General features: G+C 71.2%; 49 protein-coding genes and 1 pseudogene (2 of these 50 only partly in view). 23 read left to right on the top strand and 27 right to left on the bottom strand.

Annotated features, from left to right (window positions below):
- The 3 genes in view from AC07FN_RS07090 to AC07FN_RS07080 are tightly spaced (at most 42 nt apart) and all read right to left on the bottom strand, a layout consistent with a single transcriptional unit that may run on beyond the window.
- Positions 1-153, bottom strand: partial view of a 2Fe-2S iron-sulfur cluster-binding protein gene (locus AC07FN_RS07090; protein WP_478394777.1) — the 5' portion only. It extends 789 nt beyond the left edge of the window; only the first 153 of its 942 coding nucleotides appear in the window; it begins with the start codon at positions 151-153; its stop codon lies off the left edge, out of view.
- A 42-nt stretch (positions 154-195) separates the two neighbouring features.
- Positions 196-2,013, bottom strand: coding sequence for an NAD(P)H-dependent oxidoreductase subunit E (locus AC07FN_RS07085; RefSeq protein ID WP_478394776.1), 1,818 nt, complete (start codon positions 2,011-2,013; stop codon positions 196-198).
- Positions 2,004-3,926 (bottom strand): molybdopterin oxidoreductase family protein, encoded by a 1,923-nt coding sequence (locus tag AC07FN_RS07080; protein ID WP_478394775.1) that lies wholly within the window; start codon positions 3,924-3,926, stop codon positions 2,004-2,006. The genes AC07FN_RS07085 and AC07FN_RS07080 overlap by 10 nt, the downstream gene beginning before the upstream one ends.
- A gap of 453 nt (positions 3,927-4,379) precedes the next feature.
- Between AC07FN_RS07080 and AC07FN_RS07075 the strand changes: the two genes are divergently transcribed.
- The 5 genes from AC07FN_RS07075 to AC07FN_RS07055 are packed head-to-tail and all read left to right on the top strand — an operon-like array spanning position 4,380 to position 11,410.
- Positions 4,380-6,080: a thiamine pyrophosphate-binding protein gene (locus AC07FN_RS07075; protein WP_478394774.1), complete on the top strand. Its 1,701-nt coding sequence runs from the start codon at positions 4,380-4,382 to the stop codon at positions 6,078-6,080.
- A gap of 12 nt (positions 6,081-6,092) precedes the next feature.
- The gene (gene frc / locus AC07FN_RS07070; RefSeq protein ID WP_478394773.1) at positions 6,093-7,319 is read left to right on the top strand and encodes a formyl-CoA transferase; all 1,227 of its coding nucleotides are present in this window, start codon (positions 6,093-6,095) and stop codon (positions 7,317-7,319) included.
- Positions 7,320-7,321: 2 nt separating this feature from the next.
- A complete protein-coding gene (locus tag AC07FN_RS07065) occupies positions 7,322-9,451 on the top strand; it encodes an acetate--CoA ligase family protein (RefSeq protein WP_478394772.1) in 2,130 nt (709 codons plus the stop codon).
- Positions 9,452-9,507: 56 nt separating this feature from the next.
- The gene (locus tag AC07FN_RS07060; protein WP_478394771.1) at positions 9,508-10,998 is read left to right on the top strand and encodes an Nramp family divalent metal transporter; all 1,491 of its coding nucleotides are present in this window, start codon (positions 9,508-9,510) and stop codon (positions 10,996-10,998) included.
- 1 nt (position 10,999) lies between these two features.
- On the top strand, positions 11,000-11,410 hold the full coding sequence (locus AC07FN_RS07055) for a hypothetical protein (RefSeq protein WP_452614101.1): 411 nt from the start codon (positions 11,000-11,002) through the stop codon (positions 11,408-11,410).
- Positions 11,411-11,423: 13 nt separating this feature from the next.
- Here AC07FN_RS07055 and AC07FN_RS07050 read toward each other — a convergent pair whose 3' ends face one another.
- Positions 11,424-11,591 carry a hypothetical protein gene (locus tag AC07FN_RS07050; protein ID WP_478394770.1) on the bottom strand — a complete coding sequence of 56 codons (168 nt, stop codon included), beginning with the start codon at positions 11,589-11,591 and terminating at the stop codon, positions 11,424-11,426.
- 93 nt (positions 11,592-11,684) lie between these two features.
- Here AC07FN_RS07050 and fdhD point away from each other — a divergent pair, with 93 nt between their 5' ends.
- Both fdhD and AC07FN_RS07040 read left to right on the top strand, forming a co-directional pair.
- Positions 11,685-12,518, top strand: a complete 834-nt coding sequence (gene fdhD, locus AC07FN_RS07045) for a formate dehydrogenase accessory sulfurtransferase FdhD (protein ID WP_478394769.1) — start codon at positions 11,685-11,687, stop codon at positions 12,516-12,518.
- Positions 12,519-12,654: 136 nt separating this feature from the next.
- On the top strand, positions 12,655-14,004 hold the full coding sequence (locus tag AC07FN_RS07040) for an MFS transporter (protein WP_478394768.1): 1,350 nt from the start codon (positions 12,655-12,657) through the stop codon (positions 14,002-14,004).
- Here the strand turns inward: AC07FN_RS07040 and AC07FN_RS07035 are convergent.
- Positions 13,963-14,658 carry an IclR family transcriptional regulator gene (locus AC07FN_RS07035; RefSeq protein WP_478394767.1) on the bottom strand — a complete coding sequence of 232 codons (696 nt, stop codon included), beginning with the start codon at positions 14,656-14,658 and terminating at the stop codon, positions 13,963-13,965. The genes AC07FN_RS07040 and AC07FN_RS07035 overlap by 42 nt on opposite strands.
- A gap of 94 nt (positions 14,659-14,752) precedes the next feature.
- Here AC07FN_RS07035 and AC07FN_RS07030 point away from each other — a divergent pair, with 94 nt between their 5' ends.
- A complete protein-coding gene (locus AC07FN_RS07030; protein WP_478394766.1) occupies positions 14,753-15,304 on the top strand; it encodes a flavin reductase family protein in 552 nt (183 codons plus the stop codon).
- A gap of 160 nt (positions 15,305-15,464) precedes the next feature.
- Positions 15,465-16,916 carry a 4-hydroxyphenylacetate 3-monooxygenase, oxygenase component gene (gene hpaB / locus AC07FN_RS07025; RefSeq protein ID WP_478394765.1) on the top strand — a complete coding sequence of 484 codons (1,452 nt, stop codon included), beginning with the start codon at positions 15,465-15,467 and terminating at the stop codon, positions 16,914-16,916.
- Between the two features lie 14 nt (positions 16,917-16,930).
- Here hpaB and AC07FN_RS07020 read toward each other — a convergent pair whose 3' ends face one another.
- The gene (locus AC07FN_RS07020; RefSeq protein WP_478394764.1) at positions 16,931-17,515 is read right to left on the bottom strand and encodes a TetR/AcrR family transcriptional regulator; all 585 of its coding nucleotides are present in this window, start codon (positions 17,513-17,515) and stop codon (positions 16,931-16,933) included.
- 49 nt (positions 17,516-17,564) lie between these two features.
- On the opposite strand from AC07FN_RS07020, the gene AC07FN_RS07015 reads away from it, so the two are divergent.
- A complete protein-coding gene (locus AC07FN_RS07015) occupies positions 17,565-18,392 on the top strand; it encodes an alpha/beta fold hydrolase (protein ID WP_478394763.1) in 828 nt (275 codons plus the stop codon).
- Between the two features lie 22 nt (positions 18,393-18,414).
- On the opposite strand, the gene AC07FN_RS07010 is transcribed toward AC07FN_RS07015, so the two are convergent.
- The 3 genes from AC07FN_RS07010 to AC07FN_RS07000 all read right to left on the bottom strand — a co-directional run bounded on the left by AC07FN_RS07010 (position 18,415) and on the right by AC07FN_RS07000 (position 21,506).
- Positions 18,415-19,197, bottom strand: a complete 783-nt coding sequence (locus tag AC07FN_RS07010) for a DeoR/GlpR family DNA-binding transcription regulator (protein ID WP_478394762.1) — start codon at positions 19,195-19,197, stop codon at positions 18,415-18,417.
- Between the two features lie 126 nt (positions 19,198-19,323).
- Entirely contained in the window at positions 19,324-20,316 is a 993-nt protein-coding gene (pdxA, locus tag AC07FN_RS07005) for a 4-hydroxythreonine-4-phosphate dehydrogenase PdxA (protein ID WP_452614092.1), read from the bottom strand.
- The gene (locus AC07FN_RS07000) at positions 20,313-21,506 is read right to left on the bottom strand and encodes a four-carbon acid sugar kinase family protein (protein WP_478394761.1); all 1,194 of its coding nucleotides are present in this window, start codon (positions 21,504-21,506) and stop codon (positions 20,313-20,315) included. The genes pdxA and AC07FN_RS07000 overlap by 4 nt, the downstream gene beginning before the upstream one ends.
- A gap of 270 nt (positions 21,507-21,776) precedes the next feature.
- Here AC07FN_RS07000 and AC07FN_RS06995 point away from each other — a divergent pair, with 270 nt between their 5' ends.
- From AC07FN_RS06995 to AC07FN_RS06980, 4 genes and pseudogenes are all read left to right on the top strand, one after another.
- Positions 21,777-21,956 carry a hypothetical protein gene (locus AC07FN_RS06995; RefSeq protein ID WP_478394827.1) on the top strand — a complete coding sequence of 60 codons (180 nt, stop codon included), beginning with the start codon at positions 21,777-21,779 and terminating at the stop codon, positions 21,954-21,956.
- Positions 21,953-22,177: pseudogene (locus AC07FN_RS06990) on the top strand (hypothetical protein); the annotation flags it as partial. The gene AC07FN_RS06995 and the pseudogene AC07FN_RS06990, both read left to right, overlap by 4 nt.
- 393 nt (positions 22,178-22,570) lie before the next feature.
- On the top strand, positions 22,571-24,142 hold the full coding sequence (locus AC07FN_RS06985) for a BCCT family transporter (RefSeq protein ID WP_478394824.1): 1,572 nt from the start codon (positions 22,571-22,573) through the stop codon (positions 24,140-24,142).
- A 163-nt stretch (positions 24,143-24,305) separates the two neighbouring features.
- Entirely contained in the window at positions 24,306-24,431 is a 126-nt protein-coding gene (locus tag AC07FN_RS06980) for a hypothetical protein (protein WP_268951827.1), read from the top strand.
- 241 nt (positions 24,432-24,672) lie between these two features.
- On the opposite strand, the gene AC07FN_RS06975 is transcribed toward AC07FN_RS06980, so the two are convergent.
- From AC07FN_RS06975 to AC07FN_RS06940, 8 genes are all read right to left on the bottom strand, one after another.
- A complete protein-coding gene (locus AC07FN_RS06975; protein WP_478394760.1) occupies positions 24,673-28,626 on the bottom strand; it encodes a HAMP domain-containing protein in 3,954 nt (1,317 codons plus the stop codon).
- A gap of 17 nt (positions 28,627-28,643) precedes the next feature.
- The gene (locus AC07FN_RS06970) at positions 28,644-29,300 is read right to left on the bottom strand and encodes a response regulator transcription factor (RefSeq protein ID WP_358568731.1); all 657 of its coding nucleotides are present in this window, start codon (positions 29,298-29,300) and stop codon (positions 28,644-28,646) included.
- Between the two features lie 146 nt (positions 29,301-29,446).
- Positions 29,447-29,866 carry a CBS domain-containing protein gene (locus AC07FN_RS06965; protein WP_452614087.1) on the bottom strand — a complete coding sequence of 140 codons (420 nt, stop codon included), beginning with the start codon at positions 29,864-29,866 and terminating at the stop codon, positions 29,447-29,449.
- A gap of 294 nt (positions 29,867-30,160) precedes the next feature.
- The gene (solA, locus tag AC07FN_RS06960; protein WP_478394759.1) at positions 30,161-31,291 is read right to left on the bottom strand and encodes an N-methyl-L-tryptophan oxidase; all 1,131 of its coding nucleotides are present in this window, start codon (positions 31,289-31,291) and stop codon (positions 30,161-30,163) included.
- Between the two features lie 187 nt (positions 31,292-31,478).
- The gene (locus tag AC07FN_RS06955) at positions 31,479-32,243 is read right to left on the bottom strand and encodes an amino acid ABC transporter ATP-binding protein (protein ID WP_478394758.1); all 765 of its coding nucleotides are present in this window, start codon (positions 32,241-32,243) and stop codon (positions 31,479-31,481) included.
- Complete coding sequence (locus AC07FN_RS06950) at positions 32,240-33,097, bottom strand: amino acid ABC transporter permease (protein ID WP_478394757.1); 858 nt, start codon at positions 33,095-33,097, stop codon at positions 32,240-32,242. The genes AC07FN_RS06955 and AC07FN_RS06950 overlap by 4 nt, the downstream gene beginning before the upstream one ends.
- Positions 33,098-33,118: 21 nt before the next feature.
- On the bottom strand, positions 33,119-34,042 hold the full coding sequence (locus AC07FN_RS06945) for an ABC transporter substrate-binding protein (RefSeq protein ID WP_478394756.1): 924 nt from the start codon (positions 34,040-34,042) through the stop codon (positions 33,119-33,121).
- A gap of 184 nt (positions 34,043-34,226) precedes the next feature.
- The gene (locus AC07FN_RS06940; protein WP_358386749.1) at positions 34,227-34,472 is read right to left on the bottom strand and encodes a hypothetical protein; all 246 of its coding nucleotides are present in this window, start codon (positions 34,470-34,472) and stop codon (positions 34,227-34,229) included.
- Positions 34,473-34,627: 155 nt separating this feature from the next.
- On the opposite strand from AC07FN_RS06940, the gene AC07FN_RS06935 reads away from it, so the two are divergent.
- Positions 34,628-36,130: an ArnT family glycosyltransferase gene (locus AC07FN_RS06935; RefSeq protein WP_478394755.1), complete on the top strand. Its 1,503-nt coding sequence runs from the start codon at positions 34,628-34,630 to the stop codon at positions 36,128-36,130.
- 3 nt (positions 36,131-36,133) lie between these two features.
- Here the strand turns inward: AC07FN_RS06935 and AC07FN_RS06930 are convergent, their stop codons facing one another.
- From AC07FN_RS06930 to AC07FN_RS06915, 4 genes are all read right to left on the bottom strand, one after another.
- A complete protein-coding gene (locus AC07FN_RS06930; RefSeq protein WP_478394754.1) occupies positions 36,134-37,492 on the bottom strand; it encodes a PrsW family intramembrane metalloprotease in 1,359 nt (452 codons plus the stop codon).
- A 160-nt stretch (positions 37,493-37,652) separates the two neighbouring features.
- Positions 37,653-39,077, bottom strand: coding sequence for an amidase (locus tag AC07FN_RS06925; protein ID WP_478394753.1), 1,425 nt, complete (start codon positions 39,075-39,077; stop codon positions 37,653-37,655).
- A gap of 115 nt (positions 39,078-39,192) precedes the next feature.
- Positions 39,193-40,686 (bottom strand): CoA-acylating methylmalonate-semialdehyde dehydrogenase, encoded by a 1,494-nt coding sequence (locus AC07FN_RS06920; RefSeq protein ID WP_478394752.1) that lies wholly within the window; start codon positions 40,684-40,686, stop codon positions 39,193-39,195.
- Entirely contained in the window at positions 40,683-41,984 is a 1,302-nt protein-coding gene (locus AC07FN_RS06915) for an aspartate aminotransferase family protein (protein WP_478394751.1), read from the bottom strand. Before AC07FN_RS06915 ends, AC07FN_RS06920 begins: the two co-directional genes overlap by 4 nt.
- A gap of 154 nt (positions 41,985-42,138) precedes the next feature.
- On the opposite strand from AC07FN_RS06915, the gene AC07FN_RS06910 reads away from it, so the two are divergent.
- Positions 42,139-43,761, top strand: a complete 1,623-nt coding sequence (locus tag AC07FN_RS06910) for a PucR family transcriptional regulator (RefSeq protein ID WP_478394750.1) — start codon at positions 42,139-42,141, stop codon at positions 43,759-43,761.
- A gap of 5 nt (positions 43,762-43,766) precedes the next feature.
- Here the strand turns inward: AC07FN_RS06910 and AC07FN_RS06905 are convergent, their stop codons facing one another.
- Positions 43,767-44,375: a TetR/AcrR family transcriptional regulator gene (locus AC07FN_RS06905; RefSeq protein WP_478394749.1), complete on the bottom strand. Its 609-nt coding sequence runs from the start codon at positions 44,373-44,375 to the stop codon at positions 43,767-43,769.
- 153 nt (positions 44,376-44,528) lie between these two features.
- On the opposite strand from AC07FN_RS06905, the gene AC07FN_RS06900 reads away from it, so the two are divergent.
- The 3 genes from AC07FN_RS06900 to AC07FN_RS06890 all read left to right on the top strand — a co-directional run bounded on the left by AC07FN_RS06900 (position 44,529) and on the right by AC07FN_RS06890 (position 47,082).
- On the top strand, positions 44,529-46,094 hold the full coding sequence (locus AC07FN_RS06900) for an MFS transporter (RefSeq protein ID WP_478394748.1): 1,566 nt from the start codon (positions 44,529-44,531) through the stop codon (positions 46,092-46,094).
- A 539-nt stretch (positions 46,095-46,633) separates the two neighbouring features.
- Positions 46,634-46,852 carry an HC3 family zinc finger protein gene (locus AC07FN_RS06895; protein ID WP_478394747.1) on the top strand — a complete coding sequence of 73 codons (219 nt, stop codon included), beginning with the start codon at positions 46,634-46,636 and terminating at the stop codon, positions 46,850-46,852.
- Positions 46,849-47,082, top strand: a complete 234-nt coding sequence (locus tag AC07FN_RS06890) for a hypothetical protein (RefSeq protein ID WP_478394746.1) — start codon at positions 46,849-46,851, stop codon at positions 47,080-47,082. Before AC07FN_RS06895 ends, AC07FN_RS06890 begins: the two co-directional genes overlap by 4 nt.
- A gap of 49 nt (positions 47,083-47,131) precedes the next feature.
- Here AC07FN_RS06890 and AC07FN_RS06885 read toward each other — a convergent pair whose 3' ends face one another.
- The 5 genes from AC07FN_RS06885 to egtA form a co-directional block, all read right to left on the bottom strand.
- The gene (locus AC07FN_RS06885; protein ID WP_478394745.1) at positions 47,132-47,269 is read right to left on the bottom strand and encodes a hypothetical protein; all 138 of its coding nucleotides are present in this window, start codon (positions 47,267-47,269) and stop codon (positions 47,132-47,134) included.
- 325 nt (positions 47,270-47,594) lie between these two features.
- Positions 47,595-48,566 carry an L-histidine N(alpha)-methyltransferase gene (gene egtD / locus AC07FN_RS06880; RefSeq protein WP_478394744.1) on the bottom strand — a complete coding sequence of 324 codons (972 nt, stop codon included), beginning with the start codon at positions 48,564-48,566 and terminating at the stop codon, positions 47,595-47,597.
- On the bottom strand, positions 48,563-49,324 hold the full coding sequence (gene egtC / locus AC07FN_RS06875) for an ergothioneine biosynthesis protein EgtC (RefSeq protein WP_452614071.1): 762 nt from the start codon (positions 49,322-49,324) through the stop codon (positions 48,563-48,565). Before egtC ends, egtD begins: the two co-directional genes overlap by 4 nt.
- 9 nt (positions 49,325-49,333) lie before the next feature.
- Complete coding sequence (gene egtB, locus AC07FN_RS06870; protein WP_478394743.1) at positions 49,334-50,665, bottom strand: ergothioneine biosynthesis protein EgtB; 1,332 nt, start codon at positions 50,663-50,665, stop codon at positions 49,334-49,336.
- A gap of 32 nt (positions 50,666-50,697) precedes the next feature.
- Positions 50,698-51,930 carry an ergothioneine biosynthesis glutamate--cysteine ligase EgtA gene (egtA, locus tag AC07FN_RS06865; RefSeq protein WP_478394742.1) on the bottom strand — a complete coding sequence of 411 codons (1,233 nt, stop codon included), beginning with the start codon at positions 51,928-51,930 and terminating at the stop codon, positions 50,698-50,700.
- Positions 51,931-52,196: 266 nt separating this feature from the next.
- On the opposite strand from egtA, the gene AC07FN_RS06860 reads away from it, so the two are divergent.
- The 4 genes from AC07FN_RS06860 to AC07FN_RS06845 form a co-directional block, all read left to right on the top strand.
- Positions 52,197-52,790, top strand: coding sequence for a TetR/AcrR family transcriptional regulator (locus tag AC07FN_RS06860; protein ID WP_452614068.1), 594 nt, complete (start codon positions 52,197-52,199; stop codon positions 52,788-52,790).
- A gap of 97 nt (positions 52,791-52,887) precedes the next feature.
- On the top strand, positions 52,888-54,975 hold the full coding sequence (locus tag AC07FN_RS06855; protein WP_478394741.1) for an FUSC family protein: 2,088 nt from the start codon (positions 52,888-52,890) through the stop codon (positions 54,973-54,975).
- Between the two features lie 117 nt (positions 54,976-55,092).
- Complete coding sequence (locus AC07FN_RS06850) at positions 55,093-56,472, top strand: pyridoxal phosphate-dependent decarboxylase family protein (protein ID WP_478394740.1); 1,380 nt, start codon at positions 55,093-55,095, stop codon at positions 56,470-56,472.
- Positions 56,473-56,575: 103 nt separating this feature from the next.
- On the top strand, positions 56,576-56,632 hold the 5' end (the start) of the coding sequence (locus tag AC07FN_RS06845) for an alpha/beta hydrolase (RefSeq protein WP_478394739.1). Its footprint extends 1,455 nt past the window's final position; the window shows 57 of its 1,512 coding nt (coding positions 1-57); its start codon is at positions 56,576-56,578; its stop codon lies off the right edge, out of view.

Below are 56,632 nucleotides of genomic sequence, written 5' to 3'. Positions count from 1 at the left end.
TTGCAGCGTGTCTCCCCAGCACAGCGTGGGGATCGAGATGCCCAGCGCCGTGCACGCGTCCAGGATCGTCGAGCCCTCCGGCACGCTGACGGTGCGACCGTCCAAAGTGAACTCGACCAGGCGGCGCGGGAGCCCGATGTCGACGGCGGTCATGCCGCACCTCCCCCGGCATCCGCCCGGGCGGCGGTGAAATCGTCACTCATGCGATCCTCCAGCTGCGAACGCGCCGAGTTGCTCCACTGCGGACTCCACCGCGTTCCAGGCCGTCTGCCCGAGCCCGCAGATGGACGAATCCCGCATCACCTGGCCGACTTCGCGCAGCAGCGCGAGGTCGTCCGCGCAGTCGCCGCGGCCCCGCGCGAGCCACCGCAACGCCTCCTCCTGCCGCACCGTCCCGACCCGGCACGGCACGCACTGCCCGCACGACTCGTCGCGGAAGAACGCGGCGATGCGCAGCAACAACGCGGGCAGGTCGACGGTGTCGTCGAAGACCAGCACCACCCCGGAACCCAGCGTGGTACCGGCCTCCCGCACGGCTTCCAGGCTCAACGGCAGGTCCAGCCGGTCGGGCCCGACGAACCCGCCCGCCGCGCCGCCGAGCAGCACCGCGCGCAGCCGCCGCCCGTCGCGCACTCCGCCGGCCAGCTCCAGCAGTTCCCGCAGGGTCGTGCCGAACGCGGCCTCGTAGACACCAGGCCGCCGCACGCTGCCGGAGAGGCAGAACAGCCGCGTCCCGGTCGACTGCTCGGTGCCGGTGCGCGCGTACTCCGCTCCGCCGCCGGTCAGGATCAGCGGCACGTTGATCAGCGTCTCGACGTTGTTGACCACGGTCGGCTTGCCGAACAGGCCGCGCTCCACCGGGAACGGCGGCTTGCTGCGCGGCTCGCCTCGGTAGCCCTCGATCGAGTTGAAGATCGCGGTCTCCTCGCCGCAGATGTAGGCGCCCGCGCCGCGGCGCAGCTCGATGTCGAAGTCGAAGCCGTCCCGGCCGAGGATGCCGCGACCGAGCAGGCCGCGCTCGCGGGCCTGGGCGATCGCGTTCCGCAGGCGGCGGGTGGCCCGCGGATACTCGCCGCGGATGTAGAGGTAGCCACGGGCGCAGCCGGTGGCGAAGCCGGCGATGGTCATCGCCTCGATCACGGCGAACGGGTCGCCCTCCATGACCACCCGGTCCTTGAAGGTGCCCGGCTCGCTCTCGTCGGCGTTGCACACCAGGTAGTGCGGCCGCACCGGCTGGCCCGCCGTGGCCTCCCACTTGCGGCCGGTCGGGAACGCCGCGCCGCCCCGCCCGGTCAGCCGCGCCTCGGTGAGCTGCCGGATCACCTCGGCCCCGCCGATGTCCAGGGCTCTCCGGAGCGCCTCGTAACCGCCGTGCGCCCGGTAGTCGTCGAGGCTTTCCGGGTCGACCACGCCGATCCGGCGCAGCAGGCGCAGCTGCGGATCGCCGGCCTGCGGCACCGAGTCCCGCACCGGCGGCTCGCGATCACCGTCGACCGGACCGGCCCCCGCGAGATCCACGGTGGACTTTCCGGTCGCCGGGGCGACCAGTTGCGCGCGGGCCGGGTCACCCGCTTGGAACGCCAGCGCGGCCGGAGCGCGTTCGCACACGCCGAGGCACGGGCTGCGCAGCCACATCACGCCGTCGTGATCCTTGCCCGCCGCACCCAGCGAAGCCTCCAGCGCCGCGCACACCTGCGCCGATCCGCTCGCCATGCAGGCCAGGTCGTCGCAGACGTGCACCACCCGCGGCGGGCGCGGACCCAGCGCGAACAGCGCGTAGAAGCTGGCCACGCCATAGGCATCGGCAGGCGGGATGGCCAGCCGCTCGCAGATGTGGTTCAACGCGCCCGTGCTGATCCAGCCCACCCGGTCGTTGACCGCGTGCAATGCGGGCAGCAGCTGATCCCGGCCCGCCGGCGGGCCATGCCCGTTGCCTCCGGGCGGGCCGAGCAGCGCGTCCACCGCCGCGCGCTCGGCATCCGTCGGTGCGGCGTTGAGCAGCTTCAGATCCACAGCGCCTCCTGGTGGGCTCCGGCCGACAGCTTGTCGACGCGGATCGCCGAGGCCTTGTACTCGGCGGTGCCCGCCACCGGGTCGGTGGCCTCGATGGTGATCAGGTTGACGTCCACCTCGTCCGGGAAGTGGAACGTCATGAACGCCAGGCCCGGCCGGAGCCCGGCGTCCAGCCGGACCGGCGCGACGATCGAGCCGCGGCGCGAGGAGATCTGCACCCGCTCCCCCTCTGCCACGCCCAAAGCCCCGGCGTCGGCCGGGCACAGGTCGAGGGTTTCGCCGCGCCGCATCGGCGAGTTGAAGCCCTGCGACTGCACCCCGGTGTTGTAGGAGTCCAGCCGGCGGCCGGTCGTCAGCCGCAGCGGGTACTCCTCGCTGAGCTCGTCGACCGGCGGGCTGTGCCGCACCGGCGCGAACACCGCGGGCTCGCCGCGCGCGACCGGATCGTCCGCCCACAGCCTGCTGTGCAGGTAGGTCGGTTCCAGCGAATCCTCGGAGAAGCAGGGCCACTGGATGCCGCCGAGCTCCGCGAGCCGCTCGTAGGACATGCCGTGGTGCATCGGCGAGAGCGCCCGCACCTCCTCCCACACCTGCTCTGCGGTGTCGAAGTGCCAGTCGTGGCCGAGGCGCCGCGCGATCTCGCAGATGATGTCGATGTCGTTGCGCGCCCCGCCGGGCGGATCCAGCGCCTTGCGCACCCGCTGCACCCGCCGCTCGCTGTTGGTGAAGGTGCCGTCCGTCTCGCACCAGGCCGCCGAGGCGGGCAGCACGACGTGCGCCTGCTGCGCGGTCTTGGTGAGGAAGATGTCCTGCACCACCAGGTGTTCCAGGTTCCGCATCCGCTTGAGGGTGCGGCCGGAGTCGGCCTCGGACTGCACCGGGTTCTCGCCGATCGCGTACACCGCGGTGAGGTCGCCGCGGTCCATCGCCTCGAACATCTGCGTCAGGTGCCAGCCGTAGCGCGGCGGGATGCTCGATCCCCAGGCCGCGTCGAACCGCTCGCGGACCTCGGGCGAGAGGATGTCCTGGAAGCCGGGCAGCCGGTTGGGGATCGCGCCCATGTCGCCGCCGCCCTGCACGTTGTTCTGGCCGCGCAACGGGTTCAGGCCGCTGCCGTAGCGGCCGACGTGCCCGGTCAGCAGGGACAGGTTGATCAGCGCCAGCACGTTGTCGGTGCCGTTGTGGTGCTCGGTGATGCCCAGCGTCCAGCACAGCTGGGCGCGGTCGGCGCGCGCGTAGGCGTGGGCGAGTTCCTCGATGAGCTCGGCGGGCACTCCCGTTTCCAGCGCCGCGACTTCCGGCGTCCACTGCCGCACTTCGGCGGCGTAGGCGTCGAAGCCGCCGGTGGCGCGGTCGATGAAGGAGCGGTTGACCAGCCCGGACGCGATGATCTCCCGGCCGATCGCGTGCGCCAGCGCGATGTCGGTGCCGACGTGCAGCTGCAGCCACCGGTGCGCCCACTTGGCGGTGCTCGTGCGCCGCGGGTCCACCACGTACAGCTTGGCGCCGCGGTTGACGGCTTTGAGCACGTGGTGGAAGAAGATCGGGTGCGCCTCGCGGGCGTTGGAGCCCCACAGCACGATCAGGTCGGCGTCCTCGATCTCCTGGTAGGACGACGTGCCGCCGCCGCTGCCGAAGACCTGGGCCAGGCCCGCCACGCTCGGCGCGTGGCAGGTCCGGTTGCAGGAGTCGACGTTGTTGGTGCCGATCACGGCGCGCGCGAACTTCTGCGCCACGTAGTTCATCTCGTTGGTGGCGCGGGCGCAGGAGAAGACGCCGAAGGCGTCCGGCCCGCGCTCCTCGACGGTGCGCGCGATTCCCCCGGCGGCCCGGTCGAGCGCTTCCTCCCACGACGCGGGCCGCAGGTCGCCGCCGTCGCGCACCAGGGGCTCGGTCAGCCTCGTGTACCCCATTCCTGCCGCCTCCTCGATACCGAAGGTCGAGCGGGTTCTCTTCTGCAACAACGCATTCCGGCGTTCGGCAGAAGCGGTCGGCCGCGGTCGGCGTTTCCGGTTTCGAGCGGGAGAGCCGATGCCGAACGGCTGCCCGCTGCGGGAAACCCGTGCTCGCCGGCCCGTTCGGCGGCGGCTCCGGGGCGACCATCGCAGGCAGTGTATACAGTATGTGACACTCGCGGCAAGATTGCGCCGACCTCACCTCATCTCGCAATGCGCCCGATCGCCCCACTGCGAGCGCCTGACCAGCGTGAACTCCGCCGAAAAATTCCATTGTGGACAATTATGGGCCACACAGAGAGCCGGATCCGGCTATGGACACCCACCTGGTTCTGCGGTAAGCCTGAAAAGCACCTCATACGGTATGCAGTATGGAGCCGACCGTAGGCACCGGCTTGGAGGAGAGCGCAGATGGCCCAGACGACACCCGACCAAGCAGGCGGAACCGAGCTGATCTCCGGCGGTCACCTCGTCGCCAAGGCGCTCAAGGCCGAAGGCGTGGACACCATCTTCACGCTGTGCGGCGGGCACATCATCGACATCTACGACGGCTGCGTCGACGAGGGCATCGACGTGATCGACGTCCGGCACGAGCAGGTCGCCGCGCACGCCGCCGACGGCTACGCGCGGATCACCGGGCGCCCCGGCTGCGCCGTGGTCACCGCCGGCCCCGGCACCACCGACGCGGTCACCGGCGTGGCCAACGCGTTCCGGGCCGAGAGCCCGATGCTGCTCATCGGCGGCCAGGGCGCGCTGTCGCAGCACAAGATGGGCTCGCTGCAGGACCTGCCGCACGTCGACATGATGAACCCGATCACCAAGTTCGCCGCCACCGTGCCGCACACCGAACGCGTCGCCGACATGGTGTCGATGGCGTTCCGGGAATGCTTCCACGGCGCGCCCGGCCCGTCGTTCCTGGAAATCCCGCGCGACATCCTCGACGGGTCGGTGCCGCTGGCGAAGGCGCGCGTCCCCGGCACTGGCGGATACCGCGCCACCACCCGCTCCGCAGGCGATCCGGACGCCGTCGAGAAGCTGGCCGACCTGCTGGTCAAGGCGGAGAAGCCGTGCGTCCTGCTGGGCAGCCAGACCTGGACCTGCCGGGCGACGGACTCGGCGGTGCAGCTGGTCCGCGAGCTGAACCTGCCCGCGTTCTGCAACGGCGCCGGGCGCGGCACGCTGCCGCCCGGGGATCCGCTGCACTTCCAGCTCGCCCGCCGCTACGCCTTCGACAACGCCGACCTGATCATCATCCTGGGCACCCCGTTCGACTTCCGGATGGGCTACGGCCGCCGGCTCTCGCCCGAGGCCACCGTGGTGCAGATCGACCTGGACTACCGCACCGTCGGCCGCAACCGCGACATCGACCTGGGCATCGTCGGAGACGCCGACGCGGTGCTCACCGCGCTCGCCCAGGCCACCTCCGGGCGGCTGGACAACGGCGCGAGCGGCCGGAAGGGGTGGGTGCAGGAGCTGCGCGAGGTCGAGACCGCGGCCTACGAGAAGCGGCTGCCGCGCCAGCACTCCACGGCCTCCCCCATCGACCCGTACCGGCTGGTGCACGAGATCAACGAGTTCCTCTCCGAGGATTCGATCTACATCGGCGACGGCGGCGACATCGTCACCTTCTCCGGCCAGGTCATCCAGCCCAAGGCGCCCGGGCACTGGATGGACCCCGGCCCGCTGGGCACCCTCGGCGTCGGCGTGCCGTTCGCGATGGCGGCCAAGCACGCCCGCCCCGACCAGGAAGTGGTGTGCCTGTTCGGCGACGGCGCGTTCAGCCTCACCGGCTGGGACTTCGAGACGATGGTGCGCTTCGGCCTGCCGTTCGTGGGCATCGTCGGCAACAACTCGTCGATGAACCAGATCCGCTACGGCCAGATCGCCAAGTACGGCGAGGACCGCGGCCGGGTCGGCAACACCCTCGGCGACGTCGAGTACAGCAAGTTCGCCCAGATGCTCGGCGGCTACGGCGAAGAGGTCCGCGACCCCGACGAGATCGGCCCGGCCCTGCGCCGAGCCAGGGAGTCGGGCCTGCCGTCGCTGATCAACGTCTGGGTCGATCCCGACGTCTACGCGCCAGGAACCATGAACCAGACCATGTACAAGTGAGGGGGCCTTGACATGAGTGCACTCGAAGGTGTCCGGGTGCTGGACATGACGCATGTCCAATCCGGACCGTCCGCGACGCAAATCTTGGCCTGGCTCGGCGCCGACGTGGTGAAGCTGGAGGCACCGACCGGCGACATCACCCGCCGCCAGCTGCGCGACGTCGACGACGCCGACAGCCTGTACTTCACCATGCTCAACTGCAACAAGCGCAGCATCACGCTGAACATGAAGTCCGAGCGCGGCAAGGAGATCTTCGCGGAACTCGTCGCCGGCTCCGACGTGCTGGTGGAGAACTTCGGGCCCGGCACCGTCGACCGGATGGGCTTCACCTGGGAGCGGCTGCGCGAGATCAACCCGCGGCTGGTCTACGCCTCCATCAAGGGCTTCGGCGACGGCCCGTACACGCACTACAAGGCCTACGAGGTCGTCGCCCAGGCGATGGGGGGGTCGATGAGCACCACCGGCTTCGAGGACGGGCCGCCGCTGGCCACCGGCGCGCAGATCGGCGACTCCGGCACCGGCATCCACACCGTCGCCGGCATCCTCGCCGCGCTGCTGCAGCGGACGGAAACCGGCCGGGGGCAACGTGTTTCGGTGGCGATGCAGCACGCCGTGCTCAACCTGTGCCGGGTCAAGCTGCGCGACCAGCAGCGGCTCGCGCACGGCCCGCTGCGGGAGTACCCGAACGCCGCCTTCGGCGACGAGGTGCCGCGCTCGGGCAACGCCTCCGGCGGCGGCCAGCCCGGCTGGGCGGTGCGCTGCAAGCCCGGCGGCCCGAACGACTACATCTACGTCATCGTGCAGCCGCAGGGCTGGGCGCCGATCGCGCGGCTGATCGGGCGGCCCGAGCTGGTCGAGGACCCGGACTGGGCCACGCCGGAGGCACGGCTGTCCAAACTGGACAAGATGTTCAGCATGATCGAGGAGTGGACACTCGGCCTGGACAAGTGGTCCGTGCTGGCGGCCCTGAACGAGCACAACATCCCGTGCGGGCCGATCCTGTCCACCCAGGAGATCATCGCGGACGCGTCGCTGGCCGCCAACGACATGATCGTCACGGTCGACCACCCGGAGCGCGGCGCGTTCAAGACCGTCGGCTGCCCGATCAAGCTGTCCGATTCCCCGGTGCGGGTCGACCGCTCCCCGCTGCTCGGCGAGCACACCGCCGAGATCTTCCGGGACCGGCTGGGCATCGGCGAAACCGAACTGGCCGATTTGAAGGCGAACGGGGTGATCTGAGCATGGCTTACGACGGTGCCCGCGTGCGGGAGGTGCTCGACGCGGTCCGGGCGGAAGGCCGGGCGGCGCTCACCGCGCCGGAGGCGAAGGTACTCTGCGACGCCTACGGCATCCCCACCGCCGGGGAGGGCCTTGCGACCAGCGCCGACGAGGCGGTGTCGCTGGCGCGGGAGTTCGGCGGCCCGGTGGCGTTGAAGATCGTCTCGCCGGACATCCTGCACAAGACCGACGCGGGTTGCGTGCTCGTGGACGTCAGCGGCGACGAGGCGGTCCGCGCCGGCTACGCGCAGATCCTCGCCAATGCGCACGCCTTCACCGACAACCCGGCGATCGCCGGGGTGCAGGTGCAGCAGATGGTCGGCGGCCACGAGGTGATCGTCGGCGCCACCACCGATCCGACCTTCGGCAAGGTCGTCGCGTTCGGCCTCGGCGGGGTGCTCGTCGAGGTCCTCAAGGACGTCACGTTCCGGCTCGCTCCCCTGTCCACGGAGCAGGCGCGCTCGATGCTCGACGACATCGCCGCCGCCGACGTGCTGCGCGGCGCGCGCGGCAGCGAGCCGGTGGACGCCGACGCCCTGGCCGACGTGCTGCGCCGGGTCTCGGACCTGGTGCACGACTTCCCGGAGATCGCCGAGCTCGACCTCAACCCGGTGTTCGCCACCGCCGCCGGGGCCACCGCCGCCGACGTGCGGATCGTCCTGGCGACCGAGGAGAACGCCCCGCCGGTCCGGCATTCGCCGGAGGAGATCCTGCACGCGATGCAACGGCTGATGAATCCCCGCAGCGTGGCCGTGATCGGCGCCTCCAACGAGGACGGCAAGATCGGCAACTCGGTGATGAAGAACCTGATCAACGGCGGCTACGCGGGCGAGATCCACCCGGTCAACCCGAAGGCCGACGAGATCCTGGGCCGCAAGGCCCACCGCAGTATCACCGACGTGCCCGGCGAGGTCGACGTCGCGGTGTTCACCGTGCCCGCCAAGTTCGTGGCCGCGGCGCTGGAGGAATGCGGGCAGAAGCAGATCGCCGCCGCCGTGCTGATCCCGTCCGGCTTCGCCGAGACCGGCAACCACGAGCTGCAGGCGGAGGTGGTGGAAGTCGCGCGCAAGCACGGGATCCGGTTGCTGGGGCCGAACATCTACGGCTACTACTACACACCGCAGAACCTCTGCGCGACGTTCTGCACGCCCTACGACGTGCGCGGCGGCGTGGCCCTGACGTCGCAGAGCGGCGGCATCGGCATGGCCATCCTGGGCTTCAGCCGCACCACCAAGATGGGCGTGTCGGCGATCGTCGGGCTCGGCAACAAGTCCGATGTGGACGAGGACGACCTGCTGACGTTCTTCGAGCAGGACGACAACACGCACTGCGTGGCGATGCACCTGGAGGACCTCAAGGACGGCCGGGCCTTCGTCGAGGCCGCCCAGCGGGTCACCAAGAAGAAGCCGGTCGTGGTGCTCAAGGCCGGGCGCACGGATCTGGGTGCCCGGGCCGCCAGCTCGCACACCGGCGCACTGGCGGGCAACGACAAGGTCTACGACGACATCCTGCGGCAGTCCGGCGTGGTCCGGGCGCCCGGGCTCAACGAGATGCTGGAGTACGCGCGCGGCATCCCGGTGCTACCCACGCCGAAGGGCGAGAACGTCGTCATCATCACCGGCGCAGGCGGCTCCGGCGTGCTGCTGTCGGACGCCTGCGTGGCGGCCGGGCTGCGGCTGATGGACATCCCGCCGGACCTCGACGAGGAGTTCCGGCGCTACATCCCGCCGTTCGGGGCGGCGGGCAACCCGATCGACATCACCGGCGGCGAGCCGCCGAGCACCTACGAGGCCACCATCCGGCTGGGGCTGCGGGACCCGCGCATCCACGCGCTCGTCCTCGGCTACTGGCACACCATCGTCACCCCGCCGATGGTGTTCGCGGAACTCGCCGCGCGGGTCGCCGAGGAAGCCCGCGCCGACGGCGTCGACAAGCCGATCGTGGCCTCGCTGGCCGGTGACACGGAGGTCGAGAAGGCCGCCGAGTACCTCTTCGACCACGGCATCGTCGCCTACCCCTACACGACCGAGAAGCCCGTCGCGGTGCTGGGCGCCAAGTACCAGTGGGCCCGAGCCGCCGGCCTCCTCGGCTGAGTCCTGCGGGAATCACACCGGCTTGAAGAAGTCCAACCAGGGCAAGGAGGTCCGATGTGGACGCTGAGAGAGCGCCCGGGAGAGATCCAGAACCTGTAATAGGACGAGACGAGGTGTGGCGGGCCGGCGGGCTGGAGCCGATGCCGATCCGCAAGCTGCCCGAGTCGCCGCCGTCGGTCCACCTGCTCGGCCCCACGGTGTTCCTGGTCGCGCTCGGGGTCGGCATGGGCGAGTCGTACATGTGGCCCAGGCTGGTGCTGGTCTTCGGCCCCGAGATCCGCTGGCTGTTCCTCATCGGGGTCACGCTGCAGGCCGTGGTGATGCTGGAGATGGCCCGCTACGCGATGGCCACCGGCGAGAGCATCTTCTCCGGCGCGGCACGCCTGGCCAAGCCGGTGATGTGGTTCTTCTTCGTCACCGCGATCGCCGTCTACATCTGGCCGGGTCACCTGTCGGCGGGCGCGGCGGCGCTGGAGGAGATCACCGGCGTGCCGTGGGTGGTGTCGGCGTGCGTCGGCCTGCTGCTGGTCGGCGTGGTGTTCACGCTGGCCAAGGTGATCTACAACCTGCTGGAGAACGTGCTGTCGGTGCTGATCGGGCTGCTGGTGGTCGGCACCGCGGTGGTCGCCGCGATGGTCGGCGACCTCTCGGACCTGGCCGCCACCATCACCGGGATGTTCCACTTCGGGTACTTCCCGGCGGAGGCGATGTCGCCGTCGTGGTTCCCGATCGTGGTGGGCTCGATCGCCTTCGCCGGGCCGTCCGGCATGCAGCAGATGTGGTACACGCTGCACCTGCGCGACAAGGGCGCCGGGATGGGTGTGCACATCCCCCGCATCCGCGGCCTGCGGCACGCGGGCGACGAGGAGGCGATGCCCTCGCGCGGGTTCATGTTCGACACCACCGATCCCGACGAGATGCGCAAGTGGAAGGGCTGGCGGCGCTGGGTCACCTTCGACGCGCTGCTGCTGTTCTGGGGCATCACCATGCTGGTGACGATCTCGTTCACCGTGCTGGCGCAGTCCGCAGCGCGGGAGAACCCCGGCGTGCGCGACCTGATCGAGTCCGGGGAGCGGGAGGCCGCGCTGGGCGCGATGGCCGACGCGTTCTCGGCGGCGGGCGGCCCGGTGCTGGGCTCGGTGTTCCTCGGGTTCATCGCGCTGATCGGGCTGAACGCCACGCTGGGCCTGTTCGACTCGTTCTCCCGCGGCCAGGCCGACATGACCTACCACTTCGTGCCGGGCGCGCGGCGCTTCCGGATGTCGCACCTGTACGCGGCGTTCCTGTGGGGCGTCATCGCCTTCGGCATCCTGATCCTGCTGTTCGGCCCGGCGGACGGGCCCGGCGCGATCCTGGACGTCCTCGCGTTCCTGTCCACCTTCGCGATGGGCGCCTACTGCGTGGTGCTGCTGCTGGTGAACAACCGGATGCTGCCGCGCCCGATCCGACCGCGGTGGTGGAGCAACGTGATCATCGGCTTCGGCGCGGTGTTCTACCTCGGAATGCTGTTCTACAGCCTCGTCGAGTACGGAGTGGTCGTGAGCTGACATGCCTTTCAGCAGCCGGACGTCCGCGCCGGGCCTGGTGATCGGGGCGGTAGCGGGGTTGTTCGCCGGGACGCTCGTGCTGGCCGGCGGGGCGCCGCCGGGGTGGGCCGCGGTCACCGGCCTGATGCTGGCGTTGCCGCTGGCCGCGCTCGGGGCGGGCTGCAGCGCCCTGCGGGAGCACGGCGTGTTGCGCGGCGGCGCTTTCGCCCCGGTGGCCCTGTACTGGGCGATCGCCTTCCCGGTCGCCCGGCTCGTCCAGGACGTGGGCACCCGCCTGGTCCTGGACGAGCGGTTCGACTGGCCGCCGCAGCCGCTCGCCTTCCTGGCGTACCAGGCGTTGATCAGCGTCGGGTTCGCGATCGGGTTCGTGTGGGTGCACGAGCGGCTGCTGCCTCGCGGTGCCCCGAGATGACGGCGCCCGCGGCTCAGCGCTCCCGGGCAGCCGGCTCGGACCGCGCGCCGCCGGATCGCTGACGATCCGCGCGGCTGGAATCGATCGCGGCGGACGTGGCCAGCCCCAGCATGCGCCCGTCCGCCGCGCAACCGCGCGGCAGGTCGGCGAAATGCCGCAGCACGGAACGAAGTATCCGCATTCAGATTCACCTCCTTTCGTGCATACAGTATCCCGTCATTTGTCCGAATAGTGAAGCTCATGTGATCAGTAGCACCTGGATGGGTGATGCCCGGTGGGCCGCGTGACCAGCAGACGACCTGTCATCAGCCTCCGCGACGGCGCGCGCCGGGCACGCCCGGACACGCTCGTCACCGAGGAACCGCTGGAGATCCGCTTCGGCGGGCGAGCGCTGACGATCACCATGCGCACGCCCGGCGACGACTTCGACCTGGCGGCCGGATTCCTGGTCTCCGAAGGCGCGGTGCGCCGCACCGGCGACCTGCTGGGCATCCGCTACTGCGCGGGCGCGACCAGCGACGGCGCGAACACCTACAACGTGCTCGACGTGGCGCTCGCGCCCGGCACGGCCCCGCCGGAGATCTCGTTGCAGCGCAACTTCTACACCACTTCTTCCTGCGGCGTCTGCGGAAAGGCGAGCCTCGACGCGGTCCGCACCGTCGCGACCTGGCCGGTCCGCGACGATCCCGCCCCGCTGGACCCGGCCGTGCTGATCGCGCTCCCCGACCGATTGCGCGCCGCACAAAGGGTTTTCGACCGCACCGGCGGCCTGCACGCCGCCGGCCTGTTCGGCCTCGGCGGCGAACTGCTGTGCCTGCGCGAGGACGTCGGGCGGCACAACGCGGTCGACAAGGTCGTCGGCTGGGCGCTGCGCGAGGACCGGTTGCCGCTGTCCGCGACGGTGCTCATGGTCAGCGGCCGGGCGTCCTTCGAGCTGGTGCAGAAGGCCGTGATGGCCGGGATCCCCGTGCTGGCCGCCGTTTCCGCGCCCTCGTCGCTGGCCGTGGACCTCGCCGCGGAATCCGGCTTGACACTGGTCGGATTCCTGCGCGGCACCAGCATGAACGTCTACGCCGGGGCACACCGGCTGGGGCTGGTGCAGGCATGAGCAGCCCTGTGTCAACTTCAGCCCTCCTCAACCGCGCCCCAGGGGACCGTGACGCGAACCAGCCACGGGAAACCACGCAACGGGAGATCGGGCTGAACGCAACCACCACTGTGAAGCGCGGAGAGGCGGATCAGCCATGAGCGGGCGGTGGGCGATGATCGGCCTGCACACGCCGAACCTCGAGGTCCGCGACCACCACGGCCGCAGGTACCGGGTGGGCGAAGTGCCGCGCGAGCTCATCGGGCGTTCCCGCACGACGGTGCTGTGGCTGTGCTGGCTGCCGATGCTCCTCGTCGGAGCCATGCAGTACGCCTACGGCGCGGCGGTTCCCGCGCTGGCCGCCGGCGGCCACAACACCGGCAGCCTGTTCTGGGCGCTGGCTGGGTGGGCGGTTTTCCAGGCGGGCGCCGGATTTCCGGTGGCGCACCTGCGGCAGCGCGACCGCGCCGGCCCGCGCTCGGCGATGATCGCCGGCGCCTTCCTCTGCGCGCTCGGCGTGCTCAGCCTGGCGCACGCGCACGCCTTCCCCGGCCTGCTCGCCGGGTACTCCGTGCTCGGCGGCACGGGCGCCGGGCTGGTCTACGCCGCGTGCACTTCGACGGCGGCCAAGTGGTTCCCCGAGCGCGCCGCCTCCCGGGTCGGGTTCGTCACCGGAGCATTCGCGTACGGATCGGTGCCGTTCGTCCTCGCCCTGCTCACCGGGCCGTGGAACGTGACCGCGGCACTGGACGTCTTCGCGCTCGTGCTGTTCGCCGCGGTGCTCGGCTGCGGCTTGCTGCTGGCCGACCCGCCGCGGCACTGGTGGCCCGCGCACCTGGATCCCCGCGAATGGGCCCTGGCCCGCGCCAGACCGCCGGCAGCGCGGCAGTACTCGGCGGCCGAGGCGCTGCGCACGCCAGTGCTCCCGATGATGGCCGCGTGCTTGTTCTGCGCCGCAACGGTTTCGCTGTTCAACGCGGCGTTCCTGGTGCTGTTCGCCGCCGCTCTGGCGCCCGCTCCGGCCGCCGCAGCGTTCGTCGCGACCAACGGCGCCGGGCGGGCGCTGGCGATCCCGGTCGCCGACCGGATCGGCTGCCGGCGCACGCTGCGCTGGGTGGTGACGATCCAGGCCATCGGCCAGATCCTCCTGCTGGCAGCGGTTTCGCAGGAATCGGTCGCGCTGCTGATCGCCGGTGCGACGGCGGCGGGGATCGGTGGCGGCGCGTTCTACCCGCTGTTCGCCGCGCTGGCCCGCGAGTACTTCGGCGAGCAGCGCAGCGCCGAGGTGCACGGGCTGGTCTACAGCGCGAAGGCGCTCAGCGGCGTGGTCGGCATCGGCCTGGCCGCCATCGTCGTCGCGCAGTGGGGATCCCCGGCCGCACTGCTGGCCGCAGCGGTGCTTTCGCTGGTCGCTTCGGCCTTGTGCGCAGCGCTTCGCCGCCCCGGCCTGCCGAAGACGCTGCCGTCACCCGACCTGGGCCCCGATCGCGTTCGCGGCGGCCTGTAGCCGCTCTGCCAGCTCGTCGGGCTCCCGGTCGCTCGACACGTAGACCACGGCCACGGCCGCACAGGAACCGCGCGACGGGATCGGCACGGCCACCGAGGAAAGGCCCGGGATCACCTCGTCCCGGCTCGTCGCGTACCCCCGTCGACGGGCCTCGGCCACGCGCGCCGCGACGTCCTCCCCCAGCCCTTCCACCCCCAGCAGCGCGAGCAGCGCAACCCCCGGCGCGCCGTGCTCCAGCGGGTGCCGGGTGCCCGGGTGCTCGGTCACGGTCCCGGCCGCGCGCCGGGGTTCGACGCTGACGAGCGTGATGCACTCGCCGTGGTCGTGCACCACCACGAAGCTGGTCATCGCCAAATCCGCTGCCACGGCGGCGAGTTCGGGCACCGCGACGCTCTGCAGGTCGCGGGCGACGCCGTGCGCCAGCACCGCCAGTCCCGCGCCCGGCGCGCAACGCCCGGCGGAATCCCGCGCCACCAGGCGGTGATCCTCCAGGGTGCGCACGATCCGGTAGACGATCGAGCGGTGCACGCCGAGGTCCGCGGCGATTTCGTCGATGCTGCGCGGCCGTTCCGCCGCGGCGAGCAGCTCCAGCACCTGGATGCCGCGCGACAGCGTCTGGGACCGCGCCCCGTCGTTCTTCGCCCGTTCGACCATGTCGGCGAACATAGCCGCCCACCCCTTGTACCGCCGCTCACCCGCCACTAGCGTTCCAAAAGAGAACAACGAATTCGATTATAGAACACAAGGCTTGCGGAACGCGGTCGAGCACGAGGTGGTGGTCGAGATGCCAAGACCGGAAACGGCGCGTTCACCCGGCGATGTCCACCACCGCCGGTTCCGCTCCTGCCTCGGGATGTTCGCCACCGGCGTCACGGTGGTCGCCTTCGACGGCGCGACCGGGCGGCACGGCTTCACCGCCAACTCCTTCACCTCCGTGTCGATGGACCCGCCGCTGGTGCTCGTGAGCGTTGCGCGCGCCGCCAAGGCGCACGGCGAGCTGCCCGGCCGGCCGTTCACCATCAACGTGCTCGGCGCGGAACAGCAGGCGCTGGCCATGCACTTCGCCGGGCGGCCGCAACTGGAACCTGCTTGGCTGGACGTGGGGGCGGCCCCACGACTGGCGGGCGCGCTGGCGCACTTCGAGTGCCGCCCGTGGCAGACCTGCGAAGCGGGCGACCACACGTTGCACATCGGCGAGGTCGTCGACTTCGCCTACCGCGGCGGCGACCTGCTCGGCTTCGCGGCCGGTCGCTTCGTCACCATCGCCGAACCCTCCCTCGGCCTGGAACACCTGCTCTAAAGCACCTGTCTCCGAACTCATTTTGCGTAGCGGTGCGGATGGCGGTGCAAGCTGCGTACGTGGGCCAAGCGGCTGCGCCGCTTCAAAAGAAACAACGCGAACCAGAATCAAGAACAGGCGCTGCCCAAATCGGCAGTCACACACGCCACCTGGAGGAACCATGGGCGCTCGTTCGGGACGGCAGTACCTCGACGACCTCGCGCGGCGGCGCATCCACGTCCAGATCGACGGCGACACCACCATCGGCGGCACCCCGCACCACCCCGCGTTCGCCGGCGTCGCACGCAGCTACGCCGAACTGTTCGACATGCAGGTCAGCCCCGAGTTCCGGGACGTGCTCACCTACCCGTCGCCGACCTCCGGCGACCGGGTGGGCACCTCGTTCCTGGTGCCCGAGAACGGCGCGGACCTCGCCCGGCGGCGCGAGGCGTTCCGCACCTGGGCGAACCGCTCCTTCGGCATGCTCGGCCGCACCGGCGACTACCTGAACAGCTCGCTGATAGCGCTCGGCCGGGCGAAATCCTGGTTCGCGCAGGCCGATCCCGCCTTCGGCGAGAACATCGAGCGCTACTACCAGCAGGTCCGCGAGGAAGACCTGCTGCTCACCCACACGCTGATCCCGCCGCAGATCAACCGGAGCGTCAGCGGCGGCCAGCAGGGCGGCGGCGCGCTGATGGCGCACGTGGTGCGCGAGGACGACAACGGCATCGTCGTGCGCGGCGCGCGAATGCTGGCCACCATCGCCCCGATCTCCGACGAGCTGCTGGTGTTCCCGTCCACCGTGCTGCGCGGCACCCCCGAGGACGAGCCCTACTCGTTCGCCTTCGCCATCCCCACCGACATCCCGGGCCTGCGCTTCGTGGCGCGCCAACCGCTGCACGGCAACCGCAGCGCGTTCGACGAGCCGCTGGCGTCCCGGTTCGAGGAGAGCGACTGCGTCGTGGTCTTCGACGACGTGCACGTGCCCTACGAGCGGGTGTTCGTGCTGCGCGATCCCGAGCTGTGCAACGGTTTCTACTCGCGGACCGGCGCGACCACCCACATGACGCACCAGGTGGTGACGCGGACGGTGGCCAAGAGCGAGTTCTTCCTGGGGCTGCTCTCGGAGCTGGCCGACGCCATCGGCATCGACGGCTTCCAGCACATCCAGCAGGACATCGCCGAGGTGATCGGCGCGGTGGAGATCGGCAAGGCCCTGCTGCAATCGGCGGAGTCCCAGGCGACGACGAACGAATTCGGCGTGCACACCCCGCTGTGGGCGCCGCTGAACACGGCCCGCAACTGGTATCCGAAGGCATCGCAGCGGTTCCCGGAGATCGTCCGCAAGTTCGCCGCCAGCGGCCTGATGGCGCTGCCGGGCGAGCAGGACGTCTTCGGCGGCGCGGCGGCGGACGTGCAGAAGTACTTGCAGGGCAAGGCGATCGATGGCCCGGAGCGGGTCCGCCTGTTCAAGCTGGCCTTCGACGCCAGCGCCTCGTCGTTCGCCGGCCGCCAGAACCTCTACGAGCACTTCTTCTTCGGCGACCCGGTCCGGATGGCGGGAGCCCTGGTGAACACCTACGACCGAACGGACCTCCGCAAGCGGATCCAGGACTTCCTGCACCGCGACTGACGCGCGGGCCGCGCCTACCCGTCCGCCGCGGCCGCCACCGGCAGCGACGCCACGTACGCGGCCATGGCGCGACCCGCGGCGAGCAGGGGCTCGGTGCTGCGCTGCCCCCTGGCCAGGAGGAATCCGCCTTCCAACGCGGACAGCAGCGCGTACATCGCGGCGCGGGCGTCGGCATCGGACAGGCCCCTGCTCGCCAGATAGCGGCCACCCTGGTCGATCCACGAGGCGATCACCTCGTCCGCGACCTCGCGCAGCCGCGGCTCGACGTCTGCGATCTCGCCGGTGACGGTGCCGACCGGGCACATGTTGGCCCAGCCGGTCCGCGCGAGGTCTTCGGCTGCGGCGGCGAACGCCGCCTCGATCCCGGTCGCCAGGTCGGCGTGCCCGTCCAGCAGGAGCGGCAGCAGCTCGATGTAGGTGGCGCCGGTCTGGCGCAGCGCAGCGGCCGCGACGTCGCGCTTGCCGCCCTTGAAGAAGTGGTAGATCGAACCGGTGGGCGCCCCCGATGCCTTGGCCAGTTGCTGGATTCCGGTGGCGGCGTAGCCCTGCACCCGCAACAGCTCCGCCATCGCGTTCACGATTCGCTGGTCCGTCTTCACCCCAGCATGGTAGAACGGTCTCTCTAGAATGATCGTTCTAGGAGGCGGCATGCGCAGCATCGAGATACCGGCCGGCATCATCGAGTACGACGAGACGGGATCCGGGCCGCCGGTGGTCCTGCTGCACGGGCTGCTGATGGACCACACCGTGTGGGATCGCGTGCTCCCGCTCCTGCCGGGCGGCCTGCGGATCGTGCGGCCGGTCCTGCCGCTCGGCGCGCACCGGCGGCCGATGAACCCGGGCGCGGACCTGACCCTGGCCGGGCAGGTGCGGGTGGTGGCCGACTTCCTCGAAGCACTGGACCTCGACGACGTAACGCTCGTGCACAGCGACTGGGGAGGCGCTCTGCTGCTGACCGCGCGCGGCCTCGACCACCGCGTGGCACGACAGGTCTTCCTGCCGTGCGAGGCGTTCGACAACTTCCCACCCGGGCTTCCAGGCGCGATGGTGAAGCTCGCGAGCCGGGTGCCCGGTGGCCTGCGGTTCGCGGCGCGCCAACTCCGGGTGGGCTGGTTGCGCGGGCTTCCGCCACTGTTCGGCCAGATGGCGCGGCGCCCGGTCCCGGACGACCTCGTCCGGCGCTGGACCGATCCCGTGCTGCGCAACCCGGGGGTACGTCGCGACCTTCTCGCCTACTGCCGGGGCCCGTTCGACGGGCCGAGCCTCATCCAGGACACCGAGGCGTTGAGCCGGTTCCAGGGCGAAGCGCTCGTGCTGTGGTCGCCGGACAACCGCGTCATGCCCCCGGGACACGGCCGCCGCCTCGCCGCACTCATGCCCCGCGCCCGCTACGCGGAGGTGCCCGGCGCGTACGTGCTCTCGATGCTCGATGAGCCCGAAGCGGTCGCCCGCGAGCTCGGCGAGTTCCTCATCTGACGCAGCACCAGCGGCTTCCGCCTCACACCACGACGATCTCGGCACCCGGCAACGCCCGGAACGGCGCCAGGTCGTCTTCGGTCGCGCCGTCGTCTGTCACCAGCGTCCACATGGCCGGCAGCGGGGCCCAGGCGTTGAACGGCGCCGCACCCAGCTTGCTGCTGTCGGCGAGCACGAAGACCTCGCGGGCGCGGGCCATCATCTGCTCCTTCAGGCGGGTCTGCAGGAGACTCGCCTCGCAGATACCCAGCCGCGGATCGAGGCCGTCCGCGCCGAGGAAGACCTTGTCGGCCGTCAGCCGGGACAGGGTGAGCTCCGCCAGCGGTCCGACGAATCCCTGGCTGATGTGCCGCATCTCCCCCGCCAGCGCGATCACCTGCACCGCGTCGGCGTCGGCCAGCTCGGTGAGCACCGGGATGCCGTTGGTGATCACCGTCAGCCCGGCGCGGTCGCGCAGGTGGCGGGCGAGGCGGCCGGTGGTCGTCCCGGCGTCCAGCAGCACCGTGTCCGGCGCGCCGATCCGCGCCGCCGCCCACCGCGCGATGCGGTCCTTCTCCGCGGTGGCCAGCGCGGTGCGCTGACCGAGCGACGGTTCGGTCGCCGTCGCGGGCATCGCGCCGCCGTAGGTGCGGGCCAGCTTGCCCTGCTCGGTCAGCAGCGAGAGGTCGCGGCGGATGGTGGACTGGGTGACCGCCAGGGATGCCGCGAGCTCCTCCACCTGCACCGCGCCCTGCTCGGTCACCAGCCGCTCGATCAACGCGCGCCGCTGGCCCGCGGACATCCGCTGCCCGAAATCAGTGCTCACCCCGCCATCCTCCCAGCAAGGAAATTCTTGGTAGCAATTCGCGTAGCGGTGCGGGTAGCGGAACCTCAGATGCCTTCTCGACTCCGGGATCCCCGACTTGTGCATGCCCGACGCAACAGACCGAGGTCAGGGGCGGCGGGCGAGTGCCGCGCCCTGGCGCAGGGCCTCGACCAGGCTGCCCGCCTCGGCCCGGCCGGTGCCCGCGATGTCGAAGGCGGTGCCGTGGTCCACCGAGGTGCGGATGACCGGCAGGCCCACCGTGATGTTCACCCCGGCCTCCAGCCCGAGGATCTTCACCGGCCCGTGCCCCTGGTCGTGGTACATGGCCACCACCAGGTCGAAATCTCCCCGGCCGGCGCGGAAGAACACCGTGTCGGCGGGCAGCGGCCCCTGCGCGTCGATGCCGTCCGCGCGGCAGGCCTCCAGCGCCGGGACGATCTTCTCCTCCTCCTCGCCGCGACCGAACAGCCCGTTCTCCCCGGCGTGCGGGTTGATCCCGCACACCGCGATCTTCGGCTCCGCGATGCCGGAATCGACCATCGTGCGGTGCCCGCGCCGGACGGTGCGCTCCACCAGGCCCGGATCGATGCGCTCGATGGCGTCGACCAGCCCGATGTGGGTGGTCACGTGGATGACCCGCACCTTGCCGGTGGACAGCATCATCGACACCTCCGGAACGCCGCACAGCTCGGCGAGCAGTTCGGTGTGCCCGGGATAGCGGTGCCCCGCGGCGTGCAGCGCCGCCTTGTTCAGCGGCGCCGTGCAGATCGCCTGCACCTCCCCGGCCATCGCCAGCTCGGCGGCCTTCGCCACGTACCGGAAGGCACCCTCACCGGCCACTTCGGACAGTTCGCCGAACGGCAGGTCCGCCGGGATGATCCCGAGGTCCAGCACGTCGATCACGCCCGCCTCGCCGGTCGCCTCGGCCGGCGAGCCGACGGTCTTGAACCGCACGTCGACGCCGCAGATCTCGGCGGCCCTCGCCAGGCGCGCGGCGTCGCCGACCACCACGCAGCGGGCCAGCCCGCGCACCTCGGGCTCCACGAGCGCGCGCACGACCACTTCGGGTCCCACGCCGGCCGCATCGCCCATCGTGACGGCAATGGTGGGCAGGTTCATCCGAGTCCCCTTCCGGAACGCACCGCCGCGATGGCCCGGTGCAGCGTCTCCGGCGTGCCGAAGCCGCCGGCCTTGGTGATGACGTAGCCGGGCTGCGGCTCGGTGCGCGCGAGCACCACGCCCGGTTCCAGCTCGTTGAGCAGCCGCAGGCCCGTGACGCCGCGCCTGCTGAGCACCGCGCGAGCGGTCTCGCCGCCGGTGAGCACGAGCAGCCCGGCGTGTTCCGACGCCGGTGCGCAGACTTCGGCCAGTGCGGTGTTGACCCGGCGGGCCGAGCCGGCGTCGACCGGGCCGTCCACGGTGACGACGACGTCGCCGGTGGCCAGCTCGTCGCGCAGCTGCTCGGACATCCGCGCCAGTGCGGCGGCGTTCGCGTCGAGCAGGTTCCGGACCGGTAATCGGCGGGTGTGCGGGACCCGATCGGCCAGGAAGTCCGCCTGTTCGCGCGAGACGTCGTTGGCGCTGCCGACCACCGCCAGCACGCGGCCGCCGACCGGCGGCGGGGGCTCGACCTCGCGGCCCGGCCGCAGTTGCTCGGCCAGCGCATCCGCCAGCCCGGCCGAGCCCACCCAGTACGGCAGGCGACCGCCAGCCGTCCCGGCCGTCACCACGGCCCTGAGGTCGTTCTCGGCCACGGCATCGCAGATCACGACGTCGGCCTCGGCGAGCAGTTCGGCGAGCTTCGCCCGCAGCGCCGCCGCGTTGCCGCGGATCGACGCTAGCGCCACGTGCCGCACCGCCAGCGGCTTGAGCGCCGAGGCGATGTCGACGGGCGGATCGGTCACCTCCGCGGCCCAGGAATTGGTGTGGTGCAACGCGATTCCGCTGATGTGGACGACACCGCCCAGCACCGTGCGCCCGGTCGCCGGGGACGCCGGGCACAGCAGTACCCCGGCGCCGTCGGCGTGCTCGACGAGCGCGCCGATCTCGGCGGCGAGGTTCCCGCGCAGCGTCGAGTCGATCTTCTTGAACACCACCCGCCCGGCGGCGTGCCCGCGCAGCGCCGACGCGACGCGCTCGGCCGCCTGCACCGGTTCGAGGTGTCGGCTATCGGTGTCGGCGACGAACACCTCCGCGTCACCGGTGTCGTCGAGGGCCAGCAGTGTGCGCATTTCACGCAATGCGAAGGGAACACCGGAATCACCGGCACCGCTGAGGTCATCGGCCACGACCAAGACTCGCGATCCCATGATCACCTGCTCTTCCGCTCGCCAGAACACATCCGGCCGCCCGTCGCGCGGCCGGTGCCGCGAGCTACACGATAGTGATTGCTGCGCGAATCACGCAATAGCGCGCAGGATGATGAGCACAACGCGCAGGACGTCGAAAACCGATCGCCGCGCGGTCCTGCCCTCAGCCGCAATCCCGGCGAACCGAGACGAAGGAGAGGACCCACATGCACCGAGCCGCCGTGGCCACCCACCCGGAAATGGCCATCCACGCAGAGGACATGAAGCTCGGTGCGCACTTTGAACCTGGGATCCTGGCGCACATCGACGCGGGTAAGACGAGCCTGGCCGAACGGCTGCCGCATTCCGACGCTCATCTTCGCGAACAAGATCGACCGCGGCGGCGCGACGTACGAACAAGTGCTGCAAGGCATTTCCGCGAAGCTCACGCCGGCGCGGCGGTCGAGATGATCGGCAAGGGCGGCAACCCGTTCCTCGGCACGGTGCTGCCCGTGCTCGCGCGACTACGCACTGCGCCCGGGACGCCGACGATGCGCGGTTCGTCCTCATGCTTGCTGGAGGGCGAGATCCCGGCGGCGCGGGTGTACGAACCGCAGCAGCGGCTGCCGGGGCTGACGCGCGGCGAAGGCGTGCTCGATTCCACTTTCGACCGCTACGAACCGGTCCGCGGCGCGATCCCGACCCGGCCCAGGACAGACCGAAACACGTTGGACCGCAAGGAATATCCGTTGCGACTGCGCGTGGCGGGACGCCGACGACCGGCCGTGTGCTCCGCCACACGACCGGCCGCCTCCACTGTGGTCGCACCCGGGTGCGGTATAGTTCTCGTTTCGGCGGCGGGCTTTTTCCGCGCGGCAGTTGCCCGGGCCGCCAGCATCGAGGTCCGACGCGACCTCCGGCCGCGATCTCCTACAGGAAGAGCCTCCGCAAAGCCTCCACCTCTGCGCCCGCCGTCGCACGCGCTCCGCGCGTCCGGGGTGCTTCCCCTCACTCTTCCCGCTCGGGTCGCTGCGCCGGATGCGCGCGCCCGGGCCGGTCCGAACCTTTCCACTGGAGTCGACCTCATGGCACGAGCCAGCACGCTCCCGGCCAACCGGCTGGGCGCGGTCTTCTACACATCGGTGGCGCTCTGCGCCCTGTTCGTCTGCTGGGCCACCCTGTTCACCGACAGCCTCGACGCGGTCACCGGCGCCGCGCTGAACTGGATCACCGGCTCGTTCGGCTGGGTCTACCTGGTCGCCAGCCTGGCGATGCTGGGTTTCCTGGTGGTGCTGGCCACCACGCGCTACGGCCGCATCCGGCTGGGCGCCGACACCGACCGGCCGGAGTTCAGCATGCTGAGCTGGCTGGCCATGATCCTCGCCGCGGTGATGGGCATCGGCCTGGTCTCCTACGGGGTGTCCGAGCCGATCAGCCACTTCGTGACGCCGCCGCACGGGCTGGCGCAGCCGGGCACCAAGCACGCGGCCGTGGTCGCGATGCAGTACTCGTTCTTCGACTGGGGCCTGCACGCCTGGGCGATCTTCGCGGTGTTCGGCATCGCGCTCGGCTACTCCACCCACCGCAAGGGCCGCAAGGGCCTGGTCAGCCCGATGCTGCGGCCGCTGCTCGGCGACCGCGTCGAGGGCCCGCTCGGCAAGGCCATCGACGTGCTGGCGATCTTCGCGACGCTGTTCGGCACGACCACTTCGCTGGGGCTCGGTGCGCTGCAGATCAACGGCGGGCTGTCCAGGCTGTTCGGCATCCCGGGCGGCACCGGCACGCAGATCCTGATCATCGCGGTCGTCACGCTGCTGTTCACCATCTCCGCGATCACCGGGCTGCACAAGGGAATCCGGTTCCTCAGCGAGACCAGCATGGGCCTGGCGGTGCTGCTGTTCGGCTTCGTGCTGCTGCTCGGGCCCACCGGTTTCGTGCTCAACCTGCTGGTGGAGTCGCTCGGCCAGTACGCAGGCGATTTCATCCCGATGAGCCTGCGCACCGGGATCTTCGGCGAGCTGGAGTGGATGCAGAGCTGGACCTACTTCATGCTCGCCTGGTGGATCTCCTGGGGCGCGTTCGTCGGCGTGTTCCTGGCCCGCATCTCCAAGGGCCGCACCATCCGCGAGTTCGTGATCGCCGTGCTCGGCGTGCCCAGCGCGGTGTTCTTCCTCTGGTTCACCGCCTTCGGCGGTACGGCGATCTTCGAGGACGCCTTCCGCGGCGGGCAGGTGGCGCAGGCCGCCGCGGCGGACTCCAACAACGCGATCTTCGCGATGCTGGAGACGCTGCCGTGGCCGACGATCACGTCGCTGATCGCGATGGCGCTGGTGCTGCTGTTCTTCGTCTCCGGCGCGGACGCCAACACCTTCGTGCTGAGCATGCTGTCCTCCGACGGGCACGCCCGGCCGCGGACGTCGGTGCTGGCGTTGTGGGGCGGGCTCACCGGCGTGACCGCGATCGTGCTGCTGGTCGCCGGCGGGCTCGACGCGCTGCAGAACACGGTGATCGTCACGGCCGCGCCGTTCGTGCTGGTGATGCTCGCGCTGGCGGTCTCGCTGTGGCGGGAGCTGCGCCAGGACCCGCTGATCGCAGCGGCGCCGGAGAAGAAGGAACCGGTGGCGGTCGCGACAGTGCCGAAAGACCCGGAAGTGTGACGTTCGTCGGCCGCCGGGGGCGCTGGAGCGCCCCTGGCGGCACACCGGCAACAGCCGCCCCGGCCGTTGCCCGGTAGGGCGACCCCGGGCCGTCGGCCGGTCTTCCACCTGCGGTTATGGTGGTCGGCAACAGCCTGCGAGCTATCAGAGTTGGGACACCGCCATGGCTGATCCACACGGCATCGACCACTTCGACGCGACGTTCGCGCGCGACCTCGCCTGGGCCCAGCGGCTCCGCGAGCAGCTCGCCGACATGCCGACGATCGAGGAACCGGAGCAGGTCGACTAGAGCGGCTGGCTGGGCTTGGTGCGGTAGGGCGGGTTTTGAAGCGGCGCAGCCGCTTAGCCCACCTACGCAACTCGCAACGCCGCGGGTTCACGGTGCCCACCCCTCCGGGGTTCTCCCGGCGAGGACAGCCCCGACGTGGTGAATTGGTCATTCATGATGTCGGGGATCCCACAGCGAGAAGGCCTCTGAGGTTCCGCTACCGGCACCGCCACGCAAGGCGAGCCCGGAAACAGCTCGGCCCTCAGCCGCCGGTCTCGGGGGCGCGGCCGGCCGGCAGGTGCTCGGCCAGCAGCTCCAGGAGCCTGCCGACGTCGACCGGCTTGCTCAGGCACTCGTTGGCGCCCGCCGTGATGCTCGCCTCCCGGTCGCCCTTCATCGCCTTCGCCGTGATCGCGACGATCGCCAGGTCCCGGTGGCGCGGCATCTCCCGGATGATCCGGATGGTGGCGTTGCCGTCCATCTCCGGCATCATCACGTCCATCAGCACGATCACGATGTCGCCGTGCTGCTGCAGGGCGTTCAGCCCGGCCAGCGCGTTGTCCGCGTTCACCACCTGAAGGCCGTGCTGCTCCAGCAAAAGCGTCATCGCCTGCACGCTCCGGTAGTCGTCGTCGACGACCAGCACCTTCTCCCCGTTGAACTGCAGTGACGCGTGTTCCTCCGGCTCCTCGGTGTGCAGCATGTGCTGGTGGCCCTCCTGCCGGATCAGCTCGGTGGACCGCATCGGCGGGTCGATGCCCTCGGCCGACACGTCCAGGCTGGTCTCCGCCGCGCTCGGCACATGGGGACGCGGCAGGCGCTCCGGCTCGGCCACCGGCTCGACGAGCTCCGCGGGCCTGCTCAGCGGCGGCTCGATCGGCAGGTACAGCGTGAAGGTGCTGCCCTCGCCGGGCTCGCTCTGCACCTGGAGTTCGCCGCCGAGCAGCGTGGTCAGCTCGCGGCTGATGGACAGCCCCAGGCCGGTGCCGCCGTACTTGCGCACCGTCGTTCCGTCCACCTGCTGGAACGCCTCGAAGATCAGGTTCAGCTTGTCGGCCGGGATGCCGATCCCGGTGTCGCGCACCGAGAACGCCAGCCGCTGCCGAGCGTGGCGCAACGCCTGGGTGTGCACCTCGGAGGGCTGCGCCGGGCGGATCCGCAGCTCGACGCCGCCCCGGTCGGTGAACTTGACCGCGTTGGACAGCAGGTTCCGCACGATCTGCTCCAGCCGGTTGCGGTCGGTGCGCAGGGTCTGCTGCACCGACGGCGCCACGGAAACCCGGAAGTCCAGGCCCTTGTCCGCCGCCAGCGGCCGGTACAGCGACTCCACGTGCGCGGCCAGGTCGGCCAGCTCGACGTCCTCCGGCAGCAGGTGCATCTGCCCCGCTTCCACTTTGGACAGATCCAGCACATCGTTGATCAGCTGCAGCAGATCGGTGCCCGCCTGGTGCACGGTCTTGGCCAGGTCCACCTGCTGCGAGGTCAGGTTGCCCTCCATGTTGTCGGCCAGCAGCTTGGCGAGGATCAGCACGCTGTTCAGCGGGGTGCGCAGCTCGTGCGACATGTTGGCCAGGAACTCCGACTTGTAGGCGGAGGCCTGCGACAGCTGCCGGGCCCGCTCCTCCAGCTCCTGCCGGGCCTGCTCGATCTCGATGTTCTTCAGCTCGATATCCCGGTTGCGGCTGGCCAGCAGCGCCGCCTTCTCCTCCAGTTCGGTGTTGGAGCGCTGCAGCTCGGTCTGCTGCTGCTGCAACTGCTCGGACCGCGCCTGCAGCTCCTTCGCCAGGTGCTGGGACTCGGCCAGCAGCGCCTCGGTGCGCGAGTTCACCACGATCGTGTTGACGTCGACGCCGATGGTCTCCTTCAGCCGTTCCAGCAGGTCCAGGTGCACCGGGGTGAACGCGTTGACCGACCCCAGCTCGATGACCGCCAGCACCTCGCCCTCGAACAGCACCGGCACGATCGCCACGTTGGTGGGCGCGCTGCCGCCGAGCCCGGAGCTGATCCGGATGTAGCCCGGCGGCGCGTCGCTGACCAGGATCGACTTGCGGTCGGCCGCGACCTGCCCGACCAGCGACTCGCCCAGCTCGAAGCGCAGCGGCGGGCGGCCGTTGCGGTCGCTGGGGCGGCCGTAGGCGGCGGTGCGCTCCAGGATGCTGCGGCCGTCCTCCCCCGCCCGCCGCAGGAAGAACGCGCCGTACTGGGCCGACACCAGCGGCGCCAGCTCGGTCATGATCAGCCGGGCGAGCGCGTCCAGGTCGTGCTGGCCCTGCATCAGCGCCGAGATCCGGGCCAGGTTCGTCTTCAGCCAGTCCTGCTCCTGGTTGTCCTTGGTGGTCTCCTTGAGGTTGCTGATCATCGCGTTGATGTTGTCCTTGAGCTCCGCTACCTCGCCGGAGGCGTCCACGGTGATCTGCCGGGTCAGGTCGCCCTCGGTGACCGCGGTGGCGACCTGCGCGATGGCGCGCACCTGCGTGGTGAGGTTGAGGGCCAGCCGGTTGACGCTCTCGGTCAGCCGCCGCCAGGTGCCGGAGACGTCGGCGACCTCGGCCTGGCCGCCGAGCTTGCCCTCGGTGCCGACCTCGCGGGCCACCCGGGTGACCTCGGCGGCGAACGCCGACAGCTGGTCGACCATCGTGTTGATGGTGGTCTTGAGCTCCAGGATCTCGCCGCGGGCGTCCACGTCGATCTTCTTCGACAGGTCGCCGCGCGCCACCGCGGTGGTCACCTGGGCGATGTTGCGCACCTGGTTGGTCAGGTTGCGGGCCATGATGTTGACGTTGTCGGTGAGGTCCTTCCAGGTGCCCGCCACGTTGGGCACCCTGGCCTGGCCGCCGAGGATGCCCTCGGTGCCGACCTCGCGGGCGACGAGCGTGACCTGCTCGGCGAACGCGCGCAGCGTCTCGACCATCCCGTTGATCGTCTCGGCCAGCGCGGCGACCTCGCCCTTGGCCTCCACCATGATCTTCTTCGACAGGTCGCCGCGCGCCACCGCGGTGGTCACCTGGGCGATGTTGCGCACCTGGATGGTCAGGTTGTCGGCCATGATGTTGACGTTGTCGGTGAGGTCCTTCCACGTTCCCGCCACGCCGTGCACCCGCGCCTGACCGCCGAGCTTGCCGTCGGTGCCGACCTCGCGGGCCACCCGGGTCACCTCGTCGGCGAACGCCGACAGCTGGTCGACCATCGTGTTGATGGTGTTCTTCAGCTGCAGGATCTCGCCACGGGCGTCGACGTCGATCTTCTGCGTCAGGTCGCCCTGGGCGACCGCGGTGGCGACCTGCGCGATGTTGCGGACCTGCACGGTGAGGTTGTTGGCCATGAAGTTCACCGAGTCGACCAGCCCGCGCCAGGTGCCGGCCGCGCCGGGCACCTCGGCCTGACCACCCAGCCTGCCCTCGCTGGCCACCTCCCGGGCCACCCGGGTGACCTCCTCGGCGAACGCCGACAGCTGGTCGACCATCGTGTTGATGGTCTCCTTGAGCTCGCGCGTCTCGCCGGAGACCTCGACGGTGATCTTGCGGGTCAGGTCGCCGGCGGCGACCGCCTTCGCGACGTGCGAGATGTCGCGCAGCTGGCCGGTGAGGTCGGCGGCCATCCCGTTCACCGTGTCGGCCAGGTCCCGCCAGGTGCCCACCAGTCCCGGCACCTGCGCCTGGCCGCCGAGCTTCCCCTCGGTGCCGATCTCCCGCGCGACCCTGGTGATCTCCTGTGCGAACAGCGACAGCTGGTCCAGCATGTCGTTGACTGCCCCGCTGAGCCCGGCCAGCTCGCCGGGCAGCGCGGCGTCCGCGGCGCGCCGCGGCATCCGCTGCGACAGGTCGCCGCGGGTCAGCGCCCCCAGCACCCGGTTCAGCTCGGCCATCGGCGCCAGCAGGGTGCTGATCATCCCGTTCACCGAGTTCGCGGCGATCGTCCAGCCGCCCTGCGAGGAGCCGTCGAAGTCGATCTGCGGGATCGGCCAGTCGCCCCGCTCCGCGGCGACGCCGACCCGCTGCAGCTCGCCGACCAGGAACTGGTTGCGCTCGGCGAGCTCGTTGAAGACCGTGGCGATCTCGGTCGCCAGGCCGCCACCGGAGAACACCAGGCGGCGGCGGAAGTTGCCGTCCCGCAGCTCGCGCAGCCCGATCAGCAGGCGCGTCAGCAGCACTTCATCGCTCTCCTGCCCGGGGAGGGCGAGCTCCGCGGACGGGACGTCCGACGGCTGTGACGACATGACGGCCTCCGCCCCGCTCAGCGCTTGCCGCGCGAATCGCGGTCCAGCCGCAGCTCGGTGGCCAGGACCGCGGCCTCGCTGCGGTGCCGCATGGCCAGCTTCGCCAGCATCTGGGACACGTAGTTCTTGATGGTCTTCTCGGCGAGGAACATGCGGCTGGCGATCTCCCGGTTGGTGAGCCCCTCGCCGATCAGTTCCAGCACCTGCCGCTCGCGGGCGGTCAGCTCGCGCAGCGGGTCGGTCTGCTCCTGCTCGCGGCGCAGCCAGGCCAGCATCGCCTCGGTCTTCTTGGGGCTCAGCAGCGACTCCCCGGCCCCGGCGGTGCGGATGGCGGTGACCAGCTCCTCGCTGACCACGCCCTTGAGCACGAACCCGGCGGCGCCGGCCATGATCGCGTCCATCAGGGCGTCGTGGTCGTCGAAGGAGGTCAGCATCAGGCAGCGCAGCTCGGGCAGTTGCGACTGCAGTTCGCGGCACAGCTCGACGCCGTTGCCGTCGGGCAGCCGCACGTCCAGGACGGCGACCTGCGGCTGCGCCCTCGGTACCCAGGCCAGCGCCTCGGCGACCGTCGCGGCCTCGCCGACCAGTTCCAGGTCGTCCTCCGCGGCCACCAGCGCGGCGATTCCCCGCCGGATCACGTCGTGGTCGTCGACCACGAAGACGCGTGTGGTCATCTGGTATCCCCGCCCCCTTCGCGCCGAACTCCTAGGGAGGGCACTGACCAGGATAAATAGCTCGCCTGCGGGGCGCTGGCCGGAACGCGTCGGAGCTGGGCGACCGCCGGCACCCGGCCGCGACCGGGCGCCGGGGCGAGGGGAGCTCACTTCATCGCGTAGACGCTCTCCACGAAGTGCGCCAGCTGCTCGTCGGTCAGGTGCCGGGCGAGGTCGGCCTCGCTGATCATGCCGACCAGCCGGTGTTCTGCGATCACCGGCAACCGCCGGATCTGGTGCTCCTCCATCATCGAGAGCACCTTGCCGACGTCGGAGCCGGCGTCGACCCAGTACGGCTTGCCCTGCGCCAGCTCGCCGGCCTTCATCCCGGCGGGGTCGCGGCCTTCGGCGCAGCAGCGCAAGACGATGTCGCGGTCGGTGATGATGCCGTGCAGCCGGTCGTCCCGGCCGCAGATCGGCAGCGACCCGACCTTCAGGTCACGCATCATCTGCGCGGCCTTGTACAGGCTTTCGTCCTCGCCGATGCATTGAGCCCCCGCATGCATGATGTCGCGCGCAGTGGTCATGGCTGATCCTTTCGACTGCGGTCCTGGGCTGCCCTCTCACTACCCGCCCCGGTCCCCGGCGAAACCGCTGCCCGCTCGGTCCCGCTTCCACAGATCAGGCGCAATGTCAGGAGCACGCGGGGCGTCTGCGGTGTCCCGGCCCGACCGGCGCCCGCGATACCTCGGGGGGTGGCCGCCAGGCCCGCGCGGCTCGGGCTGCGAACGTCGCGGAGCACGAACCGGCGCCCGGCCAATATGCCCTGATCCGAGAGGAGGCGGCCGCTGCCGGCTGCCCGTTGCATGCGGGTCACGGCCTCAGAACCGTTCCGGTGCAAGGAATCCCGGCAGGTCGGCCTTGCCGGTCAGCGCGTCGGCCACCACCGCGGCGATGCCGGGTGCGTACTTGAAGCCGCGCCCGGAGTGCCCGGTGGCCAGCACGACCCGTCCATCGCCGATGCGGCCGACCAGCGGCTTGCCGTCGGTGGTGAACAGGTCGGTGAACGCGTCCGTCCGCACCGGCTCCGGGTGCAGGCCCGGCAGCATCTGCCGGACCGCGCTCGCGATGGTGCGGATCTCGGGGAGGCTGTGCCGCCGGTCGACCGCTGCCGGTTCCGGCACCACGTGCGAGGTGACCGCCCCGGCGACCTTCACCATGACACCGTCCACTGTGGGCGTTCCGTAGACGTGCACTCCGCCGTCGTGGTGGATGAAGATCGGGAAGCGCTCCGGCCGGTAGTCGTCGATGGCCTCGGCCCCGAACCAGGTGAGCAGGACCCGCCGGGGCTCCACCGCCGCGGCCAGCGCCCCGGGCAGGAACCGCGATGCCCACGAGCCCGCGCACACCACGACTTCACCGACCCGATGCGTGCCACCCGTGGTGTGCACCAGAACGCCGTCGCCGTCTTCTGCGATGCTGGTGACCTCCGTGTAGCGCAGCACCCCCGCCCCGGCCCCTTCCGCTACCCGGGTGGCGCTCAGCACAGCCTGCTCGCAGCGCAGGAAACCGGCCTGCTCGTCGAGCACCGCGACCTCGCCGTCGCGCAGCCGGTGCTGCGGATACCGTTGGGCGGCTTGGTCTTTCGACAGCACCTCGACCGCGACCCCGGTCTCGCGGGCGCTCTCGACCAGCCCGGAGATGTAATCCTTCGCGGGGTCGCCGATCGCCAGACCGCCGCACTGCGTGAGGATGCCGTCCCCCGACTCCGCTTCGAGTTCCCGCCACAGCCGCAGCGAATCGCGCAGCAGTGGCACGTACTGCGCGCCTTCGGCGTAGGCGAGCCGGAACAGGCGCGTCTCGCCGCCCACCGCGCCGCGGTCGTGGCCGGGCGAGAACTGCTCGAAGGCCAGCACGTCGACTCCGCGGCGCGCCAGCTGCCAGGCGAGCATGCTGCCGATCGTGCCGGTCCCGATGATGCCGACCTGGGCGTCCAGGTTGCTTGCGGTCATTCTCTCGGCCCCTGTCCGTGAATTTGCACCGGATGGTCGGACCCCGCGATCTCAAGGGAAATCAGAGGTCCGGTTTCAATTGGACATGCATCAGGAGGGGCACCCGCAGACCGGGGAGCCTCTGAGGTTCCGCCACCCGCACCGCCACGCAGAACGAGGTTGGAAAGCCTCACTGGATATCGCAGGGTCACAGCACCTTCGACAGGAACGACCTGGTGCGTTCGTGGCTCGGGGCGGCGATGATCTCGCGCGGGTCGCCGTGTTCGACGATGGTGCCCTCGTCCATGAAGATCAGCGTGCTGCCGACCTCGCGGGCGAAGCCGATCTCGTGGGTGACCAGCAGCATCGTCATCCCGTCGGCGGCCAGGTCGCGCATGGTCGCCAGCACCTCGCCGACCAGCTCGGGGTCCAGCGCCGAGGTCGGCTCGTCGAACAGCATCACCTTGGGGCGCATGGCCAACGCCCGGGCGATCGCCACCCGCTGCTGCTGCCCGCCGGAGAGCTGGCCCGGGTAGGCGTCCTCCCGGGCCGCCAACCCGACCCGTTCCAGCAGCTCGCGGGCGCGCTCGCGCACTTCCTCGCGCGGTTCCCGCTTGACCCGGCACGGCGCCTCCAGCAGGTTCTCCAGCACCGTCATGTGCGGGAAGAGGTTGAAGCGCTGGAAGACCATGCCGATGTCGGCGCGCTGCCGGGCGATGTCGCGCTCCGGCAGCTCGATCAGCCGGTTGCCCGACCGCCGGTAGCCGATCCGGGCGCCGTCGACCTGCACCTCGCCACCGTCCACCCGCTCCAGGTGGTTGATGCAGCGCAGCAGCGTCGACTTGCCGCAACCGCTGGGGCCGATGATGCAGCACACCTCGCCGGGGTCGACCTCCAGGTCGATGCCGCGCAGCACCTCCACCGAACCGAACGACTTGCGCACGTCCCTGAGCTTCACCAGCGGGGTGCTCACGCGACGGTCCCCTTCCCGTAGTGCCGTTCGACGTAGTGCTGCGCCACGGTGAGCACCGATGTCATCGCGAGGTACCACAGCGCGGCGACGATGAGTAGCGGCATCGTCTGGTAGGTGCGGGAGTAGATGACCTGCGCGCTGTGCATCAGGTCCATCGCGCCGAGCACGCTGACCAGCGAGGTGTTCTTCAGCGTGGCCACCGTCTGGTTCGCCGTCGGCGGTATGATGATCCGCATCGCCTGCGGCAGCACGATCCGTCGCAGGATGTGCAGCTTGCCCATGCCCAGCGCCTGCGCGGCCTCGGTCTGCCCGCGGTCCACGCCGAGCAGGCCGCCGCGCACGATCTCGGCCATGTAAGCGGCCTCGTTGAGCGCCAGCCCGAGCACCGCGGCGACGAACGGGGTGATGAACACGTTGGCGTTGCCGGAGATCAGCACCGGGCCGAACGGGATCTTCAGCTCCAGCACCGGGTACAAGGCCGAGAGGTTGAACCAGAAGATGAGCTGGATCAGCAGCGGAGTGCCGCGGAAGAACCAGATGTAACCGGCCGCGGCGCCGCTGATCAGCTTGCTCTGCGACTGCCGCATCACGGCCAGCACGATGCCCAGCAGCAGCCCGGCGACCATGGTGATCGCGGTCAGCTCCACGGTCAGTAGCGCGCCTTCGGCGATGGACCGCGCCGTGAGGTACTCCGCGACGACGTCCCACTCGTACTGCTCGTTGGTCACCAGGCTGGTCAGCAGCGCCGCGCCCAGCAGCACCAGTACCACTGTCCCGACGATTCGCCACGGCCTCGGCCGCTTGACGATCACCAGCGGGCCGGCCTCGCCGACCGCTGCGTCCACTGTGGTCATGAGCGGGGTTCTCCTCGCTGGTCAGGAAGCCGGGGTTTCCACGACGGGGTCGACGATCGCGTTGGCGTCCATCCCCCAGCGGTGGAAGATGCGCCGGTAGCCGCCGTTCTCCATCAGCGTGCGCAGCGCGGCCTGCACCGCCGGGGTGAGATCGGAGTCCTTGGGCAGCCCGATGGTGATCGCGCTGACGTTCAGCTCGCCGATCAGCTCGAACGAGTCCGGCGCCTGCGTCTGGGCGTAGGCCAGCACCGGCGTGTCGGCGAACACCGCGTCGACCCGGCCGCTGTCCAACTGCAGCAGCGCATCGTTCTGGCTGGGCAGGATGACCGGCTCGATCGGGTCGGCGCCCTTGCAAGTCCGCTCGCTGAGCTCGGGCAGCCGCTGGGACTCCTGGATCGAGCCCTGCTGCACGGCGACCTTGAAGCCGCACAGCCGCTCGGTGGACAGGCCCAGCGGATTGCGGGTCTTGACCGCCAGCCCACTGCCCCAGGCGCCGTAGCGGACCATGTCGAGCGTCTCCAGGCGCTTGGCCGTGGGCGACATGCTGGAGATCGTGAAGTCGTAGCGCTTCGCCTGCAGTCCCGGGATGATCCCGTCCAGCGGCACGTTGTGCAGCGTCACGGGGAGGCCGAACAGGCGTCCCATCGCCCGCGCCAGGTCGGGGTTTAGCCCGACGATCGTCGTGTTGTCCTCGGCGTAGAACTTGGTCGGTGCGCTGGAGACGTTCATGACCACGTTGAGCGTCCCGGCCTCGCGGATCCGCGCCGGCAGCAACGCGGCGACGGCCGGATCGGCGGCGAGACCGTCGAACGTCTCGTACTTGGGCCCGTCCGCGGTGCCCGTGACGTTCTCGTCGGGGTTCGTGCAGCCGACGGCGGTCAGCGACACCACCAGCGCGCCGACGACGAGCAGCCGCAGTCGGCGGGCGGCGGGCGGTAAGGGCATGCGCACTCCAGATGGCTGCGTCGGCGAAGATCCCGGCTGGCGGGTGCGGCCCGGCTCGGCGGGAGTGGAACGTATATTGAATCCAACTCCGGTTTGGCCGCAAGACCTCCAGCGCGAGTCATCGCGCCTGCGGGCGACAGGAAGACTTGCGCTCGAACCCAGATTTCCTTTGTGGACGGTTGCGTCAGTACTCGTGCATGTACCGGTCGAACGCGGCGTTGGCCGCCGCCCACTCGTGGGTGATCAGCTCGGTCGGCACGTCCGGCCGCGGCTCGGCGTCCACGGTGACGACGAACCCCGGCTCGGAGACCCGGCGGCGCAGCTGCACCAGGCACCCGCCCGCCGAGCGGCCGAACCGCTCCCCGTTGTCCTTGGACTTGACCTGGCCCGGCTGCAGGGCGGACAGGTCGTCGTTCGGGTTTTCCGCCATGCGCCCGTTTGTAGCCCAATCCGGCAATCCCGGCACGTCGTTGCCTGCCGGTTCGAACAGGCGTGCCCGCGCCGCGCGCGGGAACCCGAGTTCGGCACCGCGGCCCGGTGCCGCAACTAAACTGCGTCGCGAAACGCGCGAGGTCAGGGGGGCAGATGAGCGCGAGTTCCAGCACCGCCGCCGCGGAGGCCACCGACCGCATCCCCCGCGCCCTTCCGCCGTTCGCCCGCGCCGCGGTGCCGGTCATCGCCGCGGCGACCCTCGCGCTCCTGCTCGCCCTGACGACCCGCTACGACTACGTCACCGACGAGCTCTACTTCCTGGCCGCCGGGAGGTACTACCCCGACTGGGGGTACATGGACCAGCAGCCGCTGGTCCCGCTCCTCGCCGCGTTCCTGGACCGGGCGTTCCCCGGTTCCCTGTTCGCCTTCCGGCTGCTCCCGGCCGTCGCCACGGCGCTCGGCGCGATCGTCACGGCGCTCATGGCGCGGGAGCTGGGCGGGAGCCGGCGGGCCCAGGTCCTCGCCGCGGCGGCGTATCCGCTCTCGCCGTGGATCCTGCTCAACGGCCACTGGCTCACGGCGTCCGCAATGGAGCTGCTCCAGTGGACGGCCATCCTCTGGTTGCTGGCCCGCTGGGCGCGGCTCCAGCACGGCGGCGTCGACCGCGACCGGCTGCTGCTCGGCATCGGCCTGATCACCGCCCTGGCGGTGCAGACGAAGTTCCAGGTACTCGTGCTGATCGCGGCGCTGCTGGTGAGCATCGCGATCACCGGCCCGAGATCCCTCTTCGCCCGGCCGGCGCTGTGGTTCGCCGCCGCGATCCCGCTGATCACGGCGGTCCCGACGCTGTGGTGGCAGGCCCGCCACGGCTGGCCCGCCCTGGCGATGGGCACCGCGGTGAACAACGAGAACGACCGGCTGCTCATGGTGCCGACCGCGCTGTTCTACGCGGGCCTGCTGGTGGGCGCCGCGTGCTGCTGCTACGGCGCCCTGCGGCTCCTGCGGGCTCCGGAACTGCTGCCGTTCCGGTTCCTCGGCTGGGCCGCGATCGCGGTGTTCCTGTTCTTCCTGACCGCCGGCGGCCGGCCGAACTACGTCGCGGGCCTGTTCGGGCTGCTGTTCGCCGCGGCGGCCACCGGGTTGCAGCGCCGCACGGGAAAGCTGCTGTGGCCCGCCTACCTGCTCTCGGCGGTCCTGCCGCTGTCGCTGCTGCCGGTCTACCCGCTGGGCTTCCTGGCCCGCCATCCCGAGCTGCCGAGCTACGTCCGCCTCTACGAGACCGGCTGGCCCCAACTCACCGAAGCGGTCGCCCGCGCCTACCGAGCGCTCCCGGCCGAGCAGCAGCGCCGCACGGCGATCGTCGCCGAGAACTACTACCTGGCGGGGGCGCTCGACGTCCTCGGACGGAAAGCGGGCCTGCCCCGTGCCTACAGCCCGCACCGCGGCTACTGGTTCTTCGGCGCACCACCGAAAACCGCCGACTCCGTGCTTTACGTCGGGAGCGGGAACCCGCTTTCGGTCCACTTCGGACGATCGCGGGAGCTCGGCGAGGTCGGGACGGGCCTGGTGAACGTGGCGGAGGGCAACACGATCACGCTCTACCAGGACCCGTTGCAGCCGTGGCCCGCGCTGTGGCCGCGAATCCGCACGATCTGACGCTCACCTCGGGCCCCAGGGACCGCCGGGGTGCGGGCCGTTCGGCCCCGGCGGCTGCGGCGGACGTCCCGGCGGCCGGTGCCCGCCGGGCGGGAACCCGCCGGGCGGCTGCGGGCCGCGGGCGGCCGGTGGGCGCGGCTGGTAGGCCGGCAGCTGGCCCGCCGCGAGCTGCGCGGGCGGCGCGAAGAAGCCCGACCGCTCCTGGCGGGCCCACGGCGGCGGAGGCGCCTGCGGCAGCCGCCGGAAGAAAGCGTCCCGCGCAGCCCGCATCAACCCCAAGATCGCCTCCCGCCTGGCGAAGAACTTCTCCGGCGGGATCGTCTCCTTCTCGGCGTGCGCGTGCAAGAGTGCGAGTTCGGTGGCCGCCAGCTGGTAGTCGCCCATCGCCCGCGCCCCGGTCGCGCCCGCCTGCGCGCGCGCCCAGTGCCGCGCCTGCCGGCGACCGGCGAGGCTGCCGAGCATCTGCACGTCCCGCGACTGCACCAGGCCGCTCGGGATGTAGGCGGGCAGGTACTTGCGGATCAGGTGCACCAGTCGCTTGCGGTCCAGCACCACGATCACGACCAGCGCGATCAGCACCAGGAACTGCACGAGGTACGCCACCACCATGCCCGGGAAGCCGGCGAACGTCAGGCTGCCGTTCCACAGCGCGTGCAGGAAGACCGCCCCGCACCAACCGCCGACCACGGCGAAGAACCGGCCCGCGCCCCGGTGCGTCGCGGCGTAGGCGACGCCGAGCCCGGTCATCGCGGTGTACATCGGGTGTCCCAGCGGCGCGATCACGCCGCGGATCAGCACCGTGCCCCAGATCTCACCGGTCTCGGCGCCCAGGCCCTGCATGTAGTAGAGCACGTTCTCGACCAGCGCGAAGCCCAGCCCGCACATCCCGGCGTAGACGATGCCGTCGGTCGGCCCGTCGATCTCGTGCCGCCGCACCCACAGCAGGTACAGCAGCAGCGCACCCTTGAAGCTCTCCTCCACCACCGGCGCGACGATCGACACCGTGACCACCGAGGCGGCCTCCGCGCCCAGCGCCGGAGCCATCAGGATCTCGCTGCCGGTGTTCACGACCAGCGCGCCGATGATGGCCACCCCGGCGCCCCAGCCGAACGCCAGCCACAGGTTGAGCTGCGGCTCCGGCTCCAGCCGGTCGATGAGCAGGATCAGACCGATGAGCACGACGGCGGTCGGCAGCGCCAGCGCGGTGCCGATCACCACGTTCACCGGCCCGCCCTGCAGCAGGTAGAAGGCCAGCGCCAGCAGCAGGCAGAAACCGGACACGACCAAGCCGATGATCAGCGGTATCGGCGCGCGGTTGGTGCTGCGGCCGTCCAGGACGGACCGAGGACTGAGTGCGGGCATGCCCGCGAGCGTAGGAGATGCCCCGAGCCCCCGCGCCGGGTACCGCGATCTCGCCGGAGATCACCGGTTGCCGATCATCCCGGGCGGGGCGCCCTCGACTCGTTCCGACCGATCCGCCCGGCGAGGCCGGCAGCGCCTCCGCCGAGCGGTCGGCGTCGCGCTAGAGCGCCGGGCGGTGGCTTTCCGTGTACGCCCACGGCCGGACCCGTTCCAGTTCCTTGCCCAGCCGGAACACCGTGGCGTCGTCGTAGGTGTGGCCGACGATCTGCACACCGGTGGGCACGCCGTTGTCGCCGTGCCCGCTGGGCACCGCGAGCACGGGGCACCGGTTGTTGATGTTGAACGGGGTCGTCAGGGTCGCGTCGGAGAACCGGGCGAAGCGGTGACCGTCCACTTCGAACTCGCCGATCAGGTCGTCCCCGGCCGGCAGCGCCGGGATCGCCGCGGTCGGGCACAGCAGGGCGTCGAAACCGGACATCGCCTCGGCGAGCTCGCGCTGCATGCGGGTCTCGATCCGCAGCCCTTCGAGGAAGCCGCCCCGGTCCGCTGCCTTCGCCGCCCAGCCCAGGAACGCCGCGGTGTAGGGCGCGACGAGGTCGCGCCGGTCGCCGACGACGTCCTGGACCAGCGCACCGAAGATGGTGCCGAAGTGCATTCCGGTGGCCCGGCCGATCTCCGCGCGGGTCCAGGGCAGTTCGATCTCCTCCACGACCACACCGGCCTGCGCCAGTGCGTCGGCGACCGCGCGGGTGTTGCGCTCGACGTCCGGCTTGACGTCGTAGTCGCCGAGGCGCACGCACAGCGCCACCCGCATCCCGGCGGCCGGTTCGTACTCGGTGGGCAGCGCGATGCGGGGCCGCAACGACGTGTGGTCGCGCGGGTCCGGGCCGATCAGCGTGTTGGCGAACAGGATCGTGTCGTCGACGGTGCGGGCCAGCGTGCCGTCGCCGCGGTAGAAGTCCATCGACAGCGGCGGAGTGCCGGGAATCCGGCCGTAGGGGGCCTTGAACCCGACGGTTCCGGTGAAGGCGGCGGGAATCCGGGTGGAGCCGCCGATGTCGGAGGCCGTGGCCAGCAGCGCCGTGCCGGCGGCGAGCGCGGCGGCGGACCCGCCGGAGGAGCCGCCGGGCGTGTAGTCCGGGTTCCACGGGTTGCGGGTGACGCCCCACATCGGCGTGTGGGTGAACGTGGAGATGCTGAACTCCGGCGTGGTGGTGCGGGCGTGGATGATGCCGCCCGCGTCCAGGACGCGGTCGATGACCGGGGCGTTCTCGGCGGCCACGTTGCCCTTGTTGATCAAGGACCCCTCGGTCAGCGACCGGCCCGCGATGGCGTGCTTCTCCTTGGCGGCGACCGGGATCCCCTCCAGCGGCCGGGGCGCGGGCCCCTTGCCCAGGTACCGGGCCTCGGCCTGCGCGGCGGCCGCCAGGGCCTCGTCGAAGAGCCGCTCGGTGAACGCGTTCACCTCGGGCTCGACCTGCTCGGCGCGCTTGATCAGCGCCTGCAGCAGTTCCACCGGGGACAATGCGCGCTTGGCGAACAACGCGCGCGCTTCCGTCGCACTGAGGTAGATCAGCTCCGACATGCCACTCCTTTATTCAGCTGTTGCACCGTTGTCGCGCAGGTGTCGTGAGTGGACGTGGCCGCCGGGGCGGCCACTGCCACTCACGACACCTGCCGGGAGGGCGCGCGGCCCGACCTCAGCTGTTCTGCGGGAACCCGAGGTTGACGCCGCCGTGGGACGGGTCCGGCCACCGCGTGGTGACCACCTTCGTGCGGGTGTAGAACTGGATGCCGTCCGGGCCGTAGGCGTGCGCGTCGCCGAACAGCGAGTCCTTCCAGCCGCCGAACGAGTAGTACGACACCGGCACCGGGATCGGCACGTTCACGCCGATCATGCCGACCTCGACCTCCTCGCAGAACTGCCGCGCGGCGCCGCCGTTTTCGGTGTACACCGCCGTGCCGTTGCCGTACGGGTTGTTGTTGAGTACCTCGATCGCCGAGTCGTAGCCGGGCACCCGGAGCACCGACAGGACGGGGCCGAAGATCTCGTCGGTGTAGATCGACATGTCGGTGCCCACGCGGTCGAACAGCGTCGGCCCCAGCCAGAACCCGTCGTCCCCGCCGTCGACCCGCACGCCGCGCCCGTCCACCACCAGCTCCGCGCCCGCCTCGACGCCGGCGTCCACATAGGACGTCACGCGGTCCCGGTGGGCGGCGGTGACCAGCGGGCCCATGTCGCAGCCGCGGCGCCCGTCGCCGACGCTGAGCTTGGCCATCCGCTCCGCGATCTTGGCGACGAGCTCGTCGCCGACCGGGTCGACGGCGACGACCGCGGAGATCGCCATGCACCGCTCCCCCGCCGAGCCGAACCCCGCCGACACCGCGGCGTCCGCGGCCAGGTCGAGGTCGGCGTCGGGCAGCACCACCATGTGGTTCTTCGCCCCGCCGAGTGCCTGCACCCGCTTGCCGTTGCCGGTGCCGGTCTCGTAGACGTAGCGCGCCACCGGCGTGGAGCCGACGAACGACACCGCCTTCACCACCGGGTGCGCCAGCAGCGCGTCGACCGCGACCTTGTCGCCGTGCACCACGTTGAACACGCCGTCGGGCAGCCCGGCCTCCTGCCACAGCCCGGCGATGAAGTTCGCCGCCGACGGGTCCTTCTCGCTTGGCTTGAGCACCACGGCGTTGCCGCAGGCGATGGCGCCCGGCACGAACCACAGCGGCACCATGGCCGGGAAGTTGAACGGCGAGATCACCCCGACGACGCCCACCGGCTGCCGCACCGAGTGCACGTCCACGCTCGTCGAGGCGTTCTCCGAGAAGCCGCCCTTGAGCAGGTTGGGGATGCCGCAGGCGTACTCGACGTTCTCCAGGCCGCGCTGCACCTCGCCGGCGGCGTCGGAGACGACCTTGCCGTGCTCGGCGGTGATGATCTCGGCCAGCTCGCCCTTGCGCTGGTTGAGCAGTTCGCGGAAGGCGAACAGCACGTTGGACCGCTTCGCCAGCGACGCTCGCCGCCAGCTCTTGAGCGCCTCGGCGGCCGCCGTGACCGCAGCGTCCACATCGGACTCCGCGGCGAACGCGACCCGCTTGGTCACCTGCCCGGTGGCGGGGTCGAAGACCTCCCCGCTGCGCTGCGGGGCCGCGTCGGCGGGCTTGCCCGCGATCCAGTGCCTGATCAGTTCTGTCATGCGTGGAGCTCCTGCTCGGCCAGCGAGATTGTTTCGGTGAGGATCTGCAGCGCCTGCGCCGCCTCCTCCTCGGTCAGCGTCATCGGCGGCGCCAGGCGCAGGACGTTCCCGTGCAGCCCGCCCTTGCCTACCAACAGCCCGTGCCGCTTCGCCAGGTCCATCACCCGCGTGGCCGACGCGGCGGCGGGCGTGCGGGTGCCGGGTTCGACGAGCTCGACGCCGATCATCAAGCCCTTGCCTCGCACGTCGCCGATCAGCGGGCACCGCTGGGCGTGCGCCCGCAGGCCGTCGAGCAGCTGGGTGCCGAGCTTCGCGGCGTTGCCCTGCAGGTCGTGGTCGAGCAGGTAGGCCAGGGCGGCCCCGGCGCCGGCGGTGGAGATCGGGTTGCCGCCGAAGGTGGAGATCGAGTTGGCGGTCAGGCAGTCCATCAGCTCCGCCTCCGCGACCACCCCGCCGATGGCCAGCCCGTTGCCCAGGCCCTTGGCGAAGGTCATCGCCGCAGGCACCACGCCGTGCGCCTGGATGCCCCAGAAGTGCTCGCCGGTGCGGCCCCAGCCGGTCTGCACCTCGTCGGAGATCAGCAGGATCCCGTACTCTTCCAGGACCTCGGCGAACGCGCCGAACAGCCCGTCCGGCGGGGTGGCGAAGCCGCCGACGCCCTGGATCGGCTCGGCGATCATGCAGGCCACGTCGCCGGCGGTGGTGGTCTCGATGACCTCGCGCAGGTCGTCGACGCAGGCGGCGATGTAGTCGGCGTCGGAGAGGTCCCGGAACGGGCTGCGGTAGCGGTAGCCGCCGTGCACGTAGCTGACCTTCACCGGGGACAGCGAGCTGGCCGACCAGCCGCGGTTGCCGGTCACGCCGACGGTGCCGAAGGCCCGCCCGTGGTAGGAGTTGCGCAGCGCGAGGACCTGGTTGCTGCGCCGGTACTGGGTGGCCAGCATGAGCGCGGTCTCGTTGGCCTCGGTGCCTGAGCCGGTGAAGAACACCTTGGGGTTGGTCATCCCGGACAGCTCGCCGATCCGCTCGGCCAGCTCCACCTGCTGCCGGATCAGGTAGAGCGTCGAGGTGTGCAGGATGCCGGTGTCGACCTGGCGGCGGATCGCGTCGCTGATCTCGGCGACGTCGTAGCCGATGGCGTTGGTCAGGACCCCGGCGAAGAAGTCCAGGTAGGTGTTGCCGTCGGCGTCGGTGACGTGCCGTCCCTCGCCCGCGACGATCTCGATGGGCTCGTCGTAGTAGAGCGCCAGCCAGCTGGGCATGGCGGCGCGGTGCCTGGCCAACAAGGATTCCGTCATCAGCGTCCTCTTCCCTCCAAGGGCGGCCGGTTTCTCCGCGGCGGTCGTGCGTGCCGCTGCGGCCAGTCTGGTCGGCCGCGGCGGCCGCTTCCACGGACAACCTGTACTCATTTGGCGCTGCAGGCATTACGGTTTGTGCACCATGGATGCCGCGATGAAACCGACCTCGCCGGACGTGCTGGCGCTGCCGACCGTGTCCGAGGTGCTGGAGCTGCCGGTCCTGCGGCGCGGCAAGCCGCGGGTGGTGGCCGGCGCCTCCGGCCTGGACGGGCGGGTGCGTTGGGTGCACGTCGCGGAGATCGCCGACATCGCCCCGCTGCTCAGCGGCGGCGAGCTGGTGCTGACCACCGGCATCGCGCTCCCCGAGGAGCCCGCGCAGCTGGTGCGCTACGTCGACGAGCTCGCCGCGGTCGGGGCGTGTGGGCTGGTCGTGGAGCTGGTGCGCCGGTGGCGCGACCGGGTGCCGACGGCGCTGGTGGACGCGGCGCACCGGCACGACCTGCCGCTGGTGACACTGTCGGAGGAGACGAAGTTCGTGGCCGTCACCGAGGCGGTGATCGCCCGGATCCGCGACGCCCAGCTGGCCGAGCTGCGCGCGACGCACGCCATCCACGAGACGTTCACCGCGCTGACCACTTCGGGCGCCGAACCCGCGTCGGTGCTGCGGGAAGCGGCGCGGATCGCCGCCCGCCCGGTGGTGCTGGAGACGCTCGCCCACCAGGTGCTGGCCTACGACTCGGCCGGTCAGGACCCGGTGGCGCTGCTGGCGGAGTGGGCGGAGCGGTCCCGATCGGTGGTGCAGTCCGGCCGCACCTCCTACGACCCGGACCAGCGGTGGCTGACCACCGTGGTCGGGGCTCGCGGCGACGACTGGGGGCGGCTGGTGATGCTCGGGCCGGAGCCGCCGCACCGGCACGTCGTGGTCGCCGAGCGGGCGGCGTCGGCGCTGGCGGTGAACCGGCTGGCGACCCGCGACCGGGAGAGCCTGGAGCGTCAGACGCACCGCACGCTGATCACCGAACTGCTCGCGGGCAACGCCGATACCGCCGATCTGGCGGCCCGGTCCGCGGGCGTCGGCGTGCCGCTCGACGGCCCGCTGGTGGGCATCGCGGTCCGCCCGCACACCACGACGACGGTCGCGCCGGCGCTGGAAACCCAGCAGGCGCTGCGGGATCTCGCCGAGGCGACGGCGCTCGCCGCGCGCAAGGCGAAGCTGCCGGTGCTGGTGGGCGTCGTCGACGACGTCACCGTCCAGGCCCTGGTGGCGCTGCGGACGCCCGAAGCCGACGCCGTGCTGACCCGCTTGGCGGCGGATGTCCGCCGGTCCGCGGGCACGCAGTCGCTGCAGGTTGTGGTGGCGGTCGGCAGCGTAGTCGGCTCGATCGCCGGGGCGCGCCGGACGCTGACCGAGGCCGCCCAGGTCGCGGAGGCGGCGCTGCACATCGACGACGGCGACCGCGAGTTCCACCGCCTGGACGACGTGCGGCTGCGCGGACTCTTGCACCTGCTGCGCGGCGACGAGCGACTGATCGCGTTCGCGGAACGGGAACTCGGGCCGATCATGTCCAACGAACGGCTGCTGGACGCATTGCGATCGCTGTGCCGCCACGGTGGGAACAAGTCCGCGGCAGCGGCGGCGGCGCACCTCTCCCGGACCGCCTACTACGCGCAGCTGGCGCGCATCGAGCAGCTGCTGGGCGTGTCGCTGAGCGCCCCGGAATCCCTGGTGTCACTGCACGTCGCGCTCCTGGCACGGGATCTGCACAGCGGATCCTGAACCCCTCAGAGCCGGGGGCTCAGGGTTCGGCGGGTCAGGTCCTGGGTCTGCTTCGTCAGACCCGCGACGTCGATCTCCGCCCCGGTGGCGATCAGTTCGTCGAGGAGGCCGTCCACGCCGTGGTAGACGATCCGGAACGCCGTGGGCGCGTCCGGCGCGAAGGTGCCGTCGGGCACGCCGTCTGCGACGAAGTCGCCGATGCGGTCGATCACCCGGCGGTTGATGTCCTTGCACAGCTCCAGGGCCTTGGCGTTGGCGGAACCGTAGACCGTGCGGTGCAGTTCGGCGTTGCGCACCGCGTGGTCCAGCAGCGCCGCCCACAGTTCGTCCAATGTGGACCATCTCGACCCGTCGCCGGCGAGCACCAGGTCCGCGATCTCCAGGATGCCTTCGACGTAGCGCTCCCAGACGGCGGCGAGCAGGTGTTCCTTCGACTCGAAGTAGAGGTAGATGGTGCCCTGGGCGATCCCGCCCGCCCGGGCGACCTCCGCCATCGTCGCCCGCGCGAAACCCGTGGTCGAGAAGACCTCGGTCCCGGCCTGCAGGATCGCTTCGCGCCGGTCCTCGGGACTCATCGTCACCCGGCGGCGGCGTGCCGGCGTTCGTGCGGACATCTCGGCGACCTTCCTGCTGTGCGGCGGGCGCCAGCATAGCACTCGACTGAACGACGCTCACTGAGCCGCGCTCATTGACTGACTGAGCATCATTCAGTTAGCGTTCTCGGCGGCGCGCTCGCGCCGTCCGATCACTCCGCGAGGTTCTCCCGAATGCCGAATTCCCTTGTCCCCGAACGCCATCCGCGACTGCTGCTGGCACTGATCAGCAGCGGCGTCTTCCTGGTCCAGCTCGACGCGACGATCGTCGCCATCGCCCTGCCGGACGTGCAGGCGCACCTCGGCGTCGGCGTCGGCGATCTGCAGTGGATCATCGCCGGCTACACGCTCATGCTCGCCGGGCTGCTGCTCACCGCGGGCACCCTCGGCGACCGCTTCGGCCACCGGCGGCTGTTCCTCGGCGGGCTCGTCGCGTTCACCGCCGCTTCCGCGCTCTGCGCTCTCGCGCCGACCTTCGAGGTATTGCTGGCGGCGCGAATCCTGCAGGGCGCAGCGGGATCCGTGCTCATCCCGGTGTCGTTGGCGCTGATCAGCACGGTGTTCCCGGATCCGCGAGCGCGCGCGAAGGCCATCGGCACCTGGGCCGGCATCGGCGGGCTGGCACTCGCGGTCGGACCGCTGCTCGGCGGCGTACTGGTCGAAGCCTTCGGCTGGCCGAGCATCTTCTGGGTGAACATCCCGGTCGGCGTGGCCGCCACGCTCGCCCTCCGACACCTGCTCCCGCTACACCGTCCACAAGGGACTCGTTCGCTCGATCCGCTGGGACAGCTGCTCTTCGCCGCGTCGATCGCCGCGCTCACCTACGCGCTGATCGAAGGCGGGCGCGACTGGACGGCCACGCCCGTCGTTGCCGCGCTAGTGGTCGCCGCGGGCGGGCTGGTCGTCTTCGTGCGCTGGGAGCTGCGGCACCCCGACCCGATGGTGCCGATCCGGCTGTTCCGCAGCCCGGTGGTGCTGGTCGCTGGGGCGGTCAACCTGTTCGGCCTGCTCGGCCTCTACGGCGGCATCTTCCTGCTGACGCTCTACCTGCAGCAGGTGAACCGGCTCAGCGCGGCGGCGGCCGGACTGCGGTTCCTGGCGCTGAACCTGGCGATCATGATCTTCTCGTACCTGGCCAGCGTGCTGGCCGCGAAGCTGGGGCCACGGCCACCGATCGTCGCCGGTTCGGCGCTGACCGCCATCGGCCTGCTGGCCCTCACCGGGCTCGGCGTCGGCACCGGATACGGGCAGTACTGGTGGGCGCTCGCGCTGCTCGGCGCCGGGGTTTCGCTGGTGGGCGCACCCGCCACCGTGGCGCTGCTGAGCGCGGTTCCACCCGAGCAAGCCGGTGCCGCATCGGGAATTTCCAACACCTTCCGGCAGCTGGGCAGCGTGTTCGGCGTCGCGGTCTGCGGCACGCTGCTCGTCTCGCACCTGCGGGCGGAACTGCCCACCCGGCTGCCGACGCTCCCGGCGGCCGCGATCGACCCGCTGTCCAGCGGAGATCTGTCGATCATCGACCGGCTCCCGATCGACCTCCGGCAACTGGCCTTCGATGTCAGCGCACAGCTGCTCGTCGAAGGGCTGCACCTGGGCGCCCTGGTGGCCGCCGCCTGCGCGCTGCTCGCCGGAGCGGCCGCCCTGCTGTTCCTGCCCCGAAGCGGCTCGATCCGACCGCTTTCCCAGTCCCAGCCACAAGTTCGCGCCCGCCGGAGAAGGGCACCGCGGCGCCGGGTGTAGCCTTGGGCCGCTGGCCGCGCACTGACGGCACCTCCCCCCAGTGGCTGTCGGTGCGCGGCCGGCCCAAACCCCGATTCGCCGCCACAGCAGCGAAAAACGGCCTTCGCCGTTCCCCGCACCGCGATCGCACCCCGCGCCCCTCCGCGCGAAACGAAGCACCCCCGGGCGCAACGGCTCCCAAACCGATCACGACGGCTCCGACGGCGCTCGCCAACACGATCGACCCGACCAGACCCCCACTACCCGGCGCCGGTGCCCGGTGCCCGGTGCCCGGTGCCGCAATTTCAATGGAAATCGAAGGTCCGATTTCCATTGAAATTGCGGAAGACCGGGGCCGGACGCCTGCACCTGGCGGGAGCACCACCGTCGGCGTCACCCGATTTTGACCACCGTGCGTGCACGGTGCCCCCGGTTCATCCGCCGTTCGGGTGAATGGTCGATCATTGTCGCAGGAGCGCGTTGGGCCGAACGGGTCATTGCCCGTCCACCGGGCGTCACGCGTCCCCTGCGCGCCAGTCCCGTCCGCGGAGGTGGGGAAGATGTTTCGACCGAAGCACCACTGGCAACCTGCCGAGCAGCAGCGGCACGCCGTCGCGGGAACGCTGCCGGGCGGGCGGCGCCATCGGGACGGGGAATCCATCAACGCCCTTTGCGAGCGGACCGTTTCCACGACCGGGCGCACCGAACTGGACTGGCTGTGGCCGACCTGCCCGGACTGCCTGCGAGCGGCCGAGCGGCTCAACGGAATCCCGTCATGACCCGCCCCGTGGTGGTGCGCTTCGCCTTCGGGATAGTCAGCGAAGCCAGCCGCCAAGCACACCTCGCCGTCGCCCCCGAGGCCGGCACCCCGGAGCGCTGGCTCACGTACTGCGGCGTGGAGATCCCCACGAACGTCGCCGAGGTGTCCGCGCAACCGGCCGGCATGCCGTGCATGGGCTGTCTCAGCGCCCCCAGCGGCCCGGCGAGACCGCGACTCGGCTCCGGATAGCAGAACCGCACCCGCCCGGAGGCCGGGCGGGTGCGGTTACCTGCGACGATCAGCGCGAGAAGGTCACGGAACGCACCGCGACGTCGCGCGGGGCCTGCTGCCCCGGCTGCAGGATGTAGTAGTACACGTCGCTGGAGCAGTTCGAGTCCAGGAAGACGATCGCCGTTGCGTCGGTGTTGTTGCGCACCCCGTAGGCCGGGGCTTCCGGGTTCGGCAGTTCGAGCCGGTGGCAGAGCCGCCCGGCCGGGTCGAGGAGCGCGCGCTGGTGGTACGCGTTGGTCCCCTCGACCTAGTAGCTGAATTCGCCGTCCGCCGCGAGCGCAGAACCGGGCAGCGACAGCAGCAGACCGGCCGCACCGAGTGCGGCGGCGACAGTTGCGCGTAGACGCATCGAAACCGTCCCTTTCTGGGAAAATCAGACGCTGACACCGCAATACTCGTGATGCCGCCCGCGCGCGCCACCGCGATCACCCGCTGGTGGGGGTGATCACCGCCCAATTCACCGATCGGCTCTACCGCGCCGCGGCCAGCGACAGCGCGAACTCCTCGGCGTCGTCCAGCCACCAGTGGCGCAGCTCGAATCCGGCCACCGCCAGTTCGTCGCGGACCCGGCCGTGCCGGAACTTCGCCGAGATCTCGGTGCGGATCTCCTCTCCCCCGGCGAAGTCCACGCCCAGCCCCAGCTCCGGCAGCCGGACGTGCATCGGCCGGCCGGCCCGCAGCCGCATCTCGATCCACTCCTGCTCGGCGTTCCACAGGGCCACGTGCCGGAACCGCTCGGGCGCGAAGTCGGCGCCGAGTTCCCGGTTGAGCACCCGCAGCACGTTGCGGTTGAACTCCGCGGTCACGCCCTGCGCGTCGTCGTAGGCGCGCACCAGCCGCCCGGGATCCTTCACCAGGTCGGTGCCCAGCAGCAGCCACTCGCCCGGCCGCAGCGCCGCGCGCACCGCGGCGAAGAAACCCGCGCGCTCGGCCGGCAGCAGGTTCCCGATCGTGCCGCCCAGGAACGCGACCAGCCGGCCCGCCCCCGCGTCCAGCGCGGAAAGGCCGCTGGTGAAGTCGTCGACGACGCCGCGCACCCGGAGTTCCGGGTAGTCCAGCGCGATGGACTCCGCGGCGGCGCGCAGCGCCGACCCGGACACGTCCAGCGGCACGAACCGCTCCAGGGTCTCGGTCTTGCGCAGCGCGTCCAGCAGCAGCCTGGTCTTCTCCGACGACCCGGACCCGAGCTCGACCAGGGTGGCCGCGCCGGTGATCTCGGCGATCTCCAGCGCGCGCCGCTGCAGGATCTGCTGCTCGGCGCGGGTCTGGTAGTACTCCGGCAGGGCCGTGATCCGCTCGAAGAGGTCGCTGCCCGCCGCGTCGTAGAACCACTTGGGCGACAACCACTTCGGGCTGTCCGTCAGCCCCTCGCGGGCGTCGGTGCGCAGCGCCCGGGCCGCGTCTTCCTCGGTGAATCGGACGAGAAGTTCCGGCTCGCTCATCGCTCCCCCATCGACAACTCCGACAACGACGTCACCCGCGCATCCGCGGTGTCCGCGACGAGCAGGCACCGGTCCGGGACCTCGACCCACCCGGCTTCCGGGCCGAACGGCTCCGACGCCACCGCCACCGACTCCTCCGACCGGCGCACCCACAGCGCGTGCGTCCAGGTGGTGGCGATCAGCCGGGCACCGTCGGAGAGCAGCAGGTTCAGCCGCGAATCCGGTGCGGCGGCGACGACTTCGCACACCAGCTCCCGCACCGCCCGGTCCGGCTCCTCGCCGTCTGCCAGCCGCTGCCGCAGCAGCGCCCACAGCAACGCCGAGTCGGTGGCCGCCTCCAGCGTCAGCATGTCCACGACCTCCAGCCCGGCGGCGAGCTTCGCCAGCGAATCCGGCCAGCCGGTGACCCGGCCGTTGTGGCTGAACAGCCAGGTGTCATCGGTGAACGGCGCGCACGCGCCCGGAGTCACCGGCATGCCGGCCGTCGCCGAACGGACCGCCGCGACCACCGCGCCGCTGCGCACGTCCGCGGCCGTCTGCCGGAACGATTCGTCCGTCCACATCGGAACGGCGGCCCGGTAGCGGGCGACCGCGCCGTCCGGCCGGTACCAGCCGACGCCGAAGCCGTCGGCGTTGATCGTGCCGCCGCCGCGCATGTCGTTGGGCGCCCACGTCTGCTCCAGCAGCGAATGGGCCGGTTCGAGCAGCAGTTCCGCCAGCGACACGGCTGGCCCCAGATATCCCACGTGCCGGCACATCGGTCAGTCTCACTCCCCTCGTCCGGGCGTCCGGGCGCACCGGAAGCCGGCGAAGATCTGCCGCCGGATCGGGTAGTCCCAGTTCCGGAAGGTGCCGCGGCACGCGGTGGCGTCGGTGCCGAACGAGCCGCCGCGAAGCACCTTGTAGTCGGGCCCGAAGAACACCTCGGAGTACTCGCGGTACGGGAACGCCGAGAACCCCGGGTACGGCGAGAAGTCGGTCGCCGTCCACTCCCAGACGTCGCCGATGAGCTGCCGCGCGCCGCACGGCGCCGCCCCGTCCGGATACGCCCCGGCGGGCGCCGGCCGCAGGTGCCGCTGCCCCAGGTTGGCGTGCTCGGGACGCGGATCGGCTTCGCCCCACGGGTACCGCCGGGACCGGCCGCTCGCGGGGTCGAACCGCGCGGCCTTCTCCCACTCGGCCTCGGTGGGCAGCCGCTTGCCCGCCCACGCCGCGTACGCCTCGGCCTCGTGGAAGCTGACGTGCACCACCGGCTCCTCCGGCGGCACCGGCTCGACGTGGCCGAACCGGCGGCGCAGCCACCGGTCGCCCTCCAGCCACCAGAACCGCGGCGCCCGCAGCCCGGCCCGCTGCCGGTGCGCCCAGCCCGCGTCGCTCCACCAGCGCGGGTCGTCGTAGCCGCCGGCGTCGATGAACGCCAGGTACGCGCCGTTGGTGACCGGGGTGCTGTCGAGGTAGAAGTCGTCGACGTGGACCTGGTGCGCCGGTCGCTCGTTGTCCAGCGCCCAGGGTTCCGCGGAGGTGCCCATGGTGAACGGCCCGCCGGGCACGAACACCTCGGGCGGCAGCACGTCCACATCGGACGGTGGCGGCTCGGCCGCGAGGGCCGGTGGCCCGTCCCGCAGCTGGTGGGTGGCCAGCATCGTCTCGTCGTGCTGCTGCTCGTGCTGCACGATCATGCCGAAGGCGAACGCCTGCTGGACCAGCCGCCGCCCCTCCAGCGGGACGCGGTCGACCAGGTCGAAGACCTTCGAGCGCACCGCCGCGACGTACTCGCGCGCCTCGGCCGGGCCCAGCAGCGGCAGCTGCGGGCGGTCGGCCCTGGCGTGCTGGAACGCGTCGTAGAGGTCGTCGATCTCCGGGCGGATCGCCGGCGCTCCGCCGACATCGCGCACCAGCCACAACTCCTCCTGGCTGCCGACGTGCGCCAGGTCCCAGACCAGCGGCGACATCAGCGGCGAATGCTGCTTCACGAGGTCCTCGTCGTCGACCGAATCGGTCAGCTCGGCGCTGCGCTGCCGGGTGCGCGCGAGTTCCGCGGCCACGTGCGCGCGCAGGTCGGCGATCCCCAGATCCACCAGATCTTGCGTGCTTTCCACCGGTCACCTCCGGTTTCGTCAGCGGTCAGCGGTCAGCGGTCGGCGGGCGCGGCGAGCCGCCGCGCCACGAAGTCGGCCAGCCGCCCGGCCAGTCCGGCCGGGCTGTCCGGTTCGTCCTCCAGGTGCCGGCACGCCAGCTCGAACACGTCGCGGGCGCTGCGCGCCAACGCCGGGTCCAGCAGCCCGTGCCGCGCGGCCTGCACCCACCGGCCGACCGCCGGGGACGTCATCGCCAGCACCTTGTCCACAGTGGATTCCTCGCGGAACAGCGCGATCAGCGCACCCGCGGGCAGCATCCAGTCCTGGCCGGGCTGCGCGTCGAGGTAGCGGACCTCGAAGTAGCCGCGCGGCCGGACCGGCGGGAACACCGTGGACAGGTGGTAGTCGAGGTCGTCGCGGGTGGGCGGGTGCGACAGCGCGCCGTGGATCCACTCCGCGAAGCTGATGCCGCTGGGCGCCGTCCAGTCCCCGCCGTCGCGGCGCAGGCACACGATCGCGGTGTCGAGCACCCGCTTGGCCCAGCTGGTCGCCGGGTCGACGGTGATCGGGCCGGGCCGGGTGCGCGGCGGATCGGTGCGCAGCAGCGCGCGGGTGCGGGTGGACACCCAGCCGGTGCGTTCGCCGAAGAGCATCGGCGAATTCGCGAAAGTCGCCATCATCACGGGCCCCAGCGCGTGCAGCGCCGCCCAGCGAGCGGCCACCCGGTCCGGTTCGCCGGCGTCGAGGCAGACCTGCACGCCAGCGGTGCTGCACATCATCAACCGGCCGTCCAGGCCGATGCGGTCGAAGGCGGTTTCCATCGCGGCGTAGCGCGGCACCTGCAGGATCCGGTTCGGGTACCGCCACGGGTCGGTGCCCTGTTCGCCGAGCACCAGCCCGGCGGCGCGCAGCCGGCGCTCGACGTACTCGGCGTCGGTGGCGACGACGCTGAACAGCGACCGCATGGACGTGGTGGGAAGACTGGAGATCTCGACCTGGCCGCCGGGTTCGACGGTGAGCACCGAGCCGTTGGGCAGTTCGCGGTGCGGGCTGTCCGGGACCAGGGAGCGCGGGGCGTGCGGGCCGAGCGCGGCGATCAGCGTCGCGGCGTCGAGCGTTCGGCCCGGGTCGTCGGAGTGGTGCACGGTCCATTCGAGTTCGATGCCCAGCAGTCGCGGCGGACCGTGCTTGAAGCACACCGACGCGACGTAGGCCTCGGCCTCGGCCCTGGTGCGGACCCGGGAGGCCGGGAAGTCGGCGGCGGCGGGATCGGTCGTAGTGGGCAATGTGATCACCCCCTGTAATTGGCCGGTTACCGACGCTACCGCTCCCCCCTGACGCCCGCGACCCTTGTTCTTGATCCGGAGAACTGGTACGAGGAACGGGAAACCCGTTCCCCCACCTGCTTTTCCCGGATCTCGACCGCCACGCGGGTAACGGTTCCGCCGACCCCGGCGACCATATGGTCGGAGGTCGCCCATCGGTTGGGACATGCGCAGCAAAACGTACGTACGGATTGCAATGTGGCGGCGGCACCTGGGACGATCAGAACATGCCTCGGGTCAGCCAAGACCACCTCGACGCCCGGCGCCGTCAGATCCTCGACGGCTCCCGGTCGTGCTTCGCGCGCTTCGGCTACGAAGGCGCCACCGTGCGGCGGCTGGAAGAAGCGACCGGCCTGTCCCGGGGCGCGATCTTCCACCACTTCAAGGACAAGGAGTCGCTGTTCCTCGCGCTGGCCGAGGACGACGCGACCCGGATGGCCGACGTGGTGGCCGAGCAGGGCCTGGTGCAGGTGATGCGCGACCTGCTCGCCGGGCCCGCAGGCGGCACCAGCAGCGCGCCCGGCGCGGACTGGCTGGGCACCCGGCTGGAGGTGTCGCGCCGCCTGCGCACGGACGAGGAGTTCCGGGCGCGCTGGGCGCAGCGCTCCGAGCAGCTGACCACCGCCACCCGCGCCCGGCTGAAGTGGCAGCGCGACGCCGGCAACCTCCGCGACGACGTCGACGTCGACGTGCTGACCGCCTACCTGGAGCTGGTGCTGGAGGGACTCGTGTCCCACCTGGCGATGGGCCTGCCCGCGGAACACCTCCCCGCAGTGCTGGACGTCGTCGAGGAGAGCGTCCGCCGCCACCGCGGTAGCTGACCCGCGCGGCTCGCCCGGGTAATCTCGCTACCGCGAACGGCCGAGCCCCTGCAGGACCATCCGGGTTCGGCGCACACCCCGAAGGAGCGCGCGGCGCATGTGGAGCGAGTGGTGGAACCGCTTCCTCGCCTCGGACCCGGCGCTGCGCCGCCTGCGCACCGCGGCCCGGGTGACGCTGTCGGTCGCGCTCTCGCTCGTGGTGGTGCTGCCGCTGCTGGCGTGGTGGGGGCAGCCGTTGCCGCTGGCCATGCTGGCCGCGGTGGTGGCGATCAACTCTTCGCTCGGCATCAACGACCCGGACCGGCGGCAGCAGAAGATCACCAACCTGCTGATGCCGCTGCCCGCGGTGCTCGCGCTGCTGCTGTCGATCCTCACCTCGCCGTGGCCGCTGCCGCACAGCCTGCTGTTCCTGGTGGTGATCTTCACCGCCACCTACATCCGCCGGTTCGGGCCGCGGTTCTTCCCGCTGGGGATGGTCGCGTTCATGGGCTACTTCTTCGCGATGTTCCTGCGCCCCCAGCTGCCGCAACTGCCGGCGCTGATCGCGGCGGCGGTGGTCGGGGCGCTGGCCGCGTTCGCGATGCGGTTCCTCGTGCTGCGGGACGACCCCGAAGGCGTGCTCGAACGCGGCCGCCACACGCTGCGCGCCCAGGTGCACGGGCTCCTGCACGCGGTGCGCGACGTCGCCGAGCACCCGGATTCGACGCAGCGGCGACGCGAACTGCACAACCGCTCGGTGCGGCTCAACGAGACCTCGCTGATGCTGGAGAACACCGTGGGCCAGCTCGACGACCTCGACGAGGCCGGCCGCGAGCTGCTCCGGCAGCGCATCCTCGACGTCGAACTCGCGGCCGAGAACCTGCTCACCCCGCTGATGCGGCTCGTCGACCACCCCAGCGGCGGCGCCACCGTGCCGCACGCGATCACCGCGCTGCTCGCGGTGCTCAACACCGAGCCGCGGGAGGTCCGGGAGGCCACGCGGCTGGTCGCCGAGGGGATCGAGCAGCAGGGCTCGGTGGAGATCGCGATGGCGGTGCGGCGGCTCGGCGCCGGGCTCGCGGAGCTGGCCGACGCGACCGGCGAGCTCGGCGGCGAACGCCGCGAGGAGGCGCCGCCGGAACCGGTCGGCGAGCCGGAGCCGACCGAGGACGACGAGACCGGGTTGCGGCGGCCCGAGCTGCGGACCGCGATCCAGGTGACCTGCGCGACCGCGCTGGCGATCATGCTGGGCCAGCTGGTCTCGCCGAACCGGTGGTACTGGGCGGTGATCACCGCGTTCGTCGTGTTCATCAGCACCAACAGCCGCGGCGAGCTGCTGGTGCGGGCGTGGCAGCGCACCGCGGGCACCATGCTCGGCGTGGTCGCGGGCATCCTGGTCGCCGCGCAGATCTCCGGCAACACCCCAGCCGAGATCGCCATGATCCTGACCTGCGTGTTCCTGGGCTTCTACTTCGCCGGCTACTCGTACGCGGTGATGACGTTCTTCATCACCACCTTGCTCGGCGCGCTCTACGGGATGCTCGGCACCTTCGACGAGGCCGTCCTGGAGACGCGGCTGTGGGAGACCGCGGTCGGCGCGGCGGCGGGCGTGCTGGCGGCGGTGTTCGTGCTGCCCACCCGCACGCGCTTCCTGGTGCGCACCAACATCCAGGACTTCCTGCTGACGCTGCGGGACTTCCTGCGCGGCACCGGCACCGAGATCAGCGACCACGGCACGGTCGCCGGCCTGCAGGAGTCGATGCGCGACCTCGACGACGGCCTGCAGCGGGTGATCACCAGCGCGAAGCCGCTGACCAGCTACCGGCTGCGCTCCCGGCGCAGCCAGGTCCAGCGGTCGGTGGCGATGCTCAGCGGCTGCGCGTACTACGTGCGCAACCTGGCGGTCGCACTGTCCTCCACTGTGGACATGGTCGACGAGGACACCCGCAACCGGCTGGCCGAGCTGCTGTGGGCGCTGGCCGACGCGGTGGAGTCGCTGACCGACGAGGCCCAGGTCAGCTTCGAGGCGGCGATCGCCTCGGCGCACCGCACGGCCGACGCGCTGCACGACATCGCCGAATCGCTGACCGACGGCCCGACCTCCCTGCACCGCACCATCCGCTGGCTGGACCGCACGACCCAGGTCGCCGAGGACCTGGCCCGCGAACTCCCCGCGGCCACGCCCGAGAAGCAACCCGCCGCCTGAGCTGCCGGGCAGTCCAGTCGATCCGGATTGGACCGCGCCGCGGCGCGCCTGCTTCGTTACGGTCGTGAGTGAGTTTTCCGGTTCTTACCGGATCAAACGCTCACGAAGGATGTCGCATTGCACCCGAAGCTCTCCGAAGACCTCGCCCGGCTGCCCGAGCTGCTCGACATCGCTCGGCGACGCGCCGTCGAGGCGCTGTCCGGGATCGCGGACCGGTCGGCCGCCGTGCCGCCCGCACCGCCGAATCCTGAGTCGCTGCCCGATTCCGCCGTCGGCGCCGAAGCCGCCCTAGAACGGTTCCAGAGCCGCTGGGCGCCGGGCTTCTCCGGCAGCGCGGGGCCCCGCTACCTCGGGTTCGTGACCGGTGGCGCAACCCCGGCTGCCGTGGCGGGCGACTGGCTGACCAGCACGTTCGACCAGAACGCAGCTGCCGGCGGCGACTCGTCGGCGCTGGACCTGGAACGCGAAGCGACCGGCTGGCTGCGCGAGCTGTTCGGCCTCGGCACGGCGCACGAAGGCGCGTTCGTCAGCGGCGCGACGATGTCGAACTTCGTCGGGCTGGCGATCGGCCGCGAATGGGTCGGTGAGCAGCTCGGCGTGTCCGTGGCGCAAGACGGCGTTGCAGCGCTCGGGAACGTTCCGGTGCTTTCCGGCAGCCCGCATTCCAGCGTCTACAAGGCACTCTCGATGCTCGGCCTGGGCCGCGGTTGCGTTCGCGAGGTGGCCACGTTGCCGGATCGGGAGGCGGTCGACGTCGATCGGCTTTCCGCGGAACTCGCCGCGCTCGACGGGCGGCCCGCGATCGTGGTGGCCAATGCGGGAACGGTCAACACCGTGGACTTCGACGACCTGCGGGCGATCGCCGAACTGCGCCGGCGCTTCCCGTTCTGGCTGCACGTCGACGCCGCCTTCGGGGGCTTCGCCGCGCTGTCCCCGCCGCACACCGAACTGGTCGCAGGCATCGACGAGGCCGACTCGGTGTGCGCGGACCTGCACAAGTGGCTCAACGTGCCCTACGACAGCGCGATCCAGTTCACCCGGCGCCGGGACCTGCAGGTCCGGGTGTTCCAGAACGCGGCCGCGTACCTGGGCCGGATCACCGAGGACCCGGACTTCGTCCACCTCACGCCGGAGAACTCGCGCCGCCTGCGCGCCCTGCCGGCCTGGTTCACGCTCGCCGCCTACGGGCGGCAGGGGCACCGCGAGATCGTCGAGCGGGACATCGCGCTGGCCCGCGACCTCGGCGACCGGATCGCCGGGATGCCGCACCTGCGGCTGCTCGCACCGGTGCGCCTCAACGTCGTCTGCTTCACCCTCGCCGACGACCCCACCGCCGAGCGGGTCGGCGCACTGGCCCGCTCCGTCGCCGGATCCGGGGAGGCGTTCCTCACCCCGACCGTCTACAAGGGAACGCCCGGGCTGCGCGCGGCCTTCAGCAATTGGCGCACCACCGGGGCGGATGTCGGTCGCGTCGCCGCCGCCCTGCTGGCCGGCTGAACCGGAATCGGCCGGGGGACACGGACTTTCGCTGCCGGGTGTGGAACCGGGCCACCGATTACGCTCCGCCCTGAACCAGGTTCCACTCCACGAGGAGACGCCCGTGAAGCGTTCGATCGCGCTCGGTCTCGCCGGGGCCGCGGTGCTGGCCGGCACCGCG

This window comes from Saccharopolyspora sp. NPDC045941, assembly GCF_056431445.1.
Note: the sequence above shows the minus strand (reverse complement) of the source record. Positions and strands in the feature narration are given on the sequence as shown.

What these genes read in the sequence shown, in the direction of transcription:
- AC07FN_RS06860 (WP_452614068.1), top strand. Translation starts at nt 52,197, where the DNA reads ATGCCTCGGGTCAGCCAAGACCACCTCGACGCCCGGCGCCGTCAGATC.
- AC07FN_RS07000 (WP_478394761.1), bottom strand. Translation starts at nt 21,506, where the DNA reads ATGGGATCGCGAGTCTTGGTCGTGGCCGATGACCTCAGCGGTGCCGGT.
- egtC (WP_452614071.1), bottom strand. Translation starts at nt 49,324, where the DNA reads ATGTGCCGGCACGTGGGATATCTGGGGCCAGCCGTGTCGCTGGCGGAA.
- AC07FN_RS06930 (WP_478394754.1), bottom strand. Translation starts at nt 37,492, where the DNA reads ATGCCCGCACTCAGTCCTCGGTCCGTCCTGGACGGCCGCAGCACCAAC.
- AC07FN_RS06985 (WP_478394824.1), top strand. Translation starts at nt 22,571, where the DNA reads ATGGCACGAGCCAGCACGCTCCCGGCCAACCGGCTGGGCGCGGTCTTC.
- solA (WP_478394759.1), bottom strand. Translation starts at nt 31,291, where the DNA reads ATGACCGCAAGCAACCTGGACGCCCAGGTCGGCATCATCGGGACCGGC.
- AC07FN_RS06935 (WP_478394755.1), top strand. Translation starts at nt 34,628, where the DNA reads ATGAGCGCGAGTTCCAGCACCGCCGCCGCGGAGGCCACCGACCGCATC.
- AC07FN_RS06970 (WP_358568731.1), bottom strand. Translation starts at nt 29,300, where the DNA reads ATGACCACACGCGTCTTCGTGGTCGACGACCACGACGTGATCCGGCGG.
- AC07FN_RS06975 (WP_478394760.1), bottom strand. Translation starts at nt 28,626, where the DNA reads ATGTCGTCACAGCCGTCGGACGTCCCGTCCGCGGAGCTCGCCCTCCCC.
- AC07FN_RS07050 (WP_478394770.1), bottom strand. Translation starts at nt 11,591, where the DNA reads ATGCGGATACTTCGTTCCGTGCTGCGGCATTTCGCCGACCTGCCGCGC.
- AC07FN_RS06895 (WP_478394747.1), top strand. Translation starts at nt 46,634, where the DNA reads ATGTTTCGACCGAAGCACCACTGGCAACCTGCCGAGCAGCAGCGGCAC.
- AC07FN_RS07080 (WP_478394775.1), bottom strand. Translation starts at nt 3,926, where the DNA reads ATGGGGTACACGAGGCTGACCGAGCCCCTGGTGCGCGACGGCGGCGAC.
- egtD (WP_478394744.1), bottom strand. Translation starts at nt 48,566, where the DNA reads ATGAGCGAGCCGGAACTTCTCGTCCGATTCACCGAGGAAGACGCGGCC.
- AC07FN_RS06855 (WP_478394741.1), top strand. Translation starts at nt 52,888, where the DNA reads ATGTGGAGCGAGTGGTGGAACCGCTTCCTCGCCTCGGACCCGGCGCTG.
- AC07FN_RS06900 (WP_478394748.1), top strand. Translation starts at nt 44,529, where the DNA reads ATGCCGAATTCCCTTGTCCCCGAACGCCATCCGCGACTGCTGCTGGCA.
- AC07FN_RS07075 (WP_478394774.1), top strand. Translation starts at nt 4,380, where the DNA reads ATGGCCCAGACGACACCCGACCAAGCAGGCGGAACCGAGCTGATCTCC.
- AC07FN_RS06965 (WP_452614087.1), bottom strand. Translation starts at nt 29,866, where the DNA reads ATGACCACTGCGCGCGACATCATGCATGCGGGGGCTCAATGCATCGGC.
- AC07FN_RS06940 (WP_358386749.1), bottom strand. Translation starts at nt 34,472, where the DNA reads ATGGCGGAAAACCCGAACGACGACCTGTCCGCCCTGCAGCCGGGCCAG.
- AC07FN_RS07055 (WP_452614101.1), top strand. Translation starts at nt 11,000, where the DNA reads ATGCCTTTCAGCAGCCGGACGTCCGCGCCGGGCCTGGTGATCGGGGCG.
- AC07FN_RS06890 (WP_478394746.1), top strand. Translation starts at nt 46,849, where the DNA reads ATGACCCGCCCCGTGGTGGTGCGCTTCGCCTTCGGGATAGTCAGCGAA.
- pdxA (WP_452614092.1), bottom strand. Translation starts at nt 20,316, where the DNA reads ATGAACCTGCCCACCATTGCCGTCACGATGGGCGATGCGGCCGGCGTG.
- AC07FN_RS06945 (WP_478394756.1), bottom strand. Translation starts at nt 34,042, where the DNA reads ATGCCCTTACCGCCCGCCGCCCGCCGACTGCGGCTGCTCGTCGTCGGC.
- AC07FN_RS06925 (WP_478394753.1), bottom strand. Translation starts at nt 39,077, where the DNA reads ATGTCGGAGCTGATCTACCTCAGTGCGACGGAAGCGCGCGCGTTGTTC.
- AC07FN_RS06915 (WP_478394751.1), bottom strand. Translation starts at nt 41,984, where the DNA reads ATGACGGAATCCTTGTTGGCCAGGCACCGCGCCGCCATGCCCAGCTGG.
- AC07FN_RS07065 (WP_478394772.1), top strand. Translation starts at nt 7,322, where the DNA reads ATGGCTTACGACGGTGCCCGCGTGCGGGAGGTGCTCGACGCGGTCCGG.
- AC07FN_RS07035 (WP_478394767.1), bottom strand. Translation starts at nt 14,658, where the DNA reads ATGGTCGAACGGGCGAAGAACGACGGGGCGCGGTCCCAGACGCTGTCG.
- AC07FN_RS07040 (WP_478394768.1), top strand. Translation starts at nt 12,655, where the DNA reads ATGAGCGGGCGGTGGGCGATGATCGGCCTGCACACGCCGAACCTCGAG.
- AC07FN_RS06920 (WP_478394752.1), bottom strand. Translation starts at nt 40,686, where the DNA reads ATGACAGAACTGATCAGGCACTGGATCGCGGGCAAGCCCGCCGACGCG.
- hpaB (WP_478394765.1), top strand. Translation starts at nt 15,465, where the DNA reads ATGGGCGCTCGTTCGGGACGGCAGTACCTCGACGACCTCGCGCGGCGG.
- AC07FN_RS06910 (WP_478394750.1), top strand. Translation starts at nt 42,139, where the DNA reads ATGAAACCGACCTCGCCGGACGTGCTGGCGCTGCCGACCGTGTCCGAG.
- AC07FN_RS06905 (WP_478394749.1), bottom strand. Translation starts at nt 44,375, where the DNA reads ATGTCCGCACGAACGCCGGCACGCCGCCGCCGGGTGACGATGAGTCCC.
- AC07FN_RS07015 (WP_478394763.1), top strand. Translation starts at nt 17,565, where the DNA reads ATGCGCAGCATCGAGATACCGGCCGGCATCATCGAGTACGACGAGACG.
- frc (WP_478394773.1), top strand. Translation starts at nt 6,093, where the DNA reads ATGAGTGCACTCGAAGGTGTCCGGGTGCTGGACATGACGCATGTCCAA.
- AC07FN_RS06980 (WP_268951827.1), top strand. Translation starts at nt 24,306, where the DNA reads ATGGCTGATCCACACGGCATCGACCACTTCGACGCGACGTTCGCGCGC.
- AC07FN_RS06950 (WP_478394757.1), bottom strand. Translation starts at nt 33,097, where the DNA reads ATGACCACAGTGGACGCAGCGGTCGGCGAGGCCGGCCCGCTGGTGATC.